General features: G+C 74.4%; 53 protein-coding genes, 2 pseudogenes and 1 riboswitch (1 of these 56 only partly in view). Of the genes and pseudogenes, 17 read left to right on the top strand and 38 right to left on the bottom strand.

The genetic code is table 11. From position 1 onward, the window contains the following. The first annotated feature begins 98 nt into the window (after positions 1-98). Positions 99-365, top strand: a complete 267-nt coding sequence (locus OU787_RS18535; protein WP_030458107.1) for a hypothetical protein — start codon at positions 99-101, stop codon at positions 363-365. 7 nt (positions 366-372) lie between these two features. Here the strand turns inward: OU787_RS18535 and OU787_RS18530 are convergent, their stop codons facing one another. Next, complete coding sequence (locus OU787_RS18530; RefSeq protein WP_123553412.1) at positions 373-978, bottom strand: HAD family hydrolase; 606 nt, start codon at positions 976-978, stop codon at positions 373-375. A 350-nt stretch (positions 979-1,328) separates the two neighbouring features. Here OU787_RS18530 and OU787_RS18525 point away from each other — a divergent pair, with 350 nt between their 5' ends. Further along, positions 1,329-2,120 (top strand): ABC transporter substrate-binding protein, encoded by a 792-nt coding sequence (locus tag OU787_RS18525; protein WP_268660030.1) that lies wholly within the window; start codon positions 1,329-1,331, stop codon positions 2,118-2,120. 48 nt (positions 2,121-2,168) lie between these two features. Here the strand turns inward: OU787_RS18525 and OU787_RS18520 are convergent, their stop codons facing one another. Both OU787_RS18520 and OU787_RS18515 read right to left on the bottom strand, forming a co-directional pair. After that, positions 2,169-2,459 (bottom strand): hypothetical protein, encoded by a 291-nt coding sequence (locus tag OU787_RS18520; RefSeq protein WP_268660029.1) that lies wholly within the window; start codon positions 2,457-2,459, stop codon positions 2,169-2,171. Further along, positions 2,456-3,118, bottom strand: a complete 663-nt coding sequence (locus tag OU787_RS18515) for a hypothetical protein (protein WP_268660028.1) — start codon at positions 3,116-3,118, stop codon at positions 2,456-2,458. The genes OU787_RS18520 and OU787_RS18515 overlap by 4 nt, the downstream gene beginning before the upstream one ends. Before the next feature lie 155 nt (positions 3,119-3,273). Here OU787_RS18515 and OU787_RS18510 point away from each other — a divergent pair, with 155 nt between their 5' ends. Beyond that, entirely contained in the window at positions 3,274-5,766 is a 2,493-nt protein-coding gene (locus OU787_RS18510) for a helicase-associated domain-containing protein (protein WP_268660027.1), read from the top strand. Between the two features lie 39 nt (positions 5,767-5,805). On the opposite strand, the gene OU787_RS18505 is transcribed toward OU787_RS18510, so the two are convergent. Continuing rightward, positions 5,806-6,087, bottom strand: coding sequence for a hypothetical protein (locus OU787_RS18505; RefSeq protein ID WP_030458111.1), 282 nt, complete (start codon positions 6,085-6,087; stop codon positions 5,806-5,808). Positions 6,088-6,217: 130 nt separating this feature from the next. Between OU787_RS18505 and OU787_RS18500 the strand changes: the two genes are divergently transcribed. After that, positions 6,218-7,849 (top strand): DNA repair helicase XPB, encoded by a 1,632-nt coding sequence (locus OU787_RS18500; RefSeq protein ID WP_030458112.1) that lies wholly within the window; start codon positions 6,218-6,220, stop codon positions 7,847-7,849. A 7-nt stretch (positions 7,850-7,856) separates the two neighbouring features. Here OU787_RS18500 and OU787_RS18495 read toward each other — a convergent pair whose 3' ends face one another. Beyond that, on the bottom strand, positions 7,857-8,021 hold the full coding sequence (locus OU787_RS18495) for a hypothetical protein (protein WP_157852106.1): 165 nt from the start codon (positions 8,019-8,021) through the stop codon (positions 7,857-7,859). 306 nt (positions 8,022-8,327) lie between these two features. Here OU787_RS18495 and OU787_RS18490 point away from each other — a divergent pair, with 306 nt between their 5' ends. After that, on the top strand, positions 8,328-10,397 hold the full coding sequence (locus OU787_RS18490) for a HelD family protein (protein WP_268660026.1): 2,070 nt from the start codon (positions 8,328-8,330) through the stop codon (positions 10,395-10,397). A 161-nt stretch (positions 10,398-10,558) separates the two neighbouring features. On the opposite strand, the gene OU787_RS18485 is transcribed toward OU787_RS18490, so the two are convergent. The 5 genes and pseudogenes from OU787_RS18485 to OU787_RS18470 form a co-directional block, all read right to left on the bottom strand. After that, positions 10,559-11,245 (bottom strand): copper homeostasis protein CutC, encoded by a 687-nt coding sequence (locus tag OU787_RS18485; protein ID WP_268660025.1) that lies wholly within the window; start codon positions 11,243-11,245, stop codon positions 10,559-10,561. A 116-nt stretch (positions 11,246-11,361) separates the two neighbouring features. Then, positions 11,362-12,348 carry a hypothetical protein gene (locus OU787_RS18480; RefSeq protein ID WP_268660024.1) on the bottom strand — a complete coding sequence of 329 codons (987 nt, stop codon included), beginning with the start codon at positions 12,346-12,348 and terminating at the stop codon, positions 11,362-11,364. Between the two features lie 94 nt (positions 12,349-12,442). Then, positions 12,443-12,673 (bottom strand): annotated as a pseudogene (locus tag OU787_RS34815) (PadR family transcriptional regulator); the annotation flags it as partial. A gap of 81 nt (positions 12,674-12,754) precedes the next feature. Beyond that, the gene (locus OU787_RS18475; RefSeq protein WP_268660023.1) at positions 12,755-15,460 is read right to left on the bottom strand and encodes an FtsX-like permease family protein; all 2,706 of its coding nucleotides are present in this window, start codon (positions 15,458-15,460) and stop codon (positions 12,755-12,757) included. Next, positions 15,457-16,158 carry an ABC transporter ATP-binding protein gene (locus tag OU787_RS18470; protein ID WP_030458118.1) on the bottom strand — a complete coding sequence of 234 codons (702 nt, stop codon included), beginning with the start codon at positions 16,156-16,158 and terminating at the stop codon, positions 15,457-15,459. Before OU787_RS18470 ends, OU787_RS18475 begins: the two co-directional genes overlap by 4 nt. A 159-nt stretch (positions 16,159-16,317) precedes the next feature. On the opposite strand from OU787_RS18470, the gene OU787_RS18465 reads away from it, so the two are divergent. Then, positions 16,318-16,947, top strand: coding sequence for an HD domain-containing protein (locus OU787_RS18465; RefSeq protein WP_030458119.1), 630 nt, complete (start codon positions 16,318-16,320; stop codon positions 16,945-16,947). Between the two features lie 10 nt (positions 16,948-16,957). Here OU787_RS18465 and OU787_RS18460 read toward each other — a convergent pair whose 3' ends face one another. The 7 genes from OU787_RS18460 to thrC all read right to left on the bottom strand — a co-directional run bounded on the left by OU787_RS18460 (position 16,958) and on the right by thrC (position 22,709). Then, complete coding sequence (locus OU787_RS18460) at positions 16,958-17,239, bottom strand: DUF4031 domain-containing protein (RefSeq protein ID WP_268660022.1); 282 nt, start codon at positions 17,237-17,239, stop codon at positions 16,958-16,960. Continuing rightward, positions 17,236-17,595, bottom strand: a complete 360-nt coding sequence (locus OU787_RS18455) for a hypothetical protein (RefSeq protein WP_268660021.1) — start codon at positions 17,593-17,595, stop codon at positions 17,236-17,238. The genes OU787_RS18460 and OU787_RS18455 overlap by 4 nt, the downstream gene beginning before the upstream one ends. A gap of 22 nt (positions 17,596-17,617) precedes the next feature. Next, the gene (locus OU787_RS18450; RefSeq protein WP_442788635.1) at positions 17,618-18,199 is read right to left on the bottom strand and encodes a Uma2 family endonuclease; all 582 of its coding nucleotides are present in this window, start codon (positions 18,197-18,199) and stop codon (positions 17,618-17,620) included. 187 nt (positions 18,200-18,386) lie between these two features. After that, positions 18,387-20,009: a chaperonin GroEL gene (gene groL / locus OU787_RS18445; RefSeq protein ID WP_030458123.1), complete on the bottom strand. Its 1,623-nt coding sequence runs from the start codon at positions 20,007-20,009 to the stop codon at positions 18,387-18,389. A 313-nt stretch (positions 20,010-20,322) separates the two neighbouring features. Further along, positions 20,323-20,529 carry a cold-shock protein gene (locus tag OU787_RS18440; protein ID WP_014137493.1) on the bottom strand — a complete coding sequence of 69 codons (207 nt, stop codon included), beginning with the start codon at positions 20,527-20,529 and terminating at the stop codon, positions 20,323-20,325. Between the two features lie 583 nt (positions 20,530-21,112). After that, positions 21,113-21,391 carry a MoaD/ThiS family protein gene (locus OU787_RS18435; protein ID WP_014137492.1) on the bottom strand — a complete coding sequence of 93 codons (279 nt, stop codon included), beginning with the start codon at positions 21,389-21,391 and terminating at the stop codon, positions 21,113-21,115. A 37-nt stretch (positions 21,392-21,428) separates the two neighbouring features. Further along, positions 21,429-22,709, bottom strand: a complete 1,281-nt coding sequence (thrC, locus tag OU787_RS18430; protein ID WP_030458124.1) for a threonine synthase — start codon at positions 22,707-22,709, stop codon at positions 21,429-21,431. A gap of 17 nt (positions 22,710-22,726) precedes the next feature. Further along, positions 22,727-22,854: riboswitch (SAM riboswitch) on the bottom strand. A 138-nt stretch (positions 22,855-22,992) separates the two neighbouring features. Here thrC and OU787_RS18425 point away from each other — a divergent pair. Further along, the gene (locus OU787_RS18425; RefSeq protein WP_268660019.1) at positions 22,993-23,991 is read left to right on the top strand and encodes a glucosyl-3-phosphoglycerate synthase; all 999 of its coding nucleotides are present in this window, start codon (positions 22,993-22,995) and stop codon (positions 23,989-23,991) included. A 71-nt stretch (positions 23,992-24,062) separates the two neighbouring features. Continuing rightward, positions 24,063-25,529, top strand: a complete 1,467-nt coding sequence (locus OU787_RS18420) for an alpha,alpha-trehalose-phosphate synthase (UDP-forming) (protein ID WP_268660018.1) — start codon at positions 24,063-24,065, stop codon at positions 25,527-25,529. 228 nt (positions 25,530-25,757) lie between these two features. On the opposite strand, the gene otsB is transcribed toward OU787_RS18420, so the two are convergent. From otsB to OU787_RS18400, 4 genes are all read right to left on the bottom strand, one after another. Beyond that, positions 25,758-26,606, bottom strand: coding sequence for a trehalose-phosphatase (otsB, locus tag OU787_RS18415; RefSeq protein WP_030458127.1), 849 nt, complete (start codon positions 26,604-26,606; stop codon positions 25,758-25,760). Between the two features lie 53 nt (positions 26,607-26,659). Then, a complete protein-coding gene (locus OU787_RS18410; protein WP_030458128.1) occupies positions 26,660-26,890 on the bottom strand; it encodes a DUF3263 domain-containing protein in 231 nt (76 codons plus the stop codon). A 109-nt stretch (positions 26,891-26,999) separates the two neighbouring features. Continuing rightward, positions 27,000-28,265 carry an extracellular solute-binding protein gene (locus OU787_RS18405; protein ID WP_268660017.1) on the bottom strand — a complete coding sequence of 422 codons (1,266 nt, stop codon included), beginning with the start codon at positions 28,263-28,265 and terminating at the stop codon, positions 27,000-27,002. A 228-nt stretch (positions 28,266-28,493) separates the two neighbouring features. Further along, positions 28,494-29,282, bottom strand: coding sequence for a DeoR/GlpR family DNA-binding transcription regulator (locus OU787_RS18400; RefSeq protein WP_123553431.1), 789 nt, complete (start codon positions 29,280-29,282; stop codon positions 28,494-28,496). Between the two features lie 198 nt (positions 29,283-29,480). On the opposite strand from OU787_RS18400, the gene OU787_RS18395 reads away from it, so the two are divergent. The 4 genes from OU787_RS18395 (at position 29,481) to OU787_RS18380 (ending at position 33,606) form a co-directional block, all read left to right on the top strand. After that, positions 29,481-30,401, top strand: coding sequence for an SIS domain-containing protein (locus OU787_RS18395; protein WP_268660016.1), 921 nt, complete (start codon positions 29,481-29,483; stop codon positions 30,399-30,401). A 147-nt stretch (positions 30,402-30,548) separates the two neighbouring features. Then, positions 30,549-31,481 (top strand): ROK family protein, encoded by a 933-nt coding sequence (locus tag OU787_RS18390; RefSeq protein WP_268660015.1) that lies wholly within the window; start codon positions 30,549-30,551, stop codon positions 31,479-31,481. Next, entirely contained in the window at positions 31,478-32,653 is a 1,176-nt protein-coding gene (gene nagA, locus OU787_RS18385) for an N-acetylglucosamine-6-phosphate deacetylase (RefSeq protein WP_030458133.1), read from the top strand. Before OU787_RS18390 ends, nagA begins: the two co-directional genes overlap by 4 nt. A 95-nt stretch (positions 32,654-32,748) precedes the next feature. Then, complete coding sequence (locus tag OU787_RS18380) at positions 32,749-33,606, top strand: class II fructose-bisphosphate aldolase (protein ID WP_268660014.1); 858 nt, start codon at positions 32,749-32,751, stop codon at positions 33,604-33,606. Positions 33,607-33,647: 41 nt separating this feature from the next. Here OU787_RS18380 and OU787_RS18375 read toward each other — a convergent pair whose 3' ends face one another. Both OU787_RS18375 and OU787_RS18365 read right to left on the bottom strand, forming a co-directional pair. Next, positions 33,648-34,583 (bottom strand): hypothetical protein, encoded by a 936-nt coding sequence (locus tag OU787_RS18375; protein WP_268660013.1) that lies wholly within the window; start codon positions 34,581-34,583, stop codon positions 33,648-33,650. A 123-nt stretch (positions 34,584-34,706) separates the two neighbouring features. After that, positions 34,707-36,496: pseudogene (locus OU787_RS18365) on the bottom strand (diguanylate cyclase domain-containing protein). Positions 36,497-36,717: 221 nt separating this feature from the next. Here OU787_RS18365 and OU787_RS18360 point away from each other — a divergent pair. Beyond that, complete coding sequence (locus OU787_RS18360; RefSeq protein ID WP_030458137.1) at positions 36,718-37,272, top strand: flavin reductase family protein; 555 nt, start codon at positions 36,718-36,720, stop codon at positions 37,270-37,272. Between the two features lie 7 nt (positions 37,273-37,279). Here the strand turns inward: OU787_RS18360 and arfB are convergent, their stop codons facing one another. Beyond that, positions 37,280-37,708 carry an alternative ribosome rescue aminoacyl-tRNA hydrolase ArfB gene (gene arfB, locus OU787_RS18355; RefSeq protein ID WP_030458138.1) on the bottom strand — a complete coding sequence of 143 codons (429 nt, stop codon included), beginning with the start codon at positions 37,706-37,708 and terminating at the stop codon, positions 37,280-37,282. 62 nt (positions 37,709-37,770) lie between these two features. On the opposite strand from arfB, the gene OU787_RS18350 reads away from it, so the two are divergent. After that, on the top strand, positions 37,771-38,262 hold the full coding sequence (locus OU787_RS18350) for a hypothetical protein (RefSeq protein WP_030458139.1): 492 nt from the start codon (positions 37,771-37,773) through the stop codon (positions 38,260-38,262). Between the two features lie 114 nt (positions 38,263-38,376). Beyond that, on the top strand, positions 38,377-38,952 hold the full coding sequence (locus OU787_RS18345; RefSeq protein ID WP_030458140.1) for a TerD family protein: 576 nt from the start codon (positions 38,377-38,379) through the stop codon (positions 38,950-38,952). Between the two features lie 69 nt (positions 38,953-39,021). Here the strand turns inward: OU787_RS18345 and OU787_RS18340 are convergent, their stop codons facing one another. The 7 genes from OU787_RS18340 to OU787_RS18310 all read right to left on the bottom strand — a co-directional run bounded on the left by OU787_RS18340 (position 39,022) and on the right by OU787_RS18310 (position 45,354). Continuing rightward, complete coding sequence (locus tag OU787_RS18340) at positions 39,022-40,023, bottom strand: hypothetical protein (protein WP_268660011.1); 1,002 nt, start codon at positions 40,021-40,023, stop codon at positions 39,022-39,024. Positions 40,024-40,128: 105 nt separating this feature from the next. Beyond that, positions 40,129-40,626 carry a DUF3180 domain-containing protein gene (locus OU787_RS18335; RefSeq protein ID WP_030458142.1) on the bottom strand — a complete coding sequence of 166 codons (498 nt, stop codon included), beginning with the start codon at positions 40,624-40,626 and terminating at the stop codon, positions 40,129-40,131. A gap of 122 nt (positions 40,627-40,748) precedes the next feature. Next, positions 40,749-41,387, bottom strand: coding sequence for a 2-amino-4-hydroxy-6-hydroxymethyldihydropteridine diphosphokinase (folK, locus tag OU787_RS18330; protein WP_369794897.1), 639 nt, complete (start codon positions 41,385-41,387; stop codon positions 40,749-40,751). Next, positions 41,384-41,743: a dihydroneopterin aldolase gene (gene folB, locus OU787_RS18325; RefSeq protein ID WP_030458144.1), complete on the bottom strand. Its 360-nt coding sequence runs from the start codon at positions 41,741-41,743 to the stop codon at positions 41,384-41,386. Before folB ends, folK begins: the two co-directional genes overlap by 4 nt. Before the next feature lie 166 nt (positions 41,744-41,909). Further along, positions 41,910-42,410, bottom strand: coding sequence for a nuclear transport factor 2 family protein (locus tag OU787_RS18320; RefSeq protein ID WP_081966724.1), 501 nt, complete (start codon positions 42,408-42,410; stop codon positions 41,910-41,912). A 2-nt stretch (positions 42,411-42,412) separates the two neighbouring features. Next, positions 42,413-43,279, bottom strand: a complete 867-nt coding sequence (gene folP, locus OU787_RS18315; RefSeq protein ID WP_030458146.1) for a dihydropteroate synthase — start codon at positions 43,277-43,279, stop codon at positions 42,413-42,415. A gap of 236 nt (positions 43,280-43,515) precedes the next feature. Next, positions 43,516-45,354, bottom strand: a complete 1,839-nt coding sequence (locus tag OU787_RS18310) for a phosphatidylglycerol lysyltransferase domain-containing protein (protein ID WP_268660010.1) — start codon at positions 45,352-45,354, stop codon at positions 43,516-43,518. 393 nt (positions 45,355-45,747) lie between these two features. Between OU787_RS18310 and OU787_RS18305 the strand changes: the two genes are divergently transcribed. Beyond that, positions 45,748-46,929 (top strand): alpha/beta hydrolase, encoded by a 1,182-nt coding sequence (locus OU787_RS18305; protein WP_268660009.1) that lies wholly within the window; start codon positions 45,748-45,750, stop codon positions 46,927-46,929. A 55-nt stretch (positions 46,930-46,984) separates the two neighbouring features. Here OU787_RS18305 and folE read toward each other — a convergent pair whose 3' ends face one another. The 6 genes from folE to dacB form a co-directional block, all read right to left on the bottom strand. Further along, entirely contained in the window at positions 46,985-47,590 is a 606-nt protein-coding gene (gene folE, locus OU787_RS18300; protein ID WP_030458149.1) for a GTP cyclohydrolase I FolE, read from the bottom strand. A gap of 124 nt (positions 47,591-47,714) precedes the next feature. Continuing rightward, positions 47,715-49,757: an ATP-dependent zinc metalloprotease FtsH gene (gene ftsH, locus OU787_RS18295; protein WP_030458150.1), complete on the bottom strand. Its 2,043-nt coding sequence runs from the start codon at positions 49,755-49,757 to the stop codon at positions 47,715-47,717. 223 nt (positions 49,758-49,980) lie between these two features. Next, on the bottom strand, positions 49,981-50,520 hold the full coding sequence (hpt, locus tag OU787_RS18290; RefSeq protein ID WP_035953964.1) for a hypoxanthine phosphoribosyltransferase: 540 nt from the start codon (positions 50,518-50,520) through the stop codon (positions 49,981-49,983). Between the two features lie 78 nt (positions 50,521-50,598). Continuing rightward, entirely contained in the window at positions 50,599-51,732 is a 1,134-nt protein-coding gene (gene tilS / locus OU787_RS18285) for a tRNA lysidine(34) synthetase TilS (protein WP_268660008.1), read from the bottom strand. A gap of 231 nt (positions 51,733-51,963) precedes the next feature. Next, on the bottom strand, positions 51,964-53,121 hold the full coding sequence (locus OU787_RS18280) for a zinc-dependent metalloprotease (protein ID WP_268660007.1): 1,158 nt from the start codon (positions 53,119-53,121) through the stop codon (positions 51,964-51,966). Between the two features lie 116 nt (positions 53,122-53,237). Then, positions 53,238-54,758 carry a D-alanyl-D-alanine carboxypeptidase/D-alanyl-D-alanine endopeptidase gene (gene dacB / locus OU787_RS18275; RefSeq protein WP_051816559.1) on the bottom strand — a complete coding sequence of 507 codons (1,521 nt, stop codon included), beginning with the start codon at positions 54,756-54,758 and terminating at the stop codon, positions 53,238-53,240. A 95-nt stretch (positions 54,759-54,853) separates the two neighbouring features. On the opposite strand from dacB, the gene OU787_RS18270 reads away from it, so the two are divergent. Then, entirely contained in the window at positions 54,854-55,345 is a 492-nt protein-coding gene (locus tag OU787_RS18270) for an inorganic diphosphatase (RefSeq protein ID WP_030458155.1), read from the top strand. A 112-nt stretch (positions 55,346-55,457) separates the two neighbouring features. Here the strand turns inward: OU787_RS18270 and OU787_RS18265 are convergent, their stop codons facing one another. Next, on the bottom strand, positions 55,458-55,570 hold the 3' portion of the coding sequence (locus OU787_RS18265; protein WP_030458156.1) for a dodecin. 109 nt of this gene lie beyond the right edge of the window; the window shows 113 of its 222 coding nt (coding positions 110-222); its start codon lies beyond the right edge, outside the window — the gene reads right to left on this strand; the stop codon is at positions 55,458-55,460.

Below are 55,570 nucleotides of genomic sequence, written 5' to 3'. Positions count from 1 at the left end.
CGCGCCCCCGCCGATCGGAGGGGGCGCGCGGTGGGACAATCGACGGGAGTGCCCCGCGCGAAGGCGCCGGGAGCGCCCCGTGCGAAGGAGTGGTGAGAGTGAGCGACCGTCCCGACGACCCCGGTGACGTGCTGGTCCGCGTCGGCGGCATCGTGTTCGGCATCGGCATGCTGGCCACCGTCGCCACCTTCGTGCCGCTCTTCCTCGACCTGACCCGGCTGCCCACGTTCGCGTACTGGCTGTCGATGCTGATGCCGCTGGGCCTGCTGGTCGCCCTGGTCGGGCTGTTCGCCAACGCCCGGAGCAGCTCCCGGCGGCGGCGCGCCCGGCAGGCCGCCGCCACCGGCACCGCCGCCGCGGGCTGAAGCCCCGTCAGGCCCGGTGCGCGGCCAGCCAGGCCGGGAACTCGGTGAGGTCGCCCAGCACCGCGTCCGCCCCGGCCCCGGCCAGCTCGGCGGCGCTGTACGGGCCGGTGGCCACGCCCACCGCGACGGCGTCCGCGGCCCGGGCGCCGCGGATGTCGCCCAGGTGGTCGCCGACGTAGACGTCCGCGCCGTGCGCGCGCAGCGCCTCGCCCTTGGTCTCCGCCCACAGGTCGCCGACCAGCGCGTCCACCTCCAGCCCGATCGCGTCCAGGTGGCGGCGGGCGTTCGGCTCCCACTTGCCGGTGATCACCAGCACCCGGCCGCCCGCCGCCCGGACCGCGGCCACCGCCGCCAGCGCACCGGGCAGCTCGACGGTCGGCGCGATGGCGTGCTCCACGTACAGCTCGCGGTAGCGGTCGGCCACCGCCTCCAGGCGCTCCGGCGGGTACCAGTTGGCCAGTTCCCGCACCAGCGGCGGCCCGAGCCGGCTGACCACCAGGTCGGAGTCGATGACGGTGCCGGTCTCGGCGGCCAGCACGTCGTACGTGGCCTTGATGCCGGGGCGGGTGTCGAGGAGCGTCATGTCGAGGTCGAAACCGACGGTGAGAGCCATGCGGCCAGCCTAGCCAGCGGGGTTTCGGGCCCGAAAAGCCGGGGGGAAAGCCGCATCGCGGACATACTGGCTGCGGACGTACTGGCTGACGACCGACCGCGCCGCCGGAGGAGGTCCCGGGTGCCACCCCCGCTGTCCCGCCGGGCCGCCCTCGCCGGGCTCGGCGCCGCCCTGCTCACCGGCTGCGGCCCGCACCCGCTGCCGGAGGGGCCGCCGCTGCCCGCCGCCGCCGACGGCTCGCCCACCGGCAGCGGCACCCCCGCGCCGGCCCAGCCCAGCCCCCGCCGCGCCCCGCCGTCACCGTCGACGCCGCGGACGGGCCGGTCACCGTGCCCGGCGGGGTGCTCCGGGTGGTCGTCCGGGACACCGCCGAGCTGGACTCCGCGATGACCCTGGGCATCACCCCCGTCGGCGCCGCCAAGGCCCCGCTGGACGCCGGCCTGCCCGGCTACTGGCCCGCCTCCCGGCTCGCCCGGATCGCCGTGGTCGGCGACCTCGGGGCCGCCCCCGACACCGCCGCGATCACCGCCCTGCGGCCGCAGCTGGTACTCACCAACCTGACCCGCGACGCCGGCCGCCTCCCGGCCCTGCGGGCGATCGCCCCGACCGTGGCGACCCGGACCACCGGCGCGCCCTGGCGGGAGGACTTCCAGCTGCACGCCGCCGCCCTGGACCGCCGCGAACAGGCCGCCGCCGTGGTCGCCGGGTACGAGCGGCACGTCGGCCAGGCCAGGGCCGCCCTCGCCGCGGCCGGCGCCGACGGGCAGCGGATCAGCCTGGTCCGCTTCGTCGAGGGCTCCCCCGCCGTCCGGCTGTACGCCCGGCAGAACTTCCCCGGCAGCGTCCTGGCCGACCTCGCGCTGCCCCGCCCCGACCCGCAGAACGCCGACCGCTTCGACACCGAGACCGCCCCCGACCGGCTCGCCCCCGCCGACGGCGACCTGCTGCTGTACGCCGGCTACGGCGACCCCGCCCGCAACGGCCTGACCGCCGCCCTCGCCTCCCCCGGCTGGCAGGCGCTGGGCGCCGTCCGCGCCCACCGCGCCTTCCGGGTCGACGACCAGCTGTGGTTCCAGGGCATCGGCTACACCGGCGCGCACTTCCTGATCGCCGAACTGCTGTACCTGCTCGGCGCGGGCTGACCCCGGCGGAGCACACGCGTCGGGGCGCGCACCGCCGGAGAGGCCCCGCTACCCCTTGCGGCGGCGCAGCGTCACCGCCAGCACGAACAGCGCCGTCAGCACCGCCGCGGCCCGCAGCACGCCCGGCGCGGCCGCCCAGGTGGTGGCGCCCGCGTCGCTGCCCGGGGCCAGCGCGCTGCCCCAACGGCCCTTCTCCCGGCCCCAGTTCCACACCGTCAGACCGGTCACCGTGACCAGCGGGATGCCCAGCACGGCGAACTTCTTCATCAGGTCGGTCCAGCCCTTCGACAGGTACGCCGCGGCCCAGCCGAGCAGCATCACCAGCAGTTGGCCGGTCACCGCCCCGGCCAGCAGCAGGCCCGCACCGAGCAGCAGCAGCGGCGCCGGCCTGCGGGCCCCGGCCGCCGCGGCGGGGGCGGGGGCGGGGGTGCCGACGAGGCGTCAGGAGCGGCCTTCGGCTTGCCGAACAGCGCCGCCAGCAGGATCCGCCCCACCCCGGGGCGTTCGCGGACGGGCTCCGGGGCGGGCTCGGGCGCCGCCTCCGGTTCGGGCACGGGCTCCGGGGCGGGCTCGGGCGCGGCCTCCGGTTCGGGTTCCGCCAGGCCGAAGTACTGCGCGGTCCACCCGGGCTGTCCGATCCCGAAGTCCGGGGCGCTCAGGTCCTCCGAGTACGCGAAGGCCCGGTCGACCTCGGACTGCGACGACTCCCTGCCGACCGGCCCGACCGGCCCGGCCGGTGTCCGCGGCTTGCCCAGCTCGACGGCCGCGGCCCGCGGCGGCTGCGCAGGCACCGGCGGGACCGGCGGGACCGGCGGTGCGGCGGGGGCCTCGGGGACGGCAGCGGGCGGCGGCTCCGCCGCCGGCCGGGGCAGGTACACGCTCCCCCCGCCGTCCGAACCGTCCGCCGCCCCGCCCTCGCGCCACCACGAGCCGTCCGCCATCGCCCCGCCACCCGCCCTCACGTCCACGTACCCGCCGCCCACCGAGACGGTACCCACCCCCGCCCGCCCGAAGCGAGCCCCGACCGGCTGCCCGGAGCGAGTCCCGACCGGCTGCCGTCCCCGGCCCCGCGGCGTCGGAGCGGCCGCGGATTCGTACGGAGTTCGTCCGCCGTTCTGGGCCCCGAGCGGGGGCGTTGACTAGTCTGGACCGGATGACCGCACCGCAGAGCGCGCCGCGTGCCACCCGCGCCGCCGCACCCCGCACCCTGGCCGAGGAACTCCGCGGTCGGGAGGACGGGGCCGTCGCCGCACTGCTCCGGGCCCGCCCCGACCTGCTGAACCCGGTGCCGACCGACCTCACCCAGCTGTCCGCGCGGCTCTCCAGCCGGGCGTCGGTGCTGCGCGCCCTGGAGCGGCTGGACCGGTTCACCCTGCAGGTCGCCGAGACGCTCGCGGCCGCCCCCGAGGGCGCGTCCGAGGCCGCCGTGCGGAGCCTGCTGACCGGGCCCGCCCGGGTCAAGCCGCACCCCGGCGCCGAGCCCGTCGACCGGGCCGCCGTCACCGCCGCGCTGCCCGCCGCGCTGGCCCGGCTGCGCGAGCAGGCCCTGCTGTGGGGGCCGGACTCCGCGCTGCGCCTGGTCCTGGCCGTGCGCGAGGCGCTCGCCCCCAGCGCGCTCAACCCCGGCCGCACCGGACTCGGCCCGGCCTTCGCCGACGCCACCGCCGGCATGTCGCCCGCCCGCCTCCAGCAGCTGCTGGCCGGCACCGGCCTGCCGCCCACCCCGGACCCGGTCACCGCCGTCGCCGCGCTCACCGCCCTGCTCGGCGACCGCAAGCGGCTGGGCGCGCTGCTCGAACAGGCCCCGCCCGCCGCCCTCGGCCTGCTGGAGCGGCTGGTCTGGGGCCCGCCCACCGGCACCGTCCCGGACGCCGCCCGGCAGGTCACCGCCGAGGACGCGCGCAGCCCCGTCGAGTGGCTGCTCGCCCGCGGCCTGCTGCTGCCCTCCAGCCCCGGCTCGGTCGTGCTGCCGCGCGAACTCGCCCTGCACCTGCGCGGCGGCCGCACCCACCGCGGCGTCGACCCGGCGCCGCCCGCCGTCGCCCCCGTCGTCGAGCGCGACCCGGTGGTCACCGACCGCACCGCGGCCGGGCAGGCCGGCACCGCCGTCCGCACGGTCGAGGAGCTGCTGGAGTCCTGGAGCCTCACCCCGCCGCCCACCCTGCGGGCCGGCGGCCTGGGCGTGCGCGACCTCAAGCGCGCCGCCGCCCTGCTGGAGGGCTCCGAGGCGGACGCCGCGTTCTGGATCGAACTCGCCCACACCGCAGGGCTGGTGGCCCCCGACGGCGAGGTCGACGAGGTCTGGGCGCCGACCCCCGCCTACGACGCCTGGCTGCAGCAGGACACCGCCGAACGCTGGAGCGTGCTGGCCCGCGCCTGGCTCGCCGCCACCCGGGTCGGCCGCCTCACCGGCACCCCCGACGGCAAGGGCCGCCCGCGCGCCGCGCTCGGCCCCGAACTCGACCGCACCCTCGCCCCGTCGGTGCGCCGCGCCGTCCTGACCCGGCTCGCCGAACTCCCGCCCGGCACCGCCGCGTCCGCCGACGCCCTGCTGCCCGCCCTGCGCTGGCACCGCCCGCTGCGCGGCGGCCCGGTCGGCGCCGACGGCCGCGACCTGCGCGACCAGCTCGCCGAGTGGACCCTGCACGAGGCCGAACTGCTCGGCGCCACTGGCCGCGGCGCCCTCGCCGCCCCGGCCCGGGCCCTGCTCGACGGCGCCGACCCGGTGCCGGTCCTGGCGCCGCTGCTGCCCGAGCCGCTCGACCACGTCATCCTGCAGCCCGACCTGACCGCGATCGCCCCCGGCCCGCTGCTCACCCCGCTCGCCCAGGCCCTCGCGCTGGCCGCCGACATCGAGTCCAAGGGCGGCGCGACCGTCTACCGCTTCACCCCCGACTCGGTCCGCCGCGCCCTGGACGCCGGGCGCACCGCCGCCGACCTGCAGGCGTTCCTGGCCCAGCACTCCCGCACGCCCGTCCCGCAGCCGCTCGCCTACCTGATCGACGACGTGGCCCGCCGGCACGGCATCCTGCGGGTCGGCGCCGCCTCCTCCTACCTGCGCTGCGACGACCCCCGGCTGCTCGACGAGGTCCTCGCCGACCGGCGCGCCGCCGAACTGCGCCTGCGGCTGCTCGCCCCCACCGTGCTGGCCGCCCAGGCCGGGCCCGAGACCCTGCTCGCCGTGCTGCGCACCATGGGCTACGCGCCCGCCGCGGAGTCCGCCGAGGGCGACGTCGTGATCACCCGCCCCGACAGCCGCCGCACCCCGCCGCGCACCCCGCCGCTGCCCGTCCCGGACGGCCCCGCCCGCCCCGACGACGCCCTGCTGGCCGCCGCCGTCCGCGCCATCCGGGCCGGCGACCGGGCCGCGACCGCCGTCCGCAAGGACACCGTGGCCGGGCCCGCGGCGAGCGCCGCCGTCCCCCGCACCGCCGCCGCCGACACCCTGGCCGCGCTGCAGACCGCCGTCCTGCTCGGCGAGCGGACGTGGATCGGCTACATCAACGCCGAGGGCCTCTCCTCCCAGCGCGTCATCGACCCGGTCAAGGTCGAGGGCGGCTTCGTCACCGCCTACGACCACCTCGCCGACGAGGTGCGCACCTTCGCCCTGCACCGCATCACCGGCGTCGCCGAGGTCGAGGAGTAGCGGCCGGGGCGCGCCCCCTCGCCCCGGCCCCGCTCCGGACTACTTGCCGGCGTGCTGCTTCGCGTCCTCTTCGGCCTTCTGCTTCTTCGCCTCGTCCACGATCGCGTGCGGGTCCGGCATCTTCGGCTCGACGCCCGTCAGCAGGCCGGTGCCGGTGAAGGCGACGGTGCCGATCAGTCCGCCGGGCTGGCCGATGTCGGCGACCTGGTCGAGGGCCATGGCCTCGGTGTCGGCCGCGTGGGCGGGCGCCGCCCCGAGGGCGGTGGCGAGGGCCGCGCCGGAGAGCGCCAGGCCGGCCAGGAATCGGTTGGGCTTGATCATGCCCTGCCCAACGAGCGGGAGCGCCGCAGGTCACTGTCCCGCCCCGCGCCCGCGGCCGCGGACCGCCCGACCGGTCGGCGCGCCGATGCGGCACACTGGACGTTTGGCCCGCGGAAGGGGATGCACAGGCGTGGACGGACCGCTGATCGTGCAGAGCGACAAGACGCTGCTGTTGGAGATCGACCACCCGCGGGCGGCGGAGTGCCGGCGGGTGATCGCGCCGTTCGCCGAGCTGGAGCGGGCGCCGGAGCACGTGCACACGTACCGGGTGACGCCGCTGGGGCTGTGGAACGCGCGGGCGGCGGGGCACGACGCGGAGCAGGTGGTGGACGCGCTGGTGGAGTACTCGCGCTACCCGGTGCCGCACGCCCTGCTGGTGGACGTCGCGGACACCATGGCGCGCTACGGGCGCCTCCAGCTGCAGAAGCACCCGGTGCACGGGCTGGTGCTGACCACCACCGACCGGCCGGTGCTGGAGGAGGTGCTGCGTTCGAAGAAGATCGCCCCGCTGGTGGGGGCCCGGGTCGACCCGGACACCGTGCTGGTGCACCCCTCGGAGCGCGGCCAGATCAAGCAGGTGCTGCTGAAGCTGGGCTGGCCGGCCGAGGACCACGCCGGGTACGTGGACGGCGAGGCGCACCCGATCCACCTGGAGGAGGACGGCTGGCAGCTGCGCCCGTACCAGCGGCACGCGGTGGACGGCTTCTGGCACGGCGGCTCCGGCGTGGTCGTGCTGCCGTGCGGCGCGGGCAAGACGCTGGTGGGCGCGGCGGCGATGGCGGAGGCCAAGTCGACCACGCTGATCCTGGTGACCAACACCGTCTCGGCCCGGCAGTGGAAGCACGAGCTGGTCAAGCGCACCTCGCTGACCGAGGACGAGATCGGCGAGTACAGCGGCACCCGCAAGGAGATCCGCCCGGTCACCATCGCCACCTACCAGGTGATGACGACCAAGCGGAAGGGCGTGTACGCGCACCTGGAGCTGTTCGACGCCCGCAACTGGGGTCTGGTGGTGTACGACGAGGTGCACCTGCTGCCCGCGCCGGTGTTCAAGTTCACCGCCGACCTGCAGGCCCGCCGCCGGCTCGGCCTGACCGCGACGCTGGTGCGCGAGGACGGCCGGGAGGGCGACGTGTTCTCGCTGATCGGCCCGAAGCGGTTCGACGCCCCGTGGAAGGAGATCGAGGCGCAGGGCTACATCGCGCCCGCCGACTGCTGCGAGGTCCGGGTGACGCTGACCGACTCCGAGCGGCTGGCGTACGCGACGGCCGAGCCGGAGGAGAAGTACCGGTTCTGCTCGACCACGGCGACCAAGCGCCGGGTGGTGGAGCGGCTGGTGGAGAAGCACAAGGGCGACCAGACCCTGGTGATCGGCCAGTACATCGACCAGCTGGACGAGCTGGGCGAGGTGCTGGACGCCCCGGTGATCAAGGGCGAGACCTCGAACGCCCAGCGGGAGAAGCTGTTCGAGGCGTTCCGGTCGAAGGAGATCAGCGTGCTGGTGGTCTCGAAGGTGGCGAACTTCTCGATCGACCTGCCGGAGGCGACGGTGGCGATCCAGGTGTCGGGCACCTTCGGCTCCCGCCAGGAGGAGGCCCAGCGGCTGGGCCGGGTGCTGCGCCCGAAGGCGGACGGGCACGCGGCGCACTTCTACTCGGTGGTCGCCCGGGACACCGTCGACCAGGACTTCGCGGCGCACCGCCAGCGCTTCCTGGCCGAGCAGGGCTACGCGTACCGGATCGTCGACGCCGACGACCTGTAGCGGTCGGTCAGAGCTTGACGCCGTCGCGCCCGAGGAAGAGCACGCGCGCGGCGGTGTCGAGCACGATGCCGACGTTGCGGACGGCGTTGGCCACCGGGTGGCGGCGGCGCTGCTCGGCGCGGTGGGCGCCGTGCACGCCGTCGAACTGCGGGTTCACTCGTTCGGTCGTCATGTCTCCACGGTAGGTTCACAACCGGGGCGGGCACATCAGCCGAAAGACCCGAGCCCGCGGCGGCGCGTCTCGTCCTGCGGGTGTACGGCTCCCCTACCCCGGTACCGGGGATCCCCCGGAAAAAGGATTCGCACCCGGACGGCGCCGGGTCTAGGATCGTCCGTCTGCCCCTCCCGAACCGTGGTGCCAGCGTCGTCGGCAGCCGTGGGAGTGCCGGCCGTTCGGCAACCGGCCGGTGTCCTTCACCGTGAGCTCTCCGACGAGTCGGCCGCCGCCCTTCCACCGCCGCGGCCGGGAAGGTCCGCCGTGCACTCCCCCACCCCCACCGAAACCGCCGACGCCGCCACCGATCCGCTCGGCCGCGAACGCTCCCACCTCGCCGCCTCCCGGGCCGCGCTGACCGCGATGCGCGAGGACGTCGAGGCACTCGACCTGCGCGACGTCACCGGCACCTGGGTCTCCGCCCAGGTGCTGCAGAAGCAGGTCGACGAGCGGATCAAGGCGCTCGCCGACCTCGCGCACACCCCGTTGTTCTTCGGCCGCCTCGACTACCTGCACGCGATCAGCGAGGCCGAGTCCGAGGGCAGCGGCGGCGAGCGCTTCTACATCGGCCGCCGCCACGTGCACGACGCGGGCGGCGACCCGATGGTGATCGACTGGCGCGCCCCGGTCTCCCAGCCGTTCTACCGGGCCAGCCGCACCGAGCCGATGGACGTCGCCAAGCGCCGCCGCTTCGGCTACACCGGCGGCGAGCTGACCGCCTACGAGGACGAGAACCTCTCCGACCCGGACGAGTCCGACAGCCGCTCCGCGCTGCTCGCCGCCGAGATCGAGAAGCCCCGCGTCGGCCCGATGCGCGACATCGTCGCCACCATCCAGCCCGAGCAGGACGAGATCGTCCGCGCCGACGTCACCGGCACCGTCTGCGTCCAGGGCGCCCCCGGCACCGGCAAGACCGCCGTCGGCCTGCACCGCGTCGCCTACCTGCTGTACGCGCACCGCGAGCGCCTGGCCCGCACCGGCACCCTGGTGGTCGGCCCGAACCGCTCCTTCCTGCAGTACATCGAGCAGGTGCTGCCCGCCCTCGGCGAACTGGACGTCGCCCAGGCCACCGTGCAGGAGCTCGTCGGCCACGTCGAGGTCCGCGGCACCGACACCGCCGGTACCGCCCGGATCAAGGGCGACGCCCGGATGGCCGCCGTCCTGCGCAACGCCGTCCGGGCCGGGATCACCCTGCCCGCCGAACCCTGCGTGGTCGTCCGCGGCTCCCGCCGCTGGCGCGTCCCCGCGTACGAACTCGAGGAGATCGTCCGCGAGTTGATGGGCCGCGAGATCCGCTACGGGGCCGCCCTGGAGGCCCTGCCGCAGCGGATCGCGCACGCCGTCCTGGTCAAGATGGAGCAGGGCGGCGAGGCCCCCGACGACCGGGTGCAGGACGCCGTCGCCCGCAACGCCGCGGTCAAGGCCACCGTCAAGGCGTGCTGGCCCGCCGTCGACCCGGTCAAGCTGGTGCACCGGCTGCTCAGCGACGCCGAGTTCCTCGCCACCGCCGCCGACGGCCTGCTCGACGCCGACGAACAGGCCGCCCTGCTCTGGGCCAAGCCCCCGCGCAGCGCCCGCACTGCCCCCTGGTCGGCCGCCGACGCCGTCCTGATCGACGAGGCCGCCGACCTGGTGCACCGCACCCCCTCGCTCGGCCACGTGGTCGTCGACGAGGCCCAGGACCTCTCCCCCATGCAGTACCGGGCCGTCGGCCGCCGCTGCACCACCGGCTCCGCGACCGTCCTCGGCGACCTCGCCCAGGGCACCACCCCGTGGGCCACCGGCAGTTGGCAGGAGGCCCTGCACCACCTCGGCAAGGACGGCGCCCACGTCGAGGAGCTCACCCAGGGCTTCCGCGTCCCCGGCGAGGTCATCGCCTACGCCTCCCGGCTGCTCCCCGCCATCGCCCCCGGCCTGGCCCCCGCCACCTCGATCCGCGACCTGCCCGGCTCACTCGCCCTCCGGCACGTCCCGGACGGCCTGGACGCCGCCGCGCTGGACGCCTGCCGCGAAGCGCTCGACCACGAGGGCTCGGTCGGCCTGATCGCCGCCGACGCCCGGATCCCGGCCCTCGCCGCCGCCCTCACCGCCGCCGGGCTCCCCTACCTCGACCCCGGCACCGAGACCACCGCCGACGCCCGCCTCACCCTCGTCCCGGCCTCCCTCGCCAAGGGCCTCGAGTACGACTACGTGGTCCTCGACGAACCCGCCGCGATCGTCACCGGCGAACCCGACCACCGCACCGGCCTGCGCCGCCTCTACGTCTCCCTGACCCGCGCGGTCTCCGGCCTGACGGTCCTCCACGCGGAGCCGCTGCCGGCAGAGCTGGACTGAGGCAGCACGCAAGCAGGGGCGCGGGGAACTGCGCGGCCGAGCAAGCACGCACAGCCGGATCGCGAAGCAGGACACGAACTTGCACTGTCCCGCGATCTTGCTGACGTGCGACTCCGCCGCGCGCAGTTCCCCGCGCCCCTGTCGGTGCGCGTCCGGTCAGCTCACGTACCGATGAGCTCGCGCCACTGTGTGACCTTCGCCGGGTCGACCGCGCCCGCCCAGCCGCCCTCGCGGGCCGCGCCGCCGATGTGGAAGGCGTCGAAGCCCGCGGCGAGGAGGTCGGGGACGTGGTCGGCGCGCAGGCCGCCGCCGACCAGGATCTGCGGGCGGTAGCCGGGCTCGCCGGTCTTGGCGAGTTCGCCGAGCAGGACCTCGCGGCCGGCGTCGACGCCGGCCGCCGCGCCGGAGGTGAGGAAGGTGTCGAGGCCGGGCAGGTCGGCGACGGCGGCGCGGACCTCGGAGCGGTCGGCGCTGTGGTCGATGGCCCGGTGGAAGGTCCAGCGGCAGCCGGCGACGGCTTCGGCGACGGCCCGGGTCGCGGCGAGGTCGACCGCGCCGTCGGGGGTGAGGAAGCCGAAGACGAACTCCTCGGCGCCTTCGGCCCGCAGCGCGGCGGTGCGGGCGAGCAGGTCGTCGAGGTCGCCGGGGGTGAAGCCGTCGCGGATGCGGAGCATGACCCGCAGCGGGAGGTCGACGGCGGCGCGGATCGCGGCGAAGTCCCTGGTCGCCGGGGTGAGCCCGTCGGCGGCCATGTCGGTGACCAGTTCGAGGCGGTCGGCGCCGCCCGACTCGGCGGCCCGGGCGTCCTGGGGGGTCAGCGCGATGACTTCGAACATTGGTCTAGACATATCGAATAGCCTGCCACATCGACAGGCGGCGGGCGAGCCCCCGCCGCCGTTCGGCCCCGCTTCCCCCTCCGATCGTGCGCCGTTCGCGTCCCGTTCGCCCCCGCCAGGAGGCCCCGCTAGAAGACCTCCGCCCGGCCGCGCGCGCCCTGACGGGTCGACAGCGCCTGTGCGGTCAGCAGCAGCCCGGTCGCGCCGGCCACCGCCAGCGGGGCCAGCCGCCACATCCCGCCGACCTGCTCCCACAGGCTGAACAGGCTGAACCAGAGGGTCAGCGGCAGGACGGCCAGGCCGATCGCCGCCGGGAGGAGCCGCTCGCGGGCGGCGCACAGGATCAGCAGCAGCGGGGCGAGCAGGAGCAGCAGCGGCATCCAGCCGTCCATCAGGTGCCAACTGTCGTACCCGCCCTGGGCCTTGGTCACCAGCAGGCCGGTGCCCGCGCCGACGGCGACCAGCAGGCGGCTGGGCCGCTCCAGCAGGTCGGCGGGGGCGGCGAGGAGCAGGCCGCCCGCGGCGAGGTAGGGCAGCAGGGCGGTGGCGTCCAGGAGCAGCAGCCAGACGTTGGGCTCGGTGAGCCAGGGGCCGCCGGGGACGACGTTGGCGGTCAGCACGCTGACCCCGAGCCGGACGGCGGCGAGCAGCACGACCAGCCCGGCCAGGGCCCGGACCGCCCGCCAGGCGCCGAGGGCCGCGGCGAGGGCCAGCAGCGCGGGGACGACGGTCAGGCCCAGCAGGGCGAGGTTGTCGGGCAGTTGCTGCCAGCGGACGCCGAACCCGGACCGGGCCGCGTCGGCGACCCGCCAGAAGCGGATGTCGCCGGGCAGCGCGACGAGTCCGAACAGGGTGCCGGCCAGCAGCGGGGCGGCGGCGGCCAGCAGGCGGCCGCCGAGCGCGGTGGAGGTGAGGCCGGTGCGCAGCCGCAGGCCGTAGGCGGCCAGGTCGAGCGCTTCGCGGGCGGTGGCCAGGCGGCCGGCTCCGGCGGTGGTGTCGGCGAACACCTCGGCGAGTTCGGCGCCCCGGTCGCGGCGGTAGCGGGCGGGGTAGAGCGCGAGGACGGTGCGCAGGGTGACGCCGGCGCGGTGGCCGCCGGGGGCGAGGGTGCTCATGCGGTGGCCCCCACGGCACGGCGGCGCCGCCGAGGCGGCGCTGGGCCTCGGCGGCGACGGAGCGGAGGCGTTCGGCCTCGGCGGCGAGCAGGCCGCGCCCGGCGTCGGTGAGCGCGTAGGTGCGGCGGGCCCGGCCGTCGACGATCTCCTCGGCGGCGACGGTGATCAGGCCCTGCTGGAGCAGCCGGTCGAGCGCGCCGTACAGGGTGCCGGTGCGCATCCGCACCCGCCCCCCGGAGATCGCGTCGATCTCCTGGATCAGCGCGTACCCGTGCCGGGGGGCGTCCGCGAGTGCGGTGAGCAGCAGCAGGGTGGGTTCCTGCATGGCGCGTTCTGTCATACGACTACATATATCGCCGACCGGCCTATCCGCGCCACCCTGTCCGCTCCCCTCCTCACGGCCCGGTCAGTTCCGCCACCCGGCCGGGTCGTCCCGGCGCAGCGCGCCGAGCAGGCCGGCCAGCAGCGGCAGGCCCAGGGCGAGCAGCGCGATGGTCGCCCACGGCGCGTCGGCCAGGCTCACGGCGGGTCCGCCCGGCACCCCGGCGGCCCGGGAGCGCAGCAGGGCGAACGCCGGGACGAAGCCGCTGGCGGTGCCGAGCAGGGCGCCGAGCAGGGCGATCAGTCCGGCCTGCAGTCCGGCGACGGTGCGCCGGGTGCGGGGGCGGGCGCCGATCGCGGAGAGCAGGGCGCGTTCGCGGCGGGCGTCGGCGGCGGCCAGCGCGGTGGAGACCACGGCCGCGCCGAGCACCACCAGGGCGGCGAAGCCGCTGAGCGCGATCCGGACGGTGCTGTCCTTCGGCTTGAAGCCGCGCTCCACCCCGAACTCGGCGCGCGGGGCGAGCCGGGCGACGGTGGCCGCGCCGCGCTGCTCGGCCCGCTTGTCGACCGGCGTGGCGGGCAGCCAGACCGCCCCGGCGGGCTGGACGGTCAGGCCCAGGGCGCGGATCGCGTCGGGGGCGACCACCATCGGCGCGTAGCGCTGTCCGGCCGGGCGCTCGACCAGCACCGCGTCGATCCGCTGCTCCCGCACCTGGCCGCCGGCGCCCTGCATCGTCAGCACGGCCTGGCCGTCGTGCAGGTAGGCGGGGTCGGTGACCACGGCCTTCCCGGCGAGCAGCGCGTCGTCGGCGCGCTGGTCGCGCAGCGCCAGCAGGTTGTGCAGCACGGCGGCGTCGCCGACGACCAGGGGGCTGGTGGCGTCGCCCGTCCCGTAGCGGGCGGTGCCGCCCTTGGCGTACACCCGGCCCCAGCAGTTGTCGCAGAACACGTACGCGGCCTGGTAGAGGTCGGCGCGCTCGCCGAGGTCGGGCAGGTCCTGCGGGAGGGCGGCGCGCAGTTGCGGCATCGCCTTCTCGTTGCCGTTCAGGACCAGGCGGACGGCGCCGGCGGGCTGTTCCATCCGGTAGGCGGCCCGGTCCTGGACCTCGGCGCCGGACGCGTGCACGCCGACGGCGACCGCGCCGGCCACGGCGGCGAGCACGGCGGCCACCGCGGGCGCGGTGCGGGAGCGGTGCCGGGCGGCGTCGCGCAGGGCCAGCCGGGGGCCGACCGGCAGCCGGCCGGAGAGCCGGCCGAGCAGGGCGATCAGCAGCGGGGTGAACAGCAGCAGGCCGAGTTCGGCGAGGACCGCGCCGCCCAGCACGGACAGCGAGCGCGTGCTCAGCCCGGCCAGCACCGGCGGGCCCGCGACCTGGCCGGCCACCGCCCCGTACAGCGCCAGCGCGGCGCCGGCCAGCACGGCGGCCAGGCCCAGCAGCGGCGTCCAGCGGGAGGTGCGGCGCACCGGGTCGTGGTCGGTCAGTCCGGCCAGCACCTCGCGGCGGCCGGCCTGCAGGGCGGGCAGCAGGGCGGCCAGCAGGGCGGTGACGACGCCGACGGCGGCGATCAGCAGCAGTTCGGTCGGACGCAGCGCCAGCTGCCCGAACCGGCTGCCGCCCCACTCCTCCAGCCAGGGGCGCAGCACGGCCACCAGGGTGGCGCCGAGCACGCTGCCGGCCGCCGCGCCGACCGCGCCGAGCACCAGGCCGCCGCCGAGCACCACGGCCCGCACGTGTCCGGGGCGGCCGCCGGCCGCGCCCAGCAGGGCGAGTTGGCGGCGGGCCCGGCGGGCGCCGACGGCGAACGCCGGTCCGGCCAGCAGGGCGACCTCCAGCAGCGCCATGGCGGCGGTGGTGGCGGCGGCCATCAGGGTGCGTTCGCGTTCGTCCGCGGCGCCGACGGCCTCCTGCCGCTCCAGCGCCTCGGCGGGCGGGTGGGCGGCGACCTGGCGGCTGGTCAGGGTGTAGCCGTGGGCGTTGAATTGGCGCACCTGCTCCCAGCCGAGTCCGGCTCCGGCGGGCAGGGTGACCAGCCAGGCGGCCTTCCGGGTGGCGGCCTGCTCGGCGGACGGGGTCTGCGGGGCGAGCCCGGCGGCGACCTGCGCCTCGTCCAGTTGCCGGTACAACTCGCCGGGGCGGGCGACGAGTTCGGAGGCGTTCAGGTCGCCGGGGTGCTCGACGGTGCCGGTCAGGGTGAACGGGGTGGACTCCAGGCCGCGGACGGTGACGGTGTCGCCGATCCGCAGGCCGGTGGTGGTCAGGAAGGCCCGGGTGGCGGCGGCCTCGTGCGGGGCGGCCGGGGCCCGGCCGCCGACCAGGTCGATCCGGCCCTGCCAGAGCTGCCCGGTCAGGTCGGCCTCGAAGGTGTCGACGGGGGCCAGGCCGTCCTTGGTCTGCACGGCGGCGACCGGGCCGGTGCGGGCCGGGGTCAGGACGCTGCCGGGCGGCAGCAGCGCGCCGAGCAGGTCGGCGGGTTCGGTGCTCGCGGCGCGCTGCTGCTCGGGGCTCGGCGCGGCGTCGGGGCGCTGCGGCAGGGCGCGGACCCCGTCGGCGGGGAACACCGCCTGCTCGATCGCGCTGCCCGGGTCGTACGCGCCGACCAGGGCGTCGGCCCGGCCCATCAGCCGGTCGGAGCGTTCGGCGGCGGTGAGTTGGCCGCTGCGGTGCACCACGTCCACGCCGGTCGCGCCGAGCACCGGCAGCGCGATCATCGCGGCGACCAGGGCGCTGCGGCCCTTGGCCCGCCAGGCGTCGCGGCGCGCGATCCGCAGCACCGCCCGCAGGGCGCTCACCGGCGCACCGCCTCTTCGGTGATCCGGCCGTCGCGCAGGAAGACCACCCGGTCCGCCCAGGCCGCGTGGGTCGCGTCGTGGGTGACCATCATGACGGCGGCCCCGGCGTCGCAGCGGGCCCGCAGGACCTCCAGCACCGCGTCGCCGGTGGCCGAGTCCAGCGCGCCGGTCGGCTCGTCGGCCAGCACCAGCCGCCGGTCGCCGGAGAGCGCCCGGCCGATGGCGACCCGCTGCTGCTGGCCGCCGGACATGTCCTCCGGGAAGCGGTCGGCGAGTTCGCCGATGCCCAGTTCGGCGAGCACCTCGCGCGCCTCGGCGCGGGCGGTGCGGGCCGACACGCCCTCCAACTCCCGTGGCAGCGCGATGTTCTCCGCGGCCGTCAGGGACGGGATCAGGTTGTACGACTGGAACACGTAGCCCACCGAGCGGCGGCGCACGTCGGCCAGCTTCGCCCGGCTCAGCCCCTCCAGCGGTGCGCCCTCCACCAGCACCCGCCCGCTGGAGGGGCGGTCCAGGCCGCCGGCCAGCGCGAGCAGCGTGGACTTGCCGGAGCCGGACGGGCCCATCACGGCCAGGAACTCCCCGGCCCGCACCTCCAGGTCGATCGGGTGCAGCGCGTGCACCTCGGCCGCGCCCCGGCCGTGCACCCGGCCGACTCCCTCCAGGCGCAGGACGGCCTGCGCGTTCGATCCGGTCATGGCTCCCCCTCGGAACAGCGGAACGTCTTGCATACCGAGTATGTATAGCCGCCGGACGACAATGACTCAAGTCTGCGTCATAAGTCGGTGAACTACATATAGGCTGGATCACACCCGCCCACCGCAACCGAGGGAGCCCGAGGGAGCACAATGGCCGCCATGACCGCATCGCTGTCCGCGCGCTGGCACGACCTGCTCACCCGCTGCGGCGCCACCGCCGACCCCGAGCCCTACGCCCGCGACCTGCTCGCCCGCTGGGCCGAGCCGCAGCGCCGCTACCACACCACCGCCCACCTCGAAGCCGTCCTCGACCGGATCGACGAACTCGCCGCCCACGCCGACGACCCCGACGCCGTCCGGCTCGCCGCCTGGTTCCACGACGCCGTCTACCGGCCCGACCGCTCCGAGAACGAGGAGCGCAGCGCCGCCCTCGCCTGCCGCGCCCTGCGCGAGGCCGGCCTGCCCGAGCCCCTGGTCCACGAGACCGACCGCCTGGTCCGGCTCACCACCGACCACCACCCCGCCCCCGGCGACCGCAACGGCGAGGTGCTCTGCGACGCCGACCTCGCCGTCCTCGGCGGGCCGCCCGAGCAGTACGCCGCCTACGCCGCCGCCGTCCGCGCCGAGTACTCCTTCGTCCCGCCGGACGCCTTCCGCGAGGGCCGCGCCGCCGTCCTGCGCCAGCTGCTCGCCCTGCCCGCCCTCTACCGCACCCCCGAGGCCCACGCCCGCTACGACGCCCGGGCCCGCACCAACATGCACGCCGAACTGGCCGCCCTGGAAGCCTGACCCCGGCCCCTCAGCCCTTCGACACCTTCCGCACCTTCGACACCTTCCGCACCCGGAGCCCCGCCGCCGTCAGCCGGGCCACCAACTCCCTGCTGCCCACCGGCAGCGCGCCCAGCGCCACCGCCCGCTCGTACCAGGCCGCCGGGATGTCGAAGTGGTCCCGGTCGAAGCCCTTCGCGGGCGCGCCCAACTCGGCGGCGAAGGCGTGCAGTTCGTCCAGCGACACGTCACTGACCAGGTGCGACCACCACTTGCCGTGCCCCGGCCAGTTCGGGGGGTCGATCAGGATCACGCGAGCCCGCCGACGGGGGCGACCACCACGCCGCGCTTGCCGCACACCCAGTGCGGATCGGGCCCGAGCTCCGGCTCGACCCCGAGCGCGTGCGGGTCGTCCTCCTGCTCCGCGCAGGCGGTGCACAGCGGCCAGCGCCCGTACGACTCCAGCAGCGCGTCCTGCACGTCCTGCGCCACCAGCCCGAGCACGAACTCCCGCCCGTCCGGCCACTGTTCGAGCCACCAGCGGCGGTGGGTGACGGCGTCCTCCACCAGCGAGACGATCGCCGCGTCGGCAACGTCCCGGGCGGTGAGGTCGGCGAGGATCAGCGCCCGCGCGCTGTGCAGGGCGGCTTCGATGTCGGAACTGGCCATCCGCCCATTGTCCCGCACTCCGCTACGGCAGCGGGAAGCCCGTGGTGTCCAGGGTGATCCCGAACGGCTCCGGCAGTTCGACGGGCTTCCCGAACGGCACCCGCACGCTCTGCCCGTACGCCCCGTCGGAGGGTTCGGAGTAGAGCGTCACCGTCGGCCCGGGCTGGTCGAAGCGGTCGATCAGCAGGTACAGCGGAACGGGTGCGTGCGCGTAGCCCCAGAGCTTCTTCGTCCGGTCCTGCCGGGCCGTGCTGCGCGAGGTGATCTCGACGGCCAGCAGAATGTCCGCCGCATCGACCGGGTCCTCGTCCTCCCCGGCAAGGAGTTCGGCGTCCACGACGACCAGATCGGGGATGTACAGCTTCTCCAGCCTGGCGATCTGCGTCCCCAGGGTCTGGAAGACCTCCACGTCATCCGGCAGGAGACGGTTCAGTGCCCGGTGGATCCGTGCGGCGATGACGTTGTGCTGCTTGCCCGGCGGTGGCACCAACTGGATCCGGCCTCCCTCGATCTCGGTGCGCCAGCCCTCGGGGGCGTCCAGCTCCCGCCAGGTGTCCAGCAGGTAGGACCACTGCCGGTCCGACTCGACCGCCATGACCGCCATCGTCGGCCTCCCCTCTTCCTCATGACGCTGTTCGTCCTCAAGGTAGTCGGGCCCGAAGCCGCCGAAACCGTCCATGGCCCCAGCGTCCCACGGAGGAGTGACCCGGGCGAGAACGCCGTGAGGGCGGCCTCCCGAAGGAGGCCGCCCTCACGGACGAACGCGTTGGAGCGCCTGATCCCGAGGGGGATCAGAAGTCCATGTCACCGCCCGGCATGCCGCCGCCGGCGGCCGCGGCGGCCTTCTCCGGCTTGTCGGCGATGACGGCCTCGGTGGTGAGGAACAGCGCCGCGATGGAGGCGGCATTCTGCAGGGCGGAGCGGGTGACCTTGGCCGGGTCGATGATGCCGGAGGCGACCAGGTCGACGTACTCGTTGGTCGCGGCGTTCAGGCCGTGGCCGGCGGGCAGGTTGCGGACCTTCTCGACCACGACGCCGCCCTCGAGGCCGGCGTTGGTCGCGATCTGCTTGATCGGGGCCTCCAGCGCCACGCGGACGATGTTGGCACCGGTGGCCTCGTCGCCCTCCAGCTCCAGCTTCTCGAACGCGACACCGGCCTGCAGCAGGGCGACGCCGCCACCGGCGACGATGCCCTCCTCGACGGCGGCCTTGGCGTTGCGCACCGCGTCCTCGATGCGGTGCTTGCGCTCCTTGAGCTCGACCTCGGTGGCCGCGCCGGCCTTGATGACGGCCACGCCGCCCGCGAGCTTCGCCAGGCGCTCCTGGAGCTTCTCGCGGTCGTAGTCCGAGTCGGAGTTCTCGATCTCGGCGCGGATCTGGTTGACCCGGCCGGCGACCTGGTCGCTGTCGCCGCCGCCGTCGACGATGGTGGTCTCGTCCTTGGTGATGACGACCTTGCGGGCGGTGCCCAGCAGGTCGACGCCGGCGTTCTCCAGCTTGAGGCCGACCTCCTCGGAGATCACGGTGCCGCCGGTCAGGATGGCGATGTCGCCGAGCATGGCCTTGCGGCGGTCGCCGAAGCCCGGGGCCTTGACGGCGACGGACTTGAAGGTGCCGCGGATCTTGTTCACGACCAGGGTCGACAGGGCCTCGCCCTCGACGTCCTCGGCGATGATGACGAGCGGCTTGCCGCTCTGCATGACCTTCTCCAGCAGCGGGAGGAGGTCCTTGACCGAGGAGATCTTGGAGTTGGCGATGAGGATGTACGGGTCCTCGAAGCTCGCCTCCATGCGCTCCAGGTCGGTGGCGAAGTAGGCGGAGATGTAGCCCTTGTCGAAGCGCATGCCCTCGGTGAGCTCGAGCTCCAGGCCGAAGGTGTTGCTCTCCTCGACGGTGATGACGCCTTCCTTGCCGACCTTGTCCATGGCCTCGGCGATGAGCTCGCCGATCTGGGTGTCGGCGGCCGAGATGGAGGCGGTGGAGGCGATCTGCTCCTTGGTCTCCACGTCCTTGGCCTGGGCCAGCAGCTGGTCGGAGACGGCGGCGACGGCCTTCTCGATGCCGCGCTTGAGGGCCATCGGGTTGGCGCCGGCGGCGACGTTGCGCAGACCCTCGCGGACGAGCGCCTGGGCGAGCACGGTGGCGGTGGTGGTGCCGTCACCCGCGACGTCGTCGGTCTTCTTGGCGACCTCCTTGACCAGCTCGGCGCCGATCTTCTCGTACGGGTCCTCGAGCTCGATCTCCTTGGCGATGGAGACACCGTCGTTGGTGATCGTGGGGGCGCCCCACTTCTTCTCCAGGACGACGTTGCGACCCTTGGGGCCGAGCGTGACCTTCACGGCGTCGGCAAGCTGGTTCATGCCACGCTCAAGGCCGCGGCGGGCTTCCTCGTCAAAGGCGATGATCTTGGCCATCAGAAGTGGTCCTCCGGGACACGGTCGACTGCTCGGACCAAGGGGTGCCCGCGACGGACGGCCCAGGAGAGCGGGGGTCCCTTCCCCTACCGCTTCCGGGGCCTCACCGGCCCGGTCCGTTTGTCACTCTCACACGGTGAGTGCTAACGCCAATGATTAGCACTCTGGGGTGGCGAGTGCAAGCCCATTGGGGCCCCGCCGACCGGCCGCCGGGCAACCCGCGGGCCGCCCGGAAAGCCCGCAGGCCCGCCCCGGACGCGTCGCGTCGGGGGCGGGCCTGCGAGTTTCGGTGCGTGGCGGTCCGCCGGGGCCGTCAGGCGCCGGCGGCGCGGACCATGTCGGCCTGCGGACCCTTCTGACCCTGCGAGATCTCGAACTCGACCCGCTGGCCCTCTTCCAGGGTGCGGTAGCCGTCCATCTGGATCGCGCTGTAGTGGACGAACACGTCCGCTCCACCGTCGACCGCGATGAAGCCGTAGCCCTTCTCGGCGTTGAACCACTTGACGGTGCCCTGAGCCATTCCGAACTCCCCTTGTGCTGTGCTGGCCCTTCAGAGATCCGCAGGACGCGGACCCGGAGGTCTGGAAGACCGGCCTGGGGACTCCCCCCCGTACGGCGCAGCCTCTGTCGCGGCTGAATGTATCCGGATATGCGCCCTCTGCAACAGGCCCAATTTGCGGGGAACCCCGCCGCCCGGCGGGGGATATTTCGGAACGAAAGGCGCATCCGTCGACAATTGCCACGGGACATAACGGACGCGTCGCCGCAAAACGACGGAACAATTCTGACGGCGGCCTGACAGAACAGGCGGAAAGCTCCCCGGCGGACGTCTCAGCGCGCGGGACGGAAGCGAGGCGGAAGCGGGGGCGGAACGGGTTCTGCACGGGCGGAGCGCGGTGCGGAAAACGAGGATTGAACCGGGCCGTGGAGGGGAACGGACCTGACCGGAACTCTACTCCCCCGAACCGGTCGGAATTCCGGCGACCCGCCGCGCCGGAAAACCGCAGGTAACCGGGCCGCCGGGCCCCGGCGCGCAACGGGCCGCCGCCCGGTCCGGAAAAAGGAATTCCGGACCGAACGGCGGCCGCGGGAATGCGGGCGGTTCAGCAACCGCCGGCCACCGCCGGAATGATCGACACCGAGGCGCCGTCCTTGATCTCGGTCTCCAGGCCCTCGGCGAAGCGCACGTCGTCGTCGTTCACGTACACGTTGACGAAGCGGCGCAGCTTGCCGGTGTCGTCCAGCAGGCGGGCGGCGATGCCGGCGTGGTTCGCCTCCAGGTCCGCGATGACGGCGGACAGGGTCGCGCCCTCGGCGGTCACCTCGGCGGCGCCGCCGGTGTAGGTGCGCAGGATGGTCGGGATGCGGACGGTGGCGCTCATGCGGTGCTCCTCGGGCGTGGGGCGGCGTGGGGGGGTGTCAGGCGGTGGCGAGGCCGGCGGCGCGGAAGGACTCCAGCGTCGGGCGGATCACGGCGGTCATGCCGGCGTCGGCGACCGCGTCGAGGGTCTTGAGGCCGTCGCCGGTGTTGATCGCGACGGTCTCCTTGGACGGGTCCAGCAGGCCGGTCTCGACCAGCTTCTTCAGCACGCCCACGGTGACGCCGCCCGCGGTCTCGGCGAAGATCCCCTCGGTGCGGGCGAGCAGCTTGATCGCCTCGACCACCTCGGCGTCGGTGACGTCCTCGACCGCGCCGCCGGTGCGGCGGGCGATGTCCAGCACGTACGGGCCGTCGGCCGGGTTGCCGATCGCCAGCGACTTGGCGATGGTGTCCGGCTTGACCGGCTTGATCACGTCGCGGCCGGCCTTGAAGGCGGCCGAGACCGGGGAGCAGCCCTCGGCCTGGGCGCCGAAGATCTTGTACGGCTTGTCCTCGACCAAGCCGAGCTTGATCAGCTCCTGCAGGCCCTTGTCGATCTTGGTGAGCTGGGAGCCGGAGGCGATCGGGATGACGAGCTGGTCGGGCAGCCGCCAGCCGAGCTGCTCGCAGATCTCGAACGCCAGGGTCTTGGAGCCCTCGCCGTAGTACGGGCGCAGGTTGACGTTCACGAAGCCCCAGCCCTCGCCGGCCGGGTCGCCGATCAGCTCGGAGCAGAAGCGGTTCACGTCGTCGTAGTTGCCGTCGATGCCGACCAGCTCGCCGCCGTACACGCCGGCCATCACGACCTTGCCCTGCTCCAGGTCGTGCGGGATGAACACGCAGGACTTGAAGCCGGCCCGGGCGGCCGCGGCGCCCACCGCGCCGGCCAGGTTGCCGGTGGAGGAGCAGGACAGCGTGGTGAAGTCGAAGGCCCGGGCGGCCTCGATCGCGCAGGCCACCACCCGGTCCTTGAAGGAGTGGGTCGGGTTGCCCGAGTCGTCCTTGATGTGCAGCTGCGCGGTGAAGCCCAGCTCGCGGCCCAGGTTGTCGGCCTTGACCAGCGGGGTCCAGCCCGGGTTCAGGTTCGGCTTGCCGGCCACGTCTGCCGGGACGGGCAGCAGCGGGGCGTAGCGCCAGATCGACGCCGGGCCGGCCTCGATCCGCTTGCGCAGCTCCTCGGCGTCGTAGCCCGCGTAGTCGTAGGCGATCTCCAGCGGGCCGAAGCACTCCAGGCAGGCGAAGCTCGGGCCGAGCGGGAAGCGCGTTCCGCACTCCCGACAGGACAGCGCGGTCGCGGGACCGAGGTCGACGGCGGTGGGTGCGGCGGTGTCAACAGCCATGGTGGCGAGGCCCTTTCTCCTCATCTTCCCCGGAGCGCGGTCGCGTCCGGGACGGAATTGGCACCTGTCCCGCCGGGCCTGCTGGCCGCGCGGGAGGGTTGCCGGGACTTCAACGGGCCGTTCCCTCAGTCCCTCTGGATGAGCTCTGTGAAGTTGTGGTCGTACGCTGCGAGCGACCCCCGGGTGCGAAGGCACGATCGCAATACGAAGACTGTATCCGAAGGCCCGCGCGGACCCACCCCCGCGTCCGACACCCGAGACGAACCGACACAGGGAGCGAGACTTGCCGGAGCAGCCCGAGCCCGGGGTCCTGCCGGAGGTGGCCGACTGGCTGCGCCGCCGATCGTGGACGGCCGCCGACCGGCCGCTCGACCTGCTGCTGGCCGCCAAACGCGCCGCCGGGGCGGCCGGCACCGTCAGCGTGGTGCTGCCCGCGCTGGACGAGGAGCCCACCGTCGGCGAGATCGTCGCCGCGATCCGCACCGAGCTGGTCGAGCGCGTCCCGCTGGTCGACGAGCTGGTGGTGGTCGACTCCGGCTCGCAGGACGGCACCGCCGCCGCCGCGGCCGCCGCCGGCGCCCGGGTGGTGCACCGCGACGCGATCCTGCCCCGGCTGCCCGCCGAACCCGGCAAGGGCGAGGTGCTGTGGCGCTCGCTGCTCGCCACCAGCGGCGCGATCGTCTGCTTCGTCGACGCCGACCTGCGCGAGTTCGACCCGGCCTTCGTCTCCGGCATCATCGGCCCACTGCTCACCGACCCGGCCCTGCAACTGGTCAAGGCCATGTACGACCGGCCCTTCGAGGCCGACGGCGCCGTCGTCCCGGCCGGCGGCGGCCGGGTCACCGAACTGGTCGCCCGCCCGCTGCTCAGCCTGCACTGGCCGCAGCTGGCCGGCTTCGTCCAGCCCCTCGGCGGCGAGTACGCGGCCCGCCGCAGCCTGCTGGAGCGGCTGCCCTTCCCGACCGGCTACGGCGTCGAACTCGGCCTGCTGGTCGACGCGTTGGAGCTGGCCGGGCTGGACGCGCTGGCCCAGGTCGACGTCGGCGTCCGGCACCACCGGCACCAGGACGGCCAGGCGCTGGGCCGGATGGCCGCCACCATCTACCGCACCGCCCTGGAACGCCTGGACCGCACCCACCGCCTCAAGGCCGACCCCGACCTGGTCCGGCCGCTGCTCACCCAGTACACCCGCACCGCCGCGGGCTTCACCCCCCGCACCCACCCCGTCCCGGCCACCGAACGCCCCCCGATGGCCGCCGTCCCCGAGTACCGCGACCGCTGACCCCGGGAGTTCACCCGGCACGCACCGCGCCGAGTGGTTTGGTCCGGTGATCGCACGGCAAGGTTGGCTGTATGGCCGATCACGCGTCCGAACGCCCCCAGCAGTCCGGAGCCGCCCCGATCCTGGTGGCCTCCAACCGCGGCCCGGTGTCCTTCCGCACGGAGGACGACGGCTCACTGACCCTCCGCAGAGGCGGTGGCGGCCTGGTGTCCGGGCTCTCCGCGATCGACGACCCGAACGCGGTCTGGGTCTGCGCCGCCCTCTCCGACGCCGACCGCACCGCCGCCCGGCAGGCCCCCGACGGCCGCCTCGACCTGGCCGGCCACGACGTCGGCGGACAGGCCGTCCGGATGCTGGACATCGATCCGGAGACCTTCGCCCGCGCCTACAACGGCGTCGCCAACTCCACCCTCTGGTTCGTCCACCACCTGCTCTACCAGACGCCCGTGCAGCCCGCCTTCGGCGCCGACTTCCGCACCGAGTGGGCCGCCTACCGGGCGTACAACGCCGCCTTCGCCGAAGCCCTCGCCGCCGAGGCCGCCCCCGGCGCCGCCGTCCTGGTGCAGGACTACCACCTCTCGCTGGCCCCCGCCCTGCTCCGCGAACTCCGCCCCGACCTGCGGATCGGCCACTTCTCGCACACCCCCTGGGCCCCGCCGGACTACTACCGGCTGCTGCCCGACGACGTCGCCGCCGCCGTCCTCGAAGGCATCCTCGGCGCCGACCGCGCCGCCTTCCTCACCCGCCGCTGGGCCCTCGCCTTCGCCGACTGCTGCGAGGCCGTCCTCGGCGCGCAGGTCGACCGCTCCGAACTGACCGTCACCCACGGCGGCCGCACCACCCGGCTCGGCGTGCACGGCCTCGGCGCCGACGCCGAGTTCCTGCGCGAACGCGCCCACCGGCCCGACGTCGACGAACGCCTCGCCACCCTGCGCGAGGCCGTGGGCGAGCGCCGCACCATCGTCCGGGTCGACCGCACCGAACTCAGCAAGAACATCGTCCGCGGCCTGCTCGCCTACCGGCACCTGCTGCGCACCCGCCCCGAGTGGCTCGGCAACGTCGTCCACATCGCCTTCGCCTACCCCTCCCGCACCGACCTCGCCGAGTACCGCGACTACACCGCCGAGGTGCAGCGCCTCGCCGAGGAGATCAACACCGAGTTCGGCACCGCCGACTGGCAGCCGCTCATCCTGCACGTCAACGACGACTTCCCGCGCTCCCTCGCCGCGTACCGGCTCGCCGACGTCGCCCTGGTCAACCCGATCCGCGACGGCATGAACCTGGTCGCCAAGGAGGTCCCCGTCGTCTCCGACCACGGCTGCGCCCTCGTCCTGTCCCGCGAGGCCGGCGCGTACGCCGAACTCGCCGACGACGCGATCACCGTCAACCCCTACGACGTCATCGCCACCGCCGACGCCCTCGCCGAAGCCCTCACCATGCCCCCCGCCGAACGCACCGACCGCACCAAACGCCTCGCCGCCGCCGCCACCGCCCTCCCACCCCAGCAGTGGTTCCTGGACCAGCTCCACGCGCTCTGAGGCCAGAGGCACAGACCGGAAGGCGCAGACAGGGCGCAGGAGAATTGCTGTAGGCCCACCCGAGCGAAACCGGGGGCGCGGGGAACTGCGCGGCCAACCGAGCACCCACAGCCAGATCGCCTCGCAGGACAGCCACTTGCACTGTCCCGCGACCTCGCTGACGTGCCCCTCCGCTGCGCGCAGTTCCCCGCGCCCCCGGTTTCGCACCATCCCGCTCGCGCCCGCGGCCTACCCCCGCAGCAGTTCCGTCAGCCCGTTCAGCAGGTCGACCACCCCCGCCGGCCCGGCGACCAGCAGGTCGGCGCGTTCGGCGAGGGCCGCGACCGGGGGTTCGCCGGTGACGGGGCCGCTGCAGACGAGCAGGCCGGGGTGGCCGGCTTCGCGGCGGCGGCCGATCTCCGCGTAGGCGGCGAGGTCGCCGAGGTCGTCGCCGGCGAAGAGGACCGGGCCCGCGTCCCGTTCGGCGAGGAACTCGTGCAGGGCGGCTCCCTTGTCGACCCCGGGCGGCCGCAGTTCGAGGACCATCCGGCCGGGTTCGACGACGAGTCCGTGCCGCCCGGCGAGTTCGTCGAGCGGCCCGCGCAGCCGTTCCAGCAGCGCGTCCGGTTCGGGGGCGCGCCGGGTGTGGACGGCCAGCGCGCGTTCCTTGTCCTCGACGAAGGTGCCCTCGGGCACGTCCAACCCGGCGAGCAGCGACGGCAGTTCGCCGCGGACGGCGGCCACCCCGGGCGGTGCCGGGGCGGCGGTGACGGCGTTGCTGCGGGCGTCCCAGCGTTCGGCGCCGTAGTGGCCGAGGACGGTGAGGTGTTCGAGGCCGGGGGCGGCGGTGAAGCCGCCGTACGCGGCGGCGGTCGCGGCGGGCCGTCCGGTGACCACGACGACCGCGCCGACCAGCGGGGCCAGCGCGCCGAGTGCGGGGACGACGCCGGGGTGGGCGCGGGCCCGGTCGGGGTCGGCGACGATCGGGGCGAGCGTGCCGTCGAAGTCGAGTCCCACGACGGCGGACTTCGGATCGGCGAGCAGGCCCGCCAGTCCGGTCCGACCTGCCTGGGTCGTGATCTGTTCAGCGATTCCCATGCCCCCGACGCTACCGGCCGCCGCCGGTCGCCGGGCGGCTATCGGGCCGGTGGTCACTGCCGGGCTTCGCGCCGCGCCTGCCGGATCCGGCGCAGCCGGTTGACCAGGACCGGGTCGTGGGCGAGTGCCTCGGCCCGGTCGAGCAGGGCGTTGAGCAGCTGGTGGTAGCGGGTGGCGGAGATGCCGAGCTCCTGCCGGATCGCCTGCTCCTTGGCACCGGCGGTCCGCCACCCGCGGGCTTCCAGGGCGAGCACGGCCCGGTCGCGTTCGGTCAGTTCGGCCATGCGTCCAGGCTATGCCCCGCCCCCGTCACACCGCCCCCGTCACACCGCCCCTGTCGCACCGTCCCCCGTCACACCGACCCCGTCCCCCGTCGCACCGCCCCCGTCCCCGTCACCCCGTCCGGCGGGCCTTGGCGGCCTCGGCGAGGGCGGTGGACTGCAGGTCGGCGAGCACCTGGTCGCCGCCGCTCTTCACGGCCTTGCCCATCTGCTGCTTGATCATGCTGCTGACCTTGTCCCAGGAGGGGTCGCCGTAGGGGTAGAAGCTGGCGGTGGGCAGGTTCTGGAGGAACTGGGCGAGGTCCTGGTGGGAGGCGTTGGCCGACATGTCGTCGAGGGTGTCCTGGGTGACGGGGAGCATGTTGTACTCCTCGTCGAAGGCCAGGGTGTTCTGCTTGGCGAGGGTGAAGTTCAGGAACTTCTTGATCTCCGCCCGGTGGCCGTTGGCCTTGAAGGCCATCAGCCAGTCGGCGACGCCGAAGGCGACCTCCTTGACCTCCTTGCTCTTGCGCGGGATCGCGGCGGTGCCGTACTGGACGCCGGCCGCGGCGGCGGCCTTGATCAGTGCGGGGTGGCCGTTGAGCATGGCGACCTCGCCCTTGGTGAAGGCGGTGAAGGCGTCCTTGCGGTTGACCTGGCCGGGGTCGTCGTAGGTCAGGCCCCGGTCGACCAGGTTGGTGCGCAGCCACTTGAAGGTGTCCCGGTTGGGCTGGCTGTCGATGGTGTAGTTGCCGACGCTGTCGGAGAGTTCGCCGCCGCCGCTCATCGTCCAGATCATCGACTCGGCCTGGGCCTCCTCGGGGCCGAGCGGCAGCGCGTACGGGGTGACGCCCGGGACCTTGGACTTGATCAGGTCGGCGTCCTTGCGCAGGTCGTCCCAGGTGGCGGGCGGGGCGGTGATGCCGGCCTTGTCGAAGATCGCCTTGTTGTAGACGAACACCCGGCTGGAGGAGATGAACGGGATGCCGTACTGGCTGCCGAGCACCTGGCCGGCCTTGCTGAACGAGCCCAGCAGGTTGGCCTGGGCCTCCATGGAGAGCACGTCGCCGACGGGGTAGAGGCGGTCGGCGGCGACCTGGTCGGCGAAGCCGCCGGTCTGCACGACGTCGGGGGTCTTCCCCTTGGCGATCAGGTCGGCGACGTGCTTGTCGATGTCGTCCCAGGAGACCACGTCGACCTTCACCTTGATGCCGGGGTTGGCGGCCTCGAAGTCCCTGGCGACCTTGTTCCAGTAGATGCTGCTGCTGTTGGAGGCGTCGGTTCCGTAGTCGGCCGCGACCAGGTCGAGCGTCACCCCGCCTCCACCGGACAGGACGCCGCAGCCGGAGAGCAGCAGGCATCCGGCGAGGGGGAGAGGGATCAGCGCTGATCGCTTCAAGGGGGACCGCCTTCGGGAGGGTGACAGCCGCGACCCTGGCAGTTCCCGCTCACAGTGGTCCAGACCTGTAGGGGCGGAAGTTATCGAAGTGTCAGTTCCTGTTGCGCCCCGCGCAACGTGGACTGCACAACTGTCCGATATTCGGACGGCCAAGAGTCTCCACCGTGCCGCCGCCCCGCCGCTGCCCCGCCCCCGTTCCGTCGCCGTTCCGCCCCCGTTCCGGCGCGCTCAGGCGGTCAGGACGGTCACCCCGGCGTCGGTGAAGGCGGCGGCCAGCGCGTCCGGCACCTGGCTGTCGGTGACCAGGGTGTCGACCGCCTCCAGGCCGCAGATCCGGGCGAAGGCCCGGTGGCCCAGCTTGGAGGAGTCGGCGGCCACCACCACCCGCCGGGCCCGTTCGGCGAGCAGCCGGTTGATCGCCGCCTCGCCCTCGTGGTGGGCGGTCGCGCCGTGCTCGGTGTCGAGCCCGTCCACGCCCAGCACCGCGGTGTCCAGGGCGAGTTCGCCGAGCACCTGGGCCGCCAGCGGGCCGATCAGCTCGTACGACTGGGGGCGGGCGACACCGCCGGTGACCACGATCTTCACCTGCGGACGGACCGTCAGTTCGTTGGCGATGTTGAGCGCGTTGGTGACCACGGTGAGGCTCTGGCCGCTCTCCGGGTGCTCGGCCAGGTCGGGCCGGACGGCGAGCGCCCGGGCCACCTCGGTGGTGGTGGTGCCGCCGTTCAGGCCGACCACCTCGCCGGGGGCGATCAGGCCGGCCACCAGGGTGCCGATCCGCTGCTTGGCGTCGGCGTTGCGGGCGGTCTTGTAGCGCAGCGGCAGGTCGTAGGAGACGCTGTGCGCCACCGCGCCGCCGCGGGTGCGGGTGAGCATCTGCTGGCGGGCCAGCTGGTCGAGGTCGCGGCGGATGGTCGCGGCCGAGACGTCCAGCTCGCCGGCCGCCTCCTCGACGTCCAACCGGCCGTGCTCGGCCAGCAGTTCCAGCAGCGCGTTCCACCGCTCGTACCTGGACACCGTCCGCTCCTCCCGCGCCCCGCCCGGCACGCCCCGCGCCCGGCGGGGACAGCTTCGCACACCCAGGCTCCGCTCCACTCATTGCGCAATCGTGCGCGAAACAGCTATAAATCAATCAGCTTTGCGCACTCGTTCCGCCCTCGGGCGGTTCCGGTCCGCATCGCGCCGTCCCCGGGGAAGCCGAAGGAGCCCGCACCCATGCCGCACACCAGCCTGACCGGCGAGGAGATCGCCACCCAGCCCGACGACTGGCGCACCGCCGCCGCCCTGGCGGCGAGCGGCCCGGCCGGCCTGCCGCGGCGCGGCGAGCGGGTGGCCGTGGTGGGCTGCGGCACCTCCTGGTTCATGGCCCAGGCGTACGCCGCGCTGCGCGAGGCCGGCGGCCACGGCGAGACCGACGCCTTCGCCGCCTCCGAGTTCCCGCTCGCCCGCCGCTACGACCGGGTGCTGGCGATCACCCGCTCCGGCACCACCACCGAGGTGCTGCGGCTGCTGGCGGCCACCGACCTGCCGACCACCGCGCTCACCGCCTGCGTGGACCAGCCGGTGGCCGCCGCCGCCGACCACCTGGTCGACCTGGGCTTCGCCGACGAGCGCTCGGTGGTGCAGACCCGCTTCGCCACCACCGTGCTCGCCCTGCTCCGGGCCCACCTTGAGACCGAGGGCGCCCTCCCGGCCGGGGTGCGCACCGTCGCCGCGGCCGCCGCGGACGCCGAGCGGGCGGTGGCCTGGCAGGTGCCGGACGAGCTGGTGGCGCTGGAGCAGGTCTCCTTCCTCGGCGCGGGCTGGACCAACGGCCTGGCCCAGGAGGCCGGGCTGAAGATGCGCGAGGCGGCGCTGGCCTGGACCGAGGCGTACCCGGCGATGGAGTACCGGCACGGCCCGATCTCGATCACCGCCCCGGGCCGGGCCGCCTGGATGTTCGGCGAGCTGCCCGCGGGCCTGGCCGGCGAGGTCGCCGCGGTCGGCGGCCGGCTGGTGGCCGACTCCGGCGCGGACGGCCTGGACCCGCTGGCCGACCTGGTCCGGGTGCACCGGCTGGCGGTCGCGCTGGCCGCGCACCGCGGCCTGAACCCGGACGAGCCGCGCAACCTGACCCGCTCGATCGTGCTCGGCTGAGCCCGGGCCGCCCGCACCCCCGGTAACGGCTTCGCCACCCAAACCGCCCAGGAGGCTGCAAAGAGCGATAAACCTCACCTCTCAGGACCAGACCAATCGAGCAACTGGACTAGACCTCTTAGACCCGGCCAAGGGAAACTGTCCCCCGTGAAGCACGTCATCGCACTCGATGTAGGCGGCACCGGCATGAAGGCCGCGCTGGTCGCCCAGGACGGCTCCGTGCTGTTCGAAGCACGCCGACCGACCGGGCGGGAGCACGGCCCCGACGCCGTCGTCGCCACCATCCTCGACTTCGCCGCCGACCTGGCGCAGGAGGGCCGCACCCGGTTCGGTGCCGCCCCCCTCGCGGCGGGCGTCGCCGTGCCGGGGACGATCGACGAGAAGAACGGGATCGCGGTCTTCTCCGCCAACCTCGGCTGGCGCGACCTGCCGATGCGCAAGCTGCTCGGCGAGCGCCTCGGCGGCATCCCGGTCGCCCTCGGCCACGACGTCCGCTCCGGCGGCCTCGCCGAGGGCCGGATCGGCGCCGGGCAGGGGGTCTCGCGCTTCCTGTTCATCGCGCTCGGCACCGGCATCGCCGGCGCCATCGGCATCGACGGCGCCATCGAGGCGGGTGCGCACGGCTACGGCGGCGAGATCGGCCACGTGGTGGTCCGCCCCGGCGGCCCGCAGTGCGGCTGCGGCGCCCGCGGCTGCCTGGAGACCCTGGCCTCGGCCTCCGCGGTCTCCCGGGTCTGGGCCGAGGCCAGCGGTGACCCCGAGGCCGACGCCGCCGCCTGCGCGAGCGCCGTCGACGCCGGCGACCCGAGGGCCCTCGCGGTCTGGCGGAACGCGGTGGACGCGCTCGCCGACGGCATCGTGCTGGCGCAGAGCCTGCTCGACCCGTCCACGGTGATCGTCGGCGGCGGGCTGGCCGAGGCCGGTGACACGCTCTTCACGCCGCTGCGCGCCGCGGTGACCGAGCGCCTGACCTTCCAGATGCCCCCGAAGGTCGTACCGGCCATGCTCAAAGACACCGCCGCGTCCCTGGGCGCAGGCTTGCTCGCCTGGGATCTGCTCTCCATGGAGGTGACCGCGTGACCGCGGACCGTACTGCACTGGCCGGAGCCCGACTGGTCCTGCCCGGCGGGGTGATCGACGCGGGCCGGGTCTCCGTCGAGGGCGCCCGCATCGCGGGCCTCGGCGGCGAGGTGGAACCGGGCGACCTCGACCTCACCGGGTACACCGTCGTCCCCGGCTTCGTCGACCTGCACGTGCACGGCGGCGGCGGCGCCTCGTACGCCTCCGGCATCGCCGAGGAGGCGCTCACCGCCGCCCGCACGCACCTGGAGCACGGCACCACCACGACGATGGCCTCCACCGTCACCGGCGAGATCGACGAGGTCTGCCGCCAGGCGGCGGTGCTCTCCGAGCTCGTCGAGGACGGCGTGCTGGCCGGCATCCACTTCGAGGGCCCGTTCATCTCGCACAACCGGTGCGGCGCCCACCGCCCCGACCTGCTGCGCGACCCGGACCCGGCGCTGGTGCGCAAGCTCGCCGACGCGGGCCGCGGCCACACGAAGATGTTCACCCTGGCCCCGGAGCTGCCCGGCGGCCTGGAGTCGGTGCGGATGCTGTCCGACCTCGGCATCATCGCCGCCGTCGGCCACACCGACTCCGACTACGAGGTCACCCTGCGGGCGATCGACGCCGGCGCCACCGTGGCCACCCACCTGTTCAACGCGATGCCGGGCATCCAGCACCGCGCCCCCGGCCCGATCGTCGCCCTGCTGGAGGACGAGCGGGTCACCGTCGAGCTGGTCAACGACGGCATCCACCTGCACCCCTCGGTGGTCGAACTCGCCTACGGCACGGCCGGCGCCGAGCGCGTCGCGCTGATCACCGACGCGATGGGCGCGGCCGGCATGGGCGACGGCCTGTACCCGCTCGGCCCGCTCCAGGTCCGGGTCGAGAACGGCGTGGCCCGCCTGGTCGAGGGCGGCTCCATCGCCGGCTCCACCCTCACCCTGGACGTCGCCTTCCGGCGCGCCGTCACCGTCCTCGGCCTGTCCCTGAACCAGGCCGTCACCTCGCTGTCCACCGTCCCCGCCCGCCTGCTGGGGCTGGGCGACACCATCGGCACCCTGGAGGCCGGAAAGAACGCCGACCTGGTCGTCCTCGACTCCGACAGCTACGAACTCGCCGCGGTGATGCGCCGCGGCGAGTGGATCGTCGGCGCGGACCGCTTCGCCCGGGCCGGCAATCCGGCCTGACCCGGCGCCGCCCCTCCGGGCGGTCCCGGTCCTCCCGCCACGGGGGTGAGCAGCGGAACCTGCGCCTCGCTACTCACCCCACCGGGAGCTCCCCCTTGCCGCTCGCCCGCACCTCCGACCTGCTCGCCGCCGCCGTCGCCGAACGCCGCGGCCTGCCCGCCTTCAACGTGATCACCCTGGAGCACGCCGAGGCCATCGCGGCCGGCGCCGAGGCCGCCGGCACGCCCGTGGTCCTCCAGCTCAGCCAGAACGCCGTCGCCTACCGCGGCGGCCGGCTGCTGCCGATCGCCCGCGCCTGCGCCGAGGTCGCCGCCGCCGCCCGCGTCCCGGTCTCGCTGCACCTCGACCACGTCGAGGACACCGACCTGCTGCGGGCCGCCCCCGGCGCCGGGTTCTCCTCGGTGATGTTCGACGCCTCCGCGCTCCCGCACGACGAGAACGTCAAGGCCACCGCCGAGGCCACCGCCTGGGCGCACCGCCACGGCCTGCACCTGGAGGCCGAACTCGGCCGGGTCGGCGGCAAGGACGGCGAGCCCCCGCTCGGCGCGCACGCCCCCGGCGCCCGCACCGACCCGGCCGAGGCCGCCCGCTACGTCGCCGACACCGCCGTCGACGCACTGGCCGTCGCGGTCGGCTCCTCGCACGCGATGACCACCCGCACCGCCGCCCTGGACCACGCCCTGATCCGCGAACTGGCCGCCGCCGTCCCCGTCCCGCTGGTCCTGCACGGCAGCTCCGGCGTCCCCGACGACGCCCTGGCCGCGGCGGTCGCCGCCGGCATGGTGAAGATCAACATCGGCACGGCGCTCAACCTCGCCTGCACCCCGGCCGTCCGCGCCCACCTGGCCGCCCACCCCGCCGCCACCGACCCGCGCGCCTACCTGACCGCGGCCCGGAACGCGATGACGGCCACCGTCGACCACCTGGCCCGGGTGGTGTCCGGCCGGGCCTGAACCGGGGGCGCGGGGGGCACCGCCCGCCGCGCCCGCCGCCGCTACTTCGGGTAGTCGTTGACGCTCATCGGCGTCAGCGCGACCTGGTCCAGCAGCACCGGGTTGGACGCCCCGGCCGGGACGGTCACCGTGATGGTGTTCGGACCGGCCTGCAGCACCGGCCATATGTTGGTGCTGAACCAGGAGTACGCCGGGTCGGCGGCCGGGGTCTTGGAGTAGTTCTTGAAGGTCACGCCGCCCGGGTGCTCCTTGCCGTTGACGGTGACCTGGGTCGGCTGGTCGGCGCCGGTGTTGTTGAAGTGCAGCCAGAACTTGGCCTTGCCGTCGGCGTCGGCGTTGACCGTCCAGGTGAAGGACGAACCGGCCTGCAGCACCAGGTAGCTGCCGTCGGCGGAGATCGCGCCCTTGACGGTGCTGTCGGTGGTGGCGCCCTGGGCCTGCAGCTTGGACGCGTCGCTGACCGGCTGGCCCGCCGCGGTCGGGCTGGGCGCGGCGCTGCTCGCGGCGGTGCTCGGGCTGTTCGAGGCGGTCGCGGCCGGGCTGTGCGCGGCCGGGGCGGTGGCGTCGGCCTTGGACTTGGACTTGCCGTCCGGGTCGCCGGTGGAGAGCGCGACGCCCGCGCCGACGGCGACCGCGGCGACCACCGCGACGGCGCCGATGATCGCGGCCTTGCCGCGGCCCGCGGGCTTGTCCTCGCCGGGCCGCGGCCGGGAGCGCTCGGCGTACCGGGACTGCTGCGGGGGCAGCGCGGTGGTGGGTTCCTGGCCGTACCCGGCGGGGCCGGGCGGCGGCGAGGCCTGCGGGTGGACGGGCCGCTCGCCGTAGCTGGCGCGGCCGACCTCCATCGGGCGGCTGTAGCCGCTGCGGGGCCGTTCGGCGACGGGCTGCTCGCCCTCCGCCGGGCGGTACAGGTACGCGAAGGGGTCGTCCTGGCCGGCGCCTTCGGGCGCGGTGCCGTTGTCACCGGGCGTGGTCACGGTCGACTCCCCTGGAGCTGGATGGTCTCTGTACCCAGGGCACCCTACCTGGCCCGGGTGAGCAGGGGGTAAGCGGTTCAGACCGACCGGCACACGGAGGGCGGCGTCGCGTGCCGGTCGGTCTCAGCCCGCCCGGCGGTGCGAGCGCTCGCCGCGCGAGCCCCGGGCGGCGCCGCCGCGGGTGCGCTTCTCGTCGTACATCCGCTCGTCCGCGGAGTGCAGCACCTCGTCGATGCTCATGCCGCAGCCGGCCCAGCCGATGCCCAGGCTGACGCCGACCCGCACCGCCCGGTTGTCGATCCGCATCGGCGGCAGGATCGCCCCGCGCAGCCGTCCGGCCAGCTCCTTGGCCTCCTCGCGGCCGATGTTGTCGGCGAGGACGACGAACTCGTCGCCGCTCATCCGGGCCACCGTGTCGCCCTCCCGGACGACCTGCTGCAGGCGGCGGGCGATCTCGATCAGGACGGCGTCGCCGGTGTTGTGGCCGTGCCGGTCGTTGACCAGCTTGAAGCCGTCGAGGTCGCAGTAGAGGACGGCCAGGCCGCGCTCGCCGGCGGGGGCGCCGCCGCGGCGGTGGCCGTGCCACAGGTCGCCGGGCGGCTGCTCGGCGGGGACCACGGCGTGCACGTGGTGGGCGGGGGCGCCGTGGTGGGCGGGCGGGGCCGGGGGTAGGCGGCGCGGCCGTGCTCCAGGGCCCCGTCGGGGGCCGCGTAGCCGTGCGCGGGGGCGGCGCTCTCCCCGGCGGCCGGACGGCCGTCCTGGGCGGCCTGGGAGGGCTCGTGGGGGGCGTCGGACGGGGGCGCCTGGCCGGGGATCGCGGCGGCGGGGGCGATCGGACAGAGCCGGCGGGCCAGCCGGGCCCGCAGCTCGGCGCCGTTGGGCAGGCCGGTGAGGGCGTCGTGGCTGGCCCGGTGGGCGAGCTGGAGCTCGTGGCGCTTGCGGTCCTCGATGTCCTCGACGTGGGTGAGCAGGAAGCTGGGGCCCTCGGCGGCGTCGGCGACCACCGAGTTGCGCAGGCAGACCCACTGGTAGCTGCCGTCCCGGCGGCCCAGCCGCAGCTCGGCCCGGCCGCCCTCGGCGCTGGTGCGCAGCAGCAGTTCGAGGTCGTCGGGGTGGACCAGGTCGACGAAGCGCTGCTGGCGCAGCGCGGCGCGGGGGCGGCCGAGCAGCCGGCACAGCGCGTCGTTGACCCGGCTGAGCTGGCCGGTGGCGTCGCCGTGCAGCTCGGTGATGGCCATCCCGCTGGGGGCGTACTCGAAGGCCTGCCGGAAGGACTCCTCGCTGGCCCGCAGGGCCTGCTGCTCCTTCTCCAGCCGGGCCAGCGCGCGCTGCATCTCGGCGCGCAGCCGGGCGTTGCCGATGGCGATGGAGGCCTGCAGGGAGAACATCTCCAGGGCCTCGCGGGTCCAGGCGCCGGGGCGCTTGCCGCTGCGCGGGCGGTCCACCGAGAGGATGCCGAGCAGGTCGCCGCCGGCGCTGTACATCGGCGCGAGCAGGACGTCGGCGGGGTGCCAGTCGTTGCCGTAGACGGGCATCGGGCCGTCGCCGGTCCAGGTGGGGACGTCGGTGGCGATCGCCCAGCCGCGGTCGTGCGGCAGGAAGCGCAGGGTGCCCCAGTGGTCGGCGACCTGGAGCATCCGCTCCCAGGACTCGCGGGAGCCGACCTGGCCGAGCAGCACGGTGGGGCCGCCGAAGGCGCTCTCCTCGATCTCCCAGACGGCGGCGACCACCAGGTCGCCGTCGGGGCGCACCAGGCTGACCGCGGCGGCGTCGAACCCGAGTCCGTGGACGGCGCCCTCGACGACCGCCTGCAGGGTCCCCGCCAGGCTCCGGGCAGCGTTGAGGTCCGCCACGACCCGGTGCAAGGTGCGGAGGGTCGCCAGGCGGACGTAGGGCTCCGACTCGGCTTCCATGCGGGGGCTCCCCGGCTGCTTCGGATGGTTCGAAAGGTTGTCGTCCGATTGCCAGAAGAACTGAATCACAGGGAGCACTGCGATAGGCACGCTCGGTCAGCAATAGCCGGTGACTGTGACTCAAATCACATAATGATCAAGGACTCGGCGACCAAAGGCCGAGCGGACCTACGACCACGGCCCGATACCGGCCCGCCCGACCGGCGACTACCGTGCGGTACGTGTACAGCTCTCCGCAGTCCCCCGCCGCCCCCGCGGCCCCCGCCCCCGCGGCGGCGGCCGGTGCCACCCCCGAGGAGTTCCGGGCCGCCCTCGGCCAACTGGCCTCCGGCGTCTCGCTGCTGACCGTGCACGACCCCGAGGACGGCGAGGACGCGGGGATGACCGCGACCTCCCTGCTGTCGGTGTCGCTGGAGCCGCCGCTGGTGCTGGTCTCGGTCCGCACCGACTCGCGGATGGACGAACTGCTGGGCCGGGCCGAGACCTGGGCGGTGTCGCTGCTCGGCGAGGAGCACCGCACGCTCGCCTCCCGGTTCGCCATGAAGGGCCGGCTCAGCGACCGGCTGCTGTTCGCCGACGCCGCCTGGCACCGCGGCCCGCACGCCGGCGCCCCGCTGGTCGACGGCGCGCTGGCCACCGTGGAGTGCCGCACCGAGCAGCGGATCGAGGCCGGCGACCACACCCTGGTGCTCGGCCGGGTGCTCGCCGCCGAGGTGCCCGCCCCGGCCGGCCGGCCGCTGCTGTACCTGCGCGGCGGCTACCGGCAGCTCGGCTGACGGCCCGTCACTCCGGGCGGACCCGGCCCCGGCCCTGCTTGAGCCCGGAGCGGTGCCGCTTGTTCTCCAGCCGCCGCTCGACCATGCCGCGGCTGGGCTTAGTGGCCCGCCGGGCCTTCGGCGGCGGCGCGGTGGCCTCCCCCAGCAGCGCGGCCAGCCGGGCCGCGGCCACCTCCCGGTTGCGCCACTGCGAGCGGTGCTCGGAGGCCCGGACCACCAGCACCCCGTCCACCAGCCGGGAGGCCAGCCGCTCCAGGGCGCGCTCCTTCCACACCGGCGGCAGCGCCTCGGAGGCCGCCAGGTCCCACCGCAGCTCGACCTTCGAGTCCGAGGTGTTCACGTGCTGCCCGCCCGGGCCGGAGGAACGCGAGAAGCGCCAGACGAGCTCGGCGTCGGGCACGACCACCGAACCCCGTACGCGCACAGGCTCAGTCATGCGCCCATCATCCCGCCCGCCCCGGGGCCCCGTCACCTGGTTAACCGGGCACAATGGCGGGCGTGATCGAGCTCGGCTACTCGCTGTCCACCCGCCTCCCCGACCCCCCGCAGACCGACTACCGCACCGCGTCGGTCCGCTCGCTGCGGCACGACCTGTTCGCGGGCGACGTCTACCTGGAGGCGGACGAGGGCGCCGGGCTGGAGACCCGCTGGGGCTGGGTGCCGGTGCTGGACTTCGCCTGGGCGGTGTGCGACGTCGTCGAGCGGCTCGACGACGGCCCGCGCGGCAGCCGGGAGGCCCGGGTGCGCACCGAGGACCTGGACTTCACCCAGAACACCGAACTGCTGCGCTTCGCCCGCCGGTTCGGCTGGGTGGAGATCACCGCGACCTGGCGCCCCGACGACGAGCCGCTGGTGGTCCGGCACGCCGAACTGCGCCGCGAGGCCCGGGACTTCCTCCAGGACGTGCTGGCCGACCTGACCGAGCTGCACGAGGGACTCGCCGAGAACCCGAACGTCTGGACCGTGCAGGGCCGCTACCCGAGAATCTGATCGACGCCGGGCGTCCGCCGGACGGAGAAATCCGTCCGTCCACCGAGCAGTGGAACCAACGGCCGCCCGTCCCGCGTTCTCTGGGCAGAACCGACCGAAGGGACACCACAGACCATGCCCGTGAGCCTCACCAAGGGTGGCAACGTCTCGCTGACCAAGGAGGCCCCCGGCCTGACCGCGGTCGCCGTCGGCCTCGGCTGGGACGTGCGCACCACCACCGGCGCCGAGTTCGACCTGGACGCCAGCGCGATCGTGCTGAACGGCGAGGGCAAGGTCTACTCGGACCGGCACTTCGTCTTCTTCAACAACACCAGCACCCCGGACAGCAGCGTCGTGCACACCGGCGACAACCGCACCGGCGAGGGCGCGGGCGACGACGAGTCGATCAACGTCAACCTGGCCGCGCTGCCCGCCGACGTCACCAAGATCGTCTTCCCGGTGACGATCTACGACGGCCTCAACCGCGGCCAGAGCTTCGGCCAGGTCCGCAACGCCTACATCCGGGTGGTCAACCAGGCCGGCGGCGCCGAGATCGCCCGCTACGACCTCTCCGAGGACGCCGCCACCGAGACCGCGATGATCTTCGGCGAGCTGTACCGCAACGGCGACGAGTGGAAGTTCCGCGCCATCGGCCAGGGCTACGCCTCCGGCCTGGTCGGCATCGCCCAGGACTTCGGCGTCAACGTCTGACCCCGCACCACCACGCGAACGGCCCCCCGGGAAGCACCCGGGGGGCCGTTCGCACGTGCGGCGGCGCGGTCAGGAGCGGCCGGCCCGCAGCTCCGGCAGCTCCAGCAGCTCGGTCTCGTCGTGCGCGGTCAGGTCGACCACCTCGGACTCGGTGTCCGACTCGGCGTGCTGGTGGCTCGGCGGCTGCTCCACCGCCCGGTGCGGCGGCTGCGCGGCGTCCACCGGCGCGCCGGACGGCACCGCGTAGCGCTCGCTGTCGGCCAGCGCCTCGTCGCCCACCACGTCCGCCAGGTCGCCCACCGCGGGGGCCGGGGCGCCCGCCCGCAGCGCGGCCCGGGCCGCACCGGGGCGGCCGAAGAAGCTGAACGCGGTGGCCCGCGGCCGCTGCGGCGCCGGCACCGCCGGGCGCTCCTGCGCGGGCAGCGCCGGGCCGACCGGGCGCAGCGCCGCTGCCCCGGCCGCCGGCACCGGCTCCGGCACCTTCGGGCGCAGCTCGACCTGGGCCCGCTCGTCCACCTCGCGGCGCGCCTCGGCGACCGCCGCCTGCCGCTCCAGGTGCCGCAGCGCGGCCTGCGCGCGGACGTAGGAGGCGGGCGTGACGGGGTTCCTGGGGCGGGCGGCCTCCACGGCCCGGCGGGCCGCCTCGGCCTCCTTCAGGGCCTGCTCGGCGACCATCACGGCGCGCTCGCGCAGCAGCCGGGCGATCTCGGTCTCGGCCTTCGCCAGCCGGGACTTCTCCGCGGTCAGCCGCCGCCCGAACCGGGTGGCCCGCTCCTCGGCGACCTCGGCCGCGTACTCGGCCTCGGCGATCTGCTCCTCGTAGCGCTCCTCGGCCCGCATCCGGCGCACCACGGCCAGCTGGGCCGACGTCCGGGCGGCCCGGTCCCGCTGGCGCAGCACCAGCGCCAGGCCGACCACGGCGACCACCGCGGCGACGCCCACCGAGCGGGCCGCCACCTGGTCCGGACTGGCCACCAGCGCGGCCACCGCCGCGAGCACGAGCACACCGGAGGCGACCGGGGGCAGCAGCCGGCCGAGGACGGAGGAATGACGGTGGCGTCCGCGAGACATGGCTAGAAACTAGCGTGCGAATCGCGGCGCTGTCAGCCTCACCCCCCCGTTCGGGCCTTGACAGTCCGCGAGAACCACGGACGGCGACGGTGCGGTGACGATGCGTCAGCGCGGGGAGGCGGCCGTCCCGCGCGGGTGCTCGGGGTCGTCGTGGTCCTCGGGGAGCTTGCAGATGTGCTGCAGCCACAGCGCCACCGCGATCACCGCCGCGCCGGCCAGCACCGCGAACAGCGCGGTGGCCGCCTGCGTCCGGCGGGCCGCGACGTCCAGCGAGCCGAGCAGGAACACCCCGACGCCCGCGTAGATCCCGGTCACCACCGCGGACACCAGCGCGCTGGCCTGCCCCAGCACCAGCGCCCGGGCCGCGTGCAGCGGGTCGACGCCCTTGGCGCCGGGCTGCCGCTCGCGCACCGCCTTCAGCCGGGAGCGCAGCGACACCGCCGCGGCCAGCAGCACCACGGCGATCGCCGCCAGCACGTACGGCGCGTAGGCGGGCACCCCGGGCAGCGTGCCCAGCGAGTCCCACAGCCGGGCGCCGCCCCAGGACAGCAGCCCGGTGATCGCGGTGATGCCGAGCAGCAGGCGGAGACGGAGCGGCTTCACGCGGACGGGCTTCCTTCCAGTGGTACGACGGCGGGGTCACGACCAGGCCACCGTACCGGCCCGGTCGCACCCGCAGGGAGCTACGCCCGCGTGCGCCCGGAAGTTCCCGGGGCCCGCCCCGGCTACTCGGGCAGCCGCAGCTGCAGGTCCCCGCGCAGCCGCACGCCCTGCGCCTCGGCCCCGCCGAGGCCCGCCAGCAGCTCGGCGACCGGCCCGTGGCCCGGTACCTCGGCCGCCGGGTCGGCGTCCTGCCAGGGGGCCAGCACGAACGCCCGCTCGTGCGCCCGCGGGTGGGGCAGCGTCAGGTGCGGGTCGTCGCTGGTGACGCCCTCGTAGGCGAGCACGTCGACGTCCAGGGTGCGCGGCCCCCAGCGGACCTCGCGGACCCGGCCGAAGGCGTCCTCCACCGCGTTGGCCCGCTCCAGCAGGTCCTGCGGGGGCAGCGAGGTGCGCAGCACGGCGACGGCGTTGAAGTAGCTCGGCTGGTTCTCCGGGCCGCCGACGGCGTCGGTCTCGTACACCGCGGACAGCGCGGTCACCCGCACCCCGGGGGTGTCCTCCAGCGCGTCGACGGCGCCCTGCAGGGTCTCCAGGCGGTTGCCCAGGTTGCTGCCCAGGGCGACGGCGGCGGTGCGGGGGCTGTGCAGGGTGGACTCCACGCGGTCCACCTTGCCCTGCAGGTCGAACGTGGTCGGCGTGGCGGTCGGGTCGGTCGTGGCCAATGGAGTTCCCTCTGCTCGGGCTCCACCGGGCGCGGTCAGGCGCGGCTCCGGCGGATCGTGATGGTGACGTCGTCGAACGGGACGGTGATCGGGGCGTCCGGCTTGTGCACGGTGACCTCGACCTCCTCGACCACCTCGTGGCGCAGGCACTGGTCGGCGATCCGCTGGGCCAGCGTCTCGATCAGGTCGACCGGATCGCCCGCGATCACCGCGGTGGCCTCCTCCGCGATCACGCCGTAGTGGGCGGTGCGGGTCAGGTCGTCGCCCGCGGCGGCCGGCCGGGTGTCGAGGAACAGCGTCAGGTCGACCACGAAGGTCTGCCCCTCGATCCGCTCGCGCTCGAAGACGCCGTGGTGGCCGCGGGCACGGAGCCCGCGCAGGGTGACGCGGTCCAGCAAAAGAATCACTGCTCCCAGCTGACGGCCCCGCCCGGGGGCGGGGAACGGCGGGCACCGTCGCCCGCCGCCCCTCGAATCTACCTTCGAGCACCGACCGCCCGGGCCCGCCTCCCCGGCCGCCCACCCGATCGGACCGGCCGCCGCGGCCCTTGACGCGGCGCCGCTACTCGTCCTCGTCGTCCTCGTCGTCCCCACTGGTGAGGACCGGCGACCCGTGGTGCGACCACAGCTTCCAGCCCGCTGACGTCCGCCGGAACAGGTTCGTCGAGACCACCTTGCCGCCCACCAGCGGCCCCAGCTCGCCCTCCTCCTCCGGCTCGCCGCCGGACAGGATGTTCTCCGTGCAGGTGACCAGCGCCACATCTCCCTGCACGTCCACCTCGACGTCGGTCAGGAAGAACTGGATGTACTCGGTGTTCGCCATGATCAGCATGTAGGACCTGGTCACCTGGGCCCGGCCGATCAGCGCCGGCCAGCCCGGGTGGACGCAGAACACCCCGCCCTTGTCGTCCGCCTCGTCCGGCCCCAGCCAGATCTCCTCGACGGCCTCCAGGTCGCCGTTCTCCAGCGCCTCGTACAGCGCTTGGTTGACCGCCAGGACGGCTTCCTCGTCCGGCTCCAGCGCCGCCGCCCGGTCGTTGCCACCGCTCACTGCATCCGCCACGTCTACCCCCTCTGCGCCGCCTGCTCCCAGGCCGCGACGACTCTCACGGCGTCAGCCGTGCCGGACACGTCGTGCACCCGGACCGCCCAGGCGCCCGCCTTCGCCGACAGCACCGAGACCGCCGCCGTGGCGTCGTCCCGCTGCCGCGCCGGGCGCAGCTCCCCGGTTTCCGGGTCGGCCAGCAGCGTACCCAGGAAGCGCTTGCGCGAAGCCGCCACCAGCACCGGCCGTCCCAGCGCCGTCAGCGCGTCCAGCCGGCCCAGCAGCGCCCAGTTGTGCGCCCCGGTCTTGGCGAACCCCAGTCCGGGGTCCAGGATCAGCTGCTCCTGCTTGACGCCCGCGGCCAGCAACTCCTCGACCCGGACGGTCAGTTCCCGCACCACGTCCGCGACCACGTCGCCGTACACCGCGAGGGCGTCCATGTCCGCGGACTGGCCGCGCCAGTGCATCACCACGAACGGCGCGCCGGTGTCGGCGACCACGCCCGCCATCTCCGGGTCCGCGAGCCCGCCGGAGACGTCGTTGACCACCCGGGCGCCCGCCGCGACCGCCGCCGCCGCGACACTCGCCCGCATGGTGTCCACCGAGACCACCACCCCGGCCCGGGCCAGCTCGGTGACCACCGGGACCACCCGGCGCAACTCCTCCGCCTCGGTCACCCGCACCGCCCCCGGCCGGGTCGACTCACCCCCCACGTCCACCAGGTCCGCCCCGCGCGCCACCAGGTCCAGCCCGTGCGCGACCGCCTTCGCCGGGTCCAGCCACATCCCGCCGTCCGAGAAGGAGTCCGGCGTGACGTTGACCACCCCCATCACCGCACAGCGCTCGAGGACGGGCAGACCGGGGACGTTCTCGCTCATGCGTCCCATTATCGACGCACCCCCGAAAACCCCGCGAAACCAGGGGCACCGGGGAGACCTGCCGCGCCAGACCCTGCGAAAGCAGGGGCGCGGGGAACTGCGCGGCCAACCGAGCACCCACAGCCAGATCGCCTCGCAGGACAGCCACTTGCACTGTCCCGCGACCTCGCTGACGTGCTCCTCCCGCCGCGCGCAGTTCCCCGCGCCCCCGGTTTCGCACCATCCCGCCCGCGCAGCGGCCCCGCTTACGCCGCCTTGCCCAGCGGCGCCGCAGGCTCCTGCATCAGGCCCTGGCGCTGCCGCTTGCGGCCGAACCGCGGCATGCCCAGGGTGATGAACGCCTCGGCCTGCATCGCGGCGAAGCCGATCCGCGGCAGGTCGCGGGTGTGCTGGTAGACCAGGAAGCGCGGCTCCCAGGTGGGCTGGAACTTCGCGTTGAACTTGTACAGCGACTCGATCTGGAACCAGCGCGACAGGAACACCAGCAGCCCGCGCCAGGCCCGCAGCACCGGCCCGGCCCCGATCCGCTCGCCGCGGGCCAGCGCCGAGCGGAACATCGCGAAGTTCAGCGAGACCCGGCGCACGCCCATCGCCCCGACCTCCTGGAGGGCGGCGACGATCAGCAGCTCGTTCAGGCCCGGGTCGGCCTCCCGGTCGCGGCGCATCAGCTCCAGCGAGATGCCGTCCTCGCCCCACGGGACGAAGTGCAGCACGGCCTTCAGGTCGTCGCCGGTGGCCGGCTGCCCCTCCTCGGGGGCCTTGTGCGCGGTGACGACCACGCAGTCGTCGTCCCCGGCGTCGCCGAACCGGCCGAGCGCCATGGAGAAGCCGCGCTCGGTGTCGGTGCCGCGCCAGCGGGCCGCCGCGTCGCCGATCTGCCGCTTCTCCTCCAGGGTGAGGTCGCCGACCCGGCGCACCTTGCAGGAGTAGCCGTTGCGCTCGATCCGCTTGACCATCTGCCGGACGTTGCGCATGGCGCGGCCGGAGAGCGAGAAGGCGGCGGTGTCGACGATCGCCTCGTCGCCGAGCTCGATCGCGTCCAGCCCGGCCTCCCGGGTCCACACCTCGCCGCCGACCTCGGAGCAGCCCATCACGGCCGGGGCCCAGGCGTGCTCGCGGGCGGTGGCCATGAAGACCTTGATCGCGCCGGGCCAGGCCTCGACGTCGCCGACCGGGTCGCCGGAGGCCAGCATCACGCCGGAGACCACCCGGTAGGAGATCGCGGCCTTGCCGGTGGGCGAGAACAGCACGCTCTTGTCGCGGCGCAGCGCGAAGTAGCCGAGCGAGTCGCGCCGGCCGTGCCGGGCCAGCAGCTCGCGCACCCGGACCTCGTCCTCGGGGGTGAGCTCGGGCTCGGGCTTCTCCGGGCGCAGCGCCAGGTACGCGGTGCTCAGCGCGGTGACCAGGCCGAGCGCGCCGAGCGAGTAGCCGACCAGGTCGCCGATCCGGTCGGAGGTGTAGTGGATCGGCCCCTCGAAGCCGAACAGGCCGTAGCCGACCTGCTCCAGGCGCTGGAACAGCGACGGGTCGCCGACCTCCGCCTTCCAGCGGACCGACACCACGACCAGGCCGAGGCCCACCGACACCGCGCCGAGCAGCACGAACGCGGCCACCGCCCGCCAGCGGGTGCGCGGGTCGGCCTTGGCGTAGAACTCGCGCCGGTGCACCAGCATCACGGCGAGCAGCGCCAGCGAGACCACGGCCTGCCCGAACTGGTGCCAGCGCAGCAGGTGCAGCGCCGCGCCGACCGGCAGCAGCACGCACACCGCCCGCCAGGCGCGCGCCTTGCGGCGGCGCAGCGCGTGCGCGAGCAGCACCAGCAGCATGCCGACCATCAGGGTGCCGGCGGCGGCCAGCGAGGTGGTGCCGCCGGGCAGCTGGCCGACCACGGTGTGGACCCGGGTGAGCCGCAGCCGGGGCGAGAGCGCGACGGCGATGTCGATCAGGCCGATCGCCAGGCAGGCGTACCCGACCGCGCCCGGCAGCCAGGCCCGCGGCACCGCGGCGGCCTGGCTGCGGAGCGCCTGCAGGCCCCGGTGTCGGGGCGCGTCGGAGGTCGTCTCAGCGGACACGGGAGCGCTCATGGGAACTCAGCCTAGAGGCACCGGGACGCTGCGCGCGCACTCCGGGAACAGGGGCGTGATGGACTTTCATGACTGTTCCTTTTTCTGGCAATCCGCACGTCAAGTGCGGTCCACGGGGCGTTCCGGTCCGCTCGCCGGGGGCCCGGATCGAACGGTTGCGCTCATCGGTCCGGGGGACACGACTCCCCGGCCTCGTCCGCACCCGTGCCCGCCCGACCGGCGGTTCGGCGCGTCCGGCATCCCGATGGACGCCGCGTTCCACTGCGACGGTTCCCCTTCCGGTACCGGGCTATTCGCACGGGTTTCCGACGCCCGGTCAGCGTACCCCCATTCGCTCCCGACGGACCGTCAGATGACGATGGCGGGGCGGGAGTCGAGGAGGGACCGGAAGGCATGGAGCTCACCAGCCGGACACTGGTGTACACGCTGGCCGCGGTGGCCGCCGCCGCCCTGCTCGGCACCCTGTGGCTGTGGCCCCGGCTGGCCCGGCAGCGCCCGCTCCCGGTGCTCGGACGGCTGGGCCTGCTGACGGTCACCCAACTGGCGGTGCTGGGCGTGCTGCTGCTGTCGGTCAACGACGCGTACGGCTTCTACAGCTCCTGGAACGACCTGCTGCGTCCCGGCGGCGCCCCGCTCGCCCTGGCCGCCGCCAAGGGTCCGGACGCCGCCCCGGCGGGCGGGCAGCTGGTGCGGCCCACCACCGAGGGCGGGCTGGAGGGCGTCAAGGACGTGCTGCCCGCCGGTCCCCCGGAGGAGGTCGGCCGGGTCGACTCGGTGCGGATCACCGGCCCCGCCTCCGGCCTGTCCGACCAGGTCTTCGTCTACCTGCCGCCGGAGTACTTCAACCCGCGCTACGCCCGCGAGCGCTTCCCGGTGCTGCTCGCCCTGGCCGGCTACCCCGGCCCGTCGCTGCACCTGGTCGAGGGGCTGCGGCTGCCGCAGACCGCCGCCGAGCTGCAGCGCACCGGGCAGCTGGCGCCGACCGTGATCGTGATGGCCCGCCCGACGGTGGCCCCGCCGCGCAACACCGAGTGCGTGGACGTCCCGGGCGGTCCCAAGGCGGAGACCTGGTTCGCCCAGGACGTCCCGGCGGCGGTGCGCTCCGCGTACCGGGTCGGCCGGTCGGCGGACTCCTGGGGCGTGTTCGGCTACTCCACCGGCGGGTCCTGCGCGCTGCGGCTGGCGATGCGCCACCCCAGCACGTTCCGGACCGCGGCCGGGATGCACGCCGACTACACGGTGCCCAACGACCGCTGGACGGACGGCGACCTGTTCCGCGGCGACAAGGACGCCGCCCAGCAGTCCGACCTGAACTGGCGGCTGAAGCACCTGCCCGCGCCGCGGGCCGACCTGCTGCTGGTCTCCACCCGGGCCGAGGACGACTACCCGGCCACCGAGCAGTTCCTGGCCGAGGCCCGGCAGGTGTCCGCGGCCCACCCCGAGCTGGAGGTCGACTCGATCGTCCTGCCCGACGGCGGCCACTCCTTCGAGAGCTGGCGCCGCGAGCTGCCCGCCACCCTGGAGTGGCTCGGCGACCACCTCGCCCCGCCGCCGGACCGCGAGCCGCGGCCCTGACGCGCAGGGGCGCCACCCGTGGCGGGTGGCGCCCCTGCGGCGGACTGACGGCGCGTCAGCGGCCGATGATGAGGCTCATCGCCTCGTTGCGGGTGGCCGGGTCGCGCAGCTGGCCGCGGACGGCGGAGGTGATGGTCTTGGCGCCGGGCTTGCGGATGCCGCGCATCGACATGCACATGTGCTCGCACTCGATCACCACGATGGCGCCGCGCGGCTCCAGGATCCGCATCAGCGCGTCGGCGACCTGGCTGGTCAGGCGCTCCTGCACCTGCGGCCGGCGGGCGTACACGTCGACCAGCCGGGCCAGCTTGGACAAGCCGGTGATCTTGCCGCTGGTGGACGGGATGTAGCCGACGTGCGCGACGCCGCGGAACGGCACCAGGTGGTGCTCGCAGGTGGAGAACACCTCGATGTCCTTGACCAGCACCATCTCGTCGTGGCCGAGGTCGAAGGTGGTGGTCAGCACGTCCTCCGGCTGCTGCCACAGCCCGGCGAATATCTCCCGGTAGGCGCGGGCCACCCGGGCCGGCGTCTCCAGCAGGCCCTCGCGGTCCGGGTCCTCCCCGACGGCGAGCAGCAGCTCGCGGACGGCGTTCTCGGCCCGCTTCTGGTCGAACTCGCGGACGGGGGTCTCACCGTCGAGCGTCACCGGATCGATCATGCGTGCCTCGCTGCTCGTCAGTCGGAAAAATCTCGGTAAAGAGGGTCGGTGCAGCACGAATGCCGCGCCTCCAGGGTACAAACCCCGGAAACGCGGCATCCATTCCGAACGGTTGTGCGGTCGGTCAGCTCTCGACCTGGCCGCCGTCGACCGGCGGGAGCTTCACGACGTCGACCGGGTCGCCCGCGGTCGGCGCGGCGCCGTTGGTCAGCGCCAGCTCCTTCGGCGACTGCACCGGCGGCCGGGTGGACGGGGTGCGGCGGGCCGACCCGGTCCAGGCCGGACGCGGGGGACGCTTGATCACCGGAGTGAAGATCTCGGCGATCTGCTCCTTGTTCAGCGTCTCCTTCTCCAGCAGTTCGAGGACCAGGTTGTCGAGCACGTCCCGGTTCTCGACCAGGATCTCCCAGGCGTCGTTGTGCGCCGTCTCGATCAGCTTCTTGACCTCCTCGTCCACCAGCCCGGCGACCTCTTCCGAGTAGTCGCGCTGGTGGCCCATCTCGCGGCCGAGGAACGGCTCGGAGTCGGAGGAGCCGAACTTGATCGCGCCGAGGCGCTCGCTCATGCCGTACTGGGTGACCATGGCCCGCGCGGTGGCGGTGGCCTTCTCGATGTCGTTCGAGGCGCCGGTGGTCGGGTCGTGGAAGACCAGCTCCTCCGCCGCCCGGCCGCCCAGCATGTAGGACAGCTGGTCGAGCATCTCGTTGCGGGTGGTCGAGTACTTGTCCTCGTCCGGCAGCACCATCGTGTAGCCCAGGGCGCGGCCCCGGGACAGGATGGTGATCTTGTGCACCGGGTCGGAGTAGTTGCAGGCCGCCGCGACCAGGGCGTGGCCGCCCTCGTGGTACGCGGTGATCTTCTTCTCCTTGTCGGACATGATCCGCGAGCGCTTCTGCGGACCGGCCACGACGCGGTCGATCGCCTCGTCCAGCATCTGGTTGTCGATCAGCTTCTTCTCGGAGCGCGCGGTGAGCAGCGCCGCCTCGTTCAGCACGTTCGACAGGTCGGCGCCGGTGAAGCCGGGGGTCCGCTTGGCGACGGCCGACAGGTCGACGTCCGGCGCGATCGGCTTGCCCTTCTGGTGCACCTTGAGGATGTCCAGCCGGCCCTGGAGGTCCGGACGGTCGACCGCGATCTGCCGGTCGAAGCGGCCGGGGCGCAGCAGCGCCGGGTCCAGGATGTCGGGGCGGTTGGTGGCGGCGATCAGGATGACGCCGCCCTTGACGTCGAAGCCGTCCATCTCGACCAGCAGCTGGTTGAGGGTCTGCTCGCGCTCGTCGTGGCCGCCGCCGAGGCCCGCACCGCGGTGCCGGCCGACGGCGTCGATCTCGTCGACGAAGATGATCGCCGGGGCGTTCGCCTTGGCCTGCTCGAACAGGTCGCGGACGCGGCTGGCGCCGACGCCGACGAACATCTCGACGAAGTCGGAGCCGGAGATCGAGTAGAACGGCACGCCCGCCTCGCCCGCGACGGCGCGGGCCAGCAGGGTCTTGCCGGTGCCGGGCGGGCCGTACAGCAGCACGCCCTTGGGGATCTTGGCGCCGACCGCCTGGAACTTGGCCGGCTCCTGCAGGAACTCCTTGATCTCGTGGAGCTCCTCGACCGCCTCGTCGGCACCCGCGACGTCCGCGAAGGTGGTCTTCGGGGTGTCCTTGGTGAGCAGCTTGGCCTTGGACTTGCCGAACTGCATGACCCGGGAGCCGCCGCCCTGCATCTGGTTCATCAGGAACAGGAAGACCAGGACGATGATCACGATCGGGAGCATCGAGAAGAGCAGGCTGACGATCGTCGACTGCTTCTCGGGGCTGACCGTGTAACCGTCGGCGATCTGCCCGCCGGCGTACTTGTCCTGCAGGGTCTTGGCCAGGTCGGCGGCCTGCTGCTCGCCGGTGTAGGAGGCCTGGAAGCGGGTGCCGGACGGCGACTTGCCGTTCGAGCCGGCCTTCAGCTTCTGACCGTCCTGCAGCTGGATCTTGATGAGGTTCGAGTCACCGGTGGTGAGCTGCGCCGACTTCACCTGGTTGTTGTCGATGGCGCTGACGATCTGCCCGGTGTCCGCAGTCTTGTAGCCGCTCGAATCCGAGACGAGCTCCATCAACGCGAACACGGCGAGGGCGGCCAGCACGACCCACATGATCGGCGCACGGAAGTATCGCTTGACGTCCATCCATGCGGGGCGTCACCGCCCCGTCCCTCCTGCCAGTTCAACGGGCGCTGCTCGGCTGTGGGGCCTCGGCGCATCCGATATGTGCTCGTAAGACGAGCGTTTGATTGGACCGTACCGCAGCGACCCCCGGTCCCGGCGGGATCGCACCACGGTGCGGGCTATTTTCCTACCCCCGCACAACGGGTGGGAACGGGACACTGTTCCCACCCGTCGCCCGGACGGTTCAGCCGCCGTAGACGTGCGGCGCCAGCGTGCCGATGAACGGCAGGTTGCGCAGCTTCTCGGCGTAGTCCAGGCCGTAGCCGACCACGAACTCGTTGGGGATGTCGAAGCCGACGTACTCGACGTCGATCTCCACCTTGGCGGCGTCCGGCTTGCGCAGCAGGGTGCACACCTTGAGCGAGGCCGGGCCGCGCGAACCCAGGTTGCCGAGCAGCCAGGACAGCGTCAGACCGGAGTCGATGATGTCCTCGACGATCAGCACGTCCTTGCCGGCGATGTCGGTGTCCAGGTCCTTGAGGATCCGGACCACGCCGGAGGACTTGGTGCCCATCCCGTACGAGGAGACCGCCATCCAGTCCATGGTCACCTGGCTGTGCAGCGTCCGGGCCAGGTCGGCCATCACCATCACGGCGCCCTTGAGGACGCCGACCAGCAGCAGGTCCTTCCCCGCGTAGTCCTGATCGATCCGTGCGGCCAGCTCCGCCAGCTTGGCGTCGATCTCGTCCTTGCTGATGAGCACCTTCGCGAGGTCTGCGCCCATGTCGTTCTGGTCCACCGGGGATACGTCCTCAAACGTTCGGGGTCTGGGTTCGGCGGCGGTAGTACGACTGGTTCGTGCTCAGCCGCCCTGCCTCCGAAACACCAGCGTGCCACACCGGCGCACGGCTTCGACGCCCCCGGGTAGGTGCAGCGGGCCCTGGCCGCGCCAGCCGGTGACCAGCAGGTCCACCGTCTCCAGGTGGCGGGCGAACAGGTCGCCGGCCGGGCAGCCCGCGCGCAGCGCGGCCCGGCGCAGCACCCGGCGGCGCACGGCGGGGGGCAGTTCGGCGAGCTTGCCCACGTCCAGGGCGCCGTCCGGGGAGCGCAGGTCGCGCTCGGCCAGGGCGGCCCACTGGTCGAGGGCGTCGGCGTCGTCGCGGAACAGCCGGGCGGTGCGGGCCAGTGCCTCCACCACGCCGCCGCCCAGGTGCTTCTCCAGCACCGGCAGCACCTCGTGCCGGACCCGGGAGCGGGTGTAGGCCGGGTCGGCGTTGTGCGGGTCGTCCCAGACCGGGATGGACTGCGCGGCGCAGGCCTGCCGGGTGGCGGCCCGGTCCAGCTCCAGCAGCGGGCGGCGGTAGCGGCCCTTCTGGGCGGGCATCCCGGCCAGCGAGCGGGCCCCGGAGCCGCGGGCCAGGCCCAGCAGCACGGTCTCCGCCTGGTCGTCGCGGGTGTGGCCGAGCAGCACGGCGAGCGCGCCGTGGCGCTCGGCGGCCAGGTCGAGCGCGGCGTAGCGGGCGTCCCGGGCGGCGTTCTCCGGGCCGCCCCCGCGGCCCACCCGGACGGCGACCGCCTCCACCGGGTCCAGGCCGAGTTCGCGCAGCCGGACGGCGACCTGCTCGGAGCGCTCGGCTGAGCCGTCCTGCAGGCCGTGGTCGACGGTCACCGCGCCGACCCGCAGGCCGAGCTTGGGGGCCTCGAAGGCGGTGGCGGTGGCCAGCGCCATCGAGTCGGCGCCGCCGGAGACCGCCACCAGCACCAGCGGGGAGCCGGGCGCGGCGGGCGTGCGGGGCAGGCCGGAGGGGTGCCGGCGGGCGTTGCCGATCAGCGTGCCGGGCACCGTCGCGGTGCCGGCCAGCGCGGGCACCGGCACCGGCGCGGGCGTCCGCGGGCGGTCCTGCCCGCCGGGGACGACACCCGCCTCCGCGGCGAGTTCGGCGAGGGTACGGCGGACGGCGAGGCGTATCGCCGCGACAGCGGGGTGTGGGCCCATGGTTGGCACTCCTTGGCGGAGGGGGGTTCGTCGGCACCGGTCAGCTCTCGGTCACCAGGCGCTCACAGATGGTCGCAGAATCCGGCCACCGCCCACGCCACCCGCGCCAACGGCGGATCCACCGTCCCACGTACGGGTGAATGGAGAAACGTTACGGCTGCCTCCAGGTGTACGACTCACCCGGTCGACGGGCCGGTCGGGACCGGACGCGCGCCCGTCCGGGAACCGCGCTCAACCGATCACCCGGGCCACCCAGGAGGCCGGGTCGTGGACCTCCTCCTTGGTCGGCAGCGTGTTCGGCGAGGTCCACACCCGGTTGAAGCCGTCCATCCCGACCCGCTCCACCACGCCGCGGACGAACACCGCGCCGTCCTGGTACTGCCGCAGTTTGGCGTCCATCCCGAGCAGCCGGCGCAGCGCCAGGTCGAGGCGGCCGCTGCCGCGGTCGCGGCGGCGCTGGAACTTCTCCCGGATCTCCGCCACCGAGGGCACCACCGCCGGCCCCACCCCGTCCATCACCACGTCCGCGTGGCCCTCCAGCAGCGACATCACCGCCGTCAGCCGGGCCAGGATCTCCCGCTGCGCGGGCGTCTGCACCAGGTCGGTCACGCTGGGCACGCCGCCCTCCCGCCGGGTGCCGCCCAGGCCCGGGACCGGCAGGCCGCCGAGCGCCTCGCGCAGCCGCTCCAGGAAGGCCGCCGGGTCGACGTCGGTCTGCGCCAGGAAGTCCTGCACCTCGGACTGGATGTGGTCGCGCAGCCAGGGCACCGCGCTGAACTGGGTCCGGTGGGTCTCCTCGTGCAGGCACACCCAGAGCCGGAAGTCGTGTGGGGCGACGTCGAGTTCGCGCTCCACCTGGACGATGTTCGGCGCCACCAGCAGCAGCCGCCCGGGCGGGACGGGCAGGCCGCGCCGCGGCTGGTCGAACAGGCCCTCCGGGGTGTCCGGGGCGCTCGGCAGCTCGGCCGGGGCGAAGGTCTCGTACTGGCCGAGCACCTTCGCCGACAGGAAGGCCAGCACCACGCCGACCTCCACCCCGGTGGCCTTCGCGCCCGCCGCGCCGGCCGCCGCGCCGAACCCGCCGCCCTCCCGGCGGGCCGCCAGCTTCTCGGTCAGCGGCCGCACCACCGTCCGGAAGCCCGCCACGTTGGCCCGCACCCAGCCCGGCCGGTCCACCACCAGCACCGGGGTGCCCGCCGCCGAGGCCGACCCCATGCCGGTGTACTCGCGCACGTGCCGCTCGGCCTCCGCGGCGTGCCGGCGCAGCTCGGCGACGGCGGCCCGGGCCTCGTCCCGACCGATCCGCGGCCCCGGCCGGGCGAGCCGCACCGCGGTCGCCACCGCGAGGTTCCAGTCGATCATCTCCGCACCGCCGCTCGCGCTCGTCATGCCCTCACCGTACGTGCTCGCCCCCGCCCGGGGGAGGGACGCACCAGCCCGGACCGCGAGGTGACGCACCGTCAGCGGGCTTCCGGGAGAAGCCCGCTGCGGCCGGCCGGGCCGGGTCAGCAGCCGCAGGCGGCGATCCGGGCGACGATCCGGTCCACGGCGGCCCGGGCGGCGGCCGGGTCGGCGTCGGTGCGGGTCATCAGGGCGAAGGCCAGCACCCGGCCGTCGGCGTCGACCACGGTGCCGGCCAGGGTGTTGACGCCCTGGAGGGTGCCGGTCTTGGCCCGGACGATGCCGGCGGCCTCCCCGGCGCCGGACTTCGCACCGAAACGGTTCACCAGGGTGCCGGAGAAACCGGCCACCGGGAGGCCGGTGATCACCGGGCGCAGCTCCGGGTGGGCGGGGGCGGCGGCCACGGCGAGCAGCTTCACCAGGGTGATCGGCGGGATCAGGTTGGCCTTGGCCAGGCCGCTGCCGTCGGTGAGCAGCACGCCGTCCAGCGGCACCCCGAGCCCGGCCAGCTCGTCGGTGACCGCCTTCGCCGCGCCCTCGAAGCTGGCGGGCTGCTTCGCGGCGACCGCGGCCTGCCGGGCGACCGCCTCGGCCAGCGTGTTGTCGGAGGTGGTGAGCATCCGTTCGACCAGCCGGCCGATCGTCGGCGACTCCACCCGGGCCAGTTCGGCCGCCCCGGCGGGCGCGGCGGCCGCGGCGGGCTTGCCCTGCACGGTGACGCCCTCGGCCCTGAGGAAGCCGGCGAAGGAGTCGGCGGCCTGCCCGGCCGGGTCGAACACCCGGGCCGGGGCCTCGTCGGGCGAGCGCGGGTCGATCCGGCCCTCGTCGACCATCAGCGGGGTGACCGCGGCGATGTTCATCGCGTCGTGGTCCCGGTGCAGCAGCGGGCCGGTGTACAGCGAGGTGTCGTACGAGAGCTTGACCCCGGTGGTGCCGGCGGCCTTCAGCGCGGTGGCGGTGCGGTGGGCCAGGTCGGCCATCGAGGCGGGGGCGCTGTCCTGGTCGACCGGCAGGCCGCCGATCCGGACCTGGTCGGCGGGCAGCGCGGTCAGGGTGGGGTCGCCGCCGCCGACCAGGGTGATCTCGCCGGGGGCGGCGCCGACCACGGTGGTGGCGATCCGGTGCCCGGCGGGCAGCAGGGCGAGCGCGGCGACCGCGGTGGCGAGCTTGGTGGTGGAGGCGGGGGTGGCCGGGGTGCTCTCCTGGGCGCCGAACAGGAACTCGCCGGTGGCGGCGTCGGCGACCGCGAAGTTCAGGGTGCCCAGCGCCCTGTCCTGGACGGTGCCGCCGAGCGCGGTGCGCAGCCCGCCGCCGGTCGGCGCCTTGCTGTCGGCGGCGTCGCCCTCGGCCAGCACCGGGCCCTTGAGCGGGACGGCCCGGTGCCGGTCGTCGCGGCGCTGCTTGCCGCCGCCCTTGCCGTCGCTCCGGCCGCCGTCCCTGTCGTCCCCGCGGCCGTCGTCCTGCCGGTCGCCGCCCCGGTCGCCGTCCTGGCCGCCCTCGTCGGCGTGCCGGCCGTGTCCGGCGCCCGGCGTGGGCTGGGCGAGGGCCGGTTCCGCGGTGAGCGCCCCGGCCGCCAGCACCACCCCCAGCGCGGCCGCGAGGGCGGCTCTGCGCCCGCGTCCCACCCCTGTCCCTGATCTCACCGACCGGCCCCTTTCCTGAGCACACCCCGCCGTAGGAGACACTTGGATTCTGTCAGTACCGACCGTTGGAGGAACCGTTGGAGTTCGACGTCCTGATCGAGATCCCGAAGGGCTCGCGCAACAAGTACGAGGTCGACCATGAGACCGGTCGGCTCCGTCTGGACCGCATGCTCTTCACCTCGACCCGCTACCCGGCCGACTACGGCTACGTCGAAGGCACCCTCGCGGACGACGGCGACCCGCTGGACGCGCTGGTCATCCTGGAGGAGCCGACCTTCCCGGGCTGCCTGATCAAGTGCCGCGCCATCGGGATGTTCCACATGACCGACGAGGCCGGCGGCGACGACAAGCTGCTGTGCGTCCCGGCGACCGACCCGCGCTGGTCGCACCTGCAGGACCTGCAGGACGTGTCGGAGTTCGACCGCCTGGAGATCCAGCACTTCTTCGAGGTCTACAAGGACCTGGAGCCCGGCAAGTCCGTCCAGGGCGCCGACTGGGTCGGCCGCGCCGAGGCCGAGGCCGAGATCACGGCCTCGATCAAGCGCCTGGAGGAGCAGGGCGGCCACTGAGCCGTGACACCCCCAGGGGTGGCCCGCACCGCGCGTGCAGGGGCGGGAGTCCGGAGTCCCGGGCTCCCGCCCCTGCTGCTTGCGCCCTGCTGCGCGTACGCGCGGCGGCGGCTCAGGCGCCGTCGTTGTCGTCGAGCCGGAAGCCGACCTTGAGGCCGACCTGGTAGTGCTCGACCTCGCCGTCCTTGAGGTGGCCGCGGACCTGGACCACCTCGAACCAGTCCA

Source organism: Kitasatospora sp. YST-16, assembly GCF_026802215.1.
GTDB classification, from domain to species: domain Bacteria; phylum Actinomycetota; class Actinomycetes; order Streptomycetales; family Streptomycetaceae; genus Kitasatospora; species Kitasatospora cineracea.
The sequence above is the reverse complement of the archived record's forward strand: the minus strand, read 5'-3'. Positions and strand labels throughout refer to the sequence as shown.

What these genes read in the sequence shown, in the direction of transcription:
- OU787_RS18395 (WP_268660016.1), top strand. Translation starts at nt 29,481, where the DNA reads ATGCCGCACACCAGCCTGACCGGCGAGGAGATCGCCACCCAGCCCGAC.
- OU787_RS18495 (WP_157852106.1), bottom strand. Translation starts at nt 8,021, where the DNA reads ATGACGACCGAACGAGTGAACCCGCAGTTCGACGGCGTGCACGGCGCC.
- OU787_RS18280 (WP_268660007.1), bottom strand. Translation starts at nt 53,121, where the DNA reads ATGACGAGCGCGAGCGGCGGTGCGGAGATGATCGACTGGAACCTCGCG.
- OU787_RS18450 (WP_442788635.1), bottom strand. Translation starts at nt 18,199, where the DNA reads ATGGCGGTCATGGCGGTCGAGTCGGACCGGCAGTGGTCCTACCTGCTG.
- OU787_RS18510 (WP_268660027.1), top strand. Translation starts at nt 3,274, where the DNA reads ATGACCGCACCGCAGAGCGCGCCGCGTGCCACCCGCGCCGCCGCACCC.
- hpt (WP_035953964.1), bottom strand. Translation starts at nt 50,520, where the DNA reads ATGGGCGCAGACCTCGCGAAGGTGCTCATCAGCAAGGACGAGATCGAC.
- OU787_RS18435 (WP_014137492.1), bottom strand. Translation starts at nt 21,391, where the DNA reads ATGAGCGCCACCGTCCGCATCCCGACCATCCTGCGCACCTACACCGGC.
- ftsH (WP_030458150.1), bottom strand. Translation starts at nt 49,757, where the DNA reads ATGGACGTCAAGCGATACTTCCGTGCGCCGATCATGTGGGTCGTGCTG.
- folP (WP_030458146.1), bottom strand. Translation starts at nt 43,279, where the DNA reads ATGGGACGCATGAGCGAGAACGTCCCCGGTCTGCCCGTCCTCGAGCGC.
- OU787_RS18530 (WP_123553412.1), bottom strand. Translation starts at nt 978, where the DNA reads ATGGCTCTCACCGTCGGTTTCGACCTCGACATGACGCTCCTCGACACC.
- OU787_RS18455 (WP_268660021.1), bottom strand. Translation starts at nt 17,595, where the DNA reads ATGGCCAGTTCCGACATCGAAGCCGCCCTGCACAGCGCGCGGGCGCTG.
- OU787_RS18470 (WP_030458118.1), bottom strand. Translation starts at nt 16,158, where the DNA reads ATGACCGGATCGAACGCGCAGGCCGTCCTGCGCCTGGAGGGAGTCGGC.
- OU787_RS18485 (WP_268660025.1), bottom strand. Translation starts at nt 11,245, where the DNA reads ATGTCTAGACCAATGTTCGAAGTCATCGCGCTGACCCCCCAGGACGCC.
- OU787_RS18480 (WP_268660024.1), bottom strand. Translation starts at nt 12,348, where the DNA reads ATGAGCACCCTCGCCCCCGGCGGCCACCGCGCCGGCGTCACCCTGCGC.
- OU787_RS18505 (WP_030458111.1), bottom strand. Translation starts at nt 6,087, where the DNA reads ATGATCAAGCCCAACCGATTCCTGGCCGGCCTGGCGCTCTCCGGCGCG.
- OU787_RS18465 (WP_030458119.1), top strand. Translation starts at nt 16,318, where the DNA reads ATGACCGCATCGCTGTCCGCGCGCTGGCACGACCTGCTCACCCGCTGC.
- OU787_RS18420 (WP_268660018.1), top strand. Translation starts at nt 24,063, where the DNA reads ATGGCCGATCACGCGTCCGAACGCCCCCAGCAGTCCGGAGCCGCCCCG.
- OU787_RS18305 (WP_268660009.1), top strand. Translation starts at nt 45,748, where the DNA reads ATGGAGCTCACCAGCCGGACACTGGTGTACACGCTGGCCGCGGTGGCC.
- OU787_RS18310 (WP_268660010.1), bottom strand. Translation starts at nt 45,354, where the DNA reads ATGAGCGCTCCCGTGTCCGCTGAGACGACCTCCGACGCGCCCCGACAC.
- arfB (WP_030458138.1), bottom strand. Translation starts at nt 37,708, where the DNA reads ATGACTGAGCCTGTGCGCGTACGGGGTTCGGTGGTCGTGCCCGACGCC.
- tilS (WP_268660008.1), bottom strand. Translation starts at nt 51,732, where the DNA reads ATGGGCCCACACCCCGCTGTCGCGGCGATACGCCTCGCCGTCCGCCGT.
- folE (WP_030458149.1), bottom strand. Translation starts at nt 47,590, where the DNA reads ATGATCGATCCGGTGACGCTCGACGGTGAGACCCCCGTCCGCGAGTTC.
- groL (WP_030458123.1), bottom strand. Translation starts at nt 20,009, where the DNA reads ATGGCCAAGATCATCGCCTTTGACGAGGAAGCCCGCCGCGGCCTTGAG.
- OU787_RS18345 (WP_030458140.1), top strand. Translation starts at nt 38,377, where the DNA reads ATGCCCGTGAGCCTCACCAAGGGTGGCAACGTCTCGCTGACCAAGGAG.
- otsB (WP_030458127.1), bottom strand. Translation starts at nt 26,606, where the DNA reads ATGGGAATCGCTGAACAGATCACGACCCAGGCAGGTCGGACCGGACTG.
- OU787_RS18410 (WP_030458128.1), bottom strand. Translation starts at nt 26,890, where the DNA reads ATGGCCGAACTGACCGAACGCGACCGGGCCGTGCTCGCCCTGGAAGCC.
- thrC (WP_030458124.1), bottom strand. Translation starts at nt 22,709, where the DNA reads ATGGCTGTTGACACCGCCGCACCCACCGCCGTCGACCTCGGTCCCGCG.
- OU787_RS18440 (WP_014137493.1), bottom strand. Translation starts at nt 20,529, where the DNA reads ATGGCTCAGGGCACCGTCAAGTGGTTCAACGCCGAGAAGGGCTACGGC.
- OU787_RS18340 (WP_268660011.1), bottom strand. Translation starts at nt 40,023, where the DNA reads ATGTCTCGCGGACGCCACCGTCATTCCTCCGTCCTCGGCCGGCTGCTG.